Below are 57,671 nucleotides of genomic sequence, written 5' to 3' on the forward strand. Positions count from 1 at the left end.
AGTATCAAAGATCATGATAAGAGAGCCAGTTTCGACTTTGTCGCCCACGGCAATTTTGATCTCTTTAACAATACCCGCTTGTGGTGATGGCACTTCCATAGACGCTTTATCGCCTTCTACGGTGATCAAGGATTGTTCTTCCTCAATACGATCACCGACTTTCACCATCACTTCGGTGACTTCAACTTCATCTGCACCGATATCAGGGACTTTAATTTCAATAGACATTCACTTTACCTCTTACGCCAGACGTGGGTTTACTTTTTCAGGGTTGATGTTGTATTTTTTGATTGCTTCTTCAACAACCTTCACATCAATCTCACCACGTTTAGCTAATTCGCCTAATGCAGCAACAATCACATAAGAAGTATCAACTTCAAAGTGGTGACGCAGATTTTCACGGCTATCTGAACGACCGAAACCATCTGTACCTAAGACACGATAGTCGTCAGCTGGCACATAAGTGCGAACTTGTTCTGCAAACAGTTTCATATAGTCTGTTGAAGCAACAGCGGGTGCATCATTCATGATTTGAGCAATGTATGGTACACGAGGCTCTTCTGATGGATGTAGCATGTTCCAACGTTCACAATCTTGACCATCACGAGCCAATTCAGTGAATGATGTTACACTGTACACATCGGAACCAATACCATATTCAGTTGACAGAATTTGTGCCGCTTCACGTACGTGACGTAAAATAGAGCCAGAACCCAGTAACTGAACTTTACCTTTCGCGCCTTCCAGAGATTCCAGTTTATAGATACCTTTACGGATACCCTCTTCTGCTCCAGCTGGCATTGCTGGCATATGATAGTTTTCGTTTAACGTTGTGATGTAGTAATAAACGTTTTCTTGTTTATCACCATACATACGCTCTAAACCATCTTGCATAATGACAGCAACTTCATACGCGAAGGCCGGATCGTAAGAGATACAGTTAGGAATAGTCAGTGATTGAATATGGCTATGACCATCTTCGTGTTGTAAACCTTCACCGTTTAGCGTTGTACGACCTGAAGTACCACCAATTAAGAAACCGCGTGCTTGTTGGTCACCCGCAGCCCAACATAGGTCACCAATACGTTGGAAACCAAACATTGAGTAGTAGATATAGAATGGGATCATTGGCAAGTTGTTAGTGCTGTAAGATGTTGCAGCCGCTAACCAAGATGCACCCGCACCCAGTTCGTTAATACCTTCTTGCAGGATCTGACCTTTAACGTCTTCTTTATAGTAAGCAACTTGCTCACGATCTTGAGGCGTATATTGCTGGCCATTCGGGCTGTAGATACCGATTTGACGGAACAGACCTTCCATACCGAAAGTACGTGCTTCATCAGCAATAATAGGGACTAAACGATCTTTAATAGATTTGTTTTTCAACATTACGTTCAACGCACGAACGAATGCGATAGTAGTAGAAATCTCTTTAGATTGTTCTTCTAATAACTGGCTGAAATCTTCCAGTGTAGGAATTTCTAATTTTTCATCAAAACGAGTACGACGAGCAGGTAAGTAACCTTCTAGTTCCTGACGGCGAGCATGCAGATATTTGTACTCTTCTGAATCTTTATCAAAAGTGATATAAGGCAGTTCTGCTACTTTCTCATCGCTAACAGGGATATTGAAACGATCACGGAAATGTTTCACACCGTCCATGTTCATTTTTTTCACTTGGTGAGCGATGTTTTTACCTTCTGCCGTTTCACCCATACCATAACCTTTGATGGTCTGAGCTAAAATAACGGTTGGTTTATCTTTGGTTTCTTTGGCTTTTTGGAATGCCGCAAAAACTTTCTTCGGATCGTGACCACCACGGTTTAACGCCCAAATTTCGTCATCAGTCATATCTTTAACTAATGCGGCAGTTTCTGGGTAACGATTGAAGAAATGCTCACGAACATAAGCACCGTCGCGAGATTTGAAAGTCTGGTAGTCACCATCCAGTGTTTCATTCATTAACTGGATCAGTTTACCGGAAGTGTCTTTACGTAGTAGTGCATCCCAACGGTCGCCCCACATCACTTTGATCACGTTCCAGCCAGCACCTGCGAAGATACCTTCTAATTCGTTAACAATTTTGCCGTTACCTGTAACTGGGCCATCAAGACGCTGTAAGTTACAGTTAACCACGAAGCACAGGTTATCTAATTTTTCGCGTACAGCGATAGTGATAGCACCTTTAGATTCTGGCTCGTCCATTTCACCATCACCTAAGAACGCATAAACACGTTGCTTAGTGGTATCTTTTAAGCCACGGTGATCTAAATATTTCAAGAATTTTGCTTGATAAATCGCAGATAGTGGCCCCAAGCCCATTGAAACGGTTGGGAACTGCCAGAATTCAGGCATTAATTTAGGGTGTGGATAAGAGGATAAACCTTTACCACCAATTTCTTGACGGAAGTTATTTAATTGCTCTTCAGTCAGACGCCCTTCTAAGAATGCACGTGCGTAGATCCCCGGAGAGATATGACCTTGGAAGTAAACTAAGTCACCGCCATCATTGTCATTATGAGCACGGAAGAAGTGGTTAAAGCAAACTTCATATAAAGTTGCAGAAGACTGGTATGACGCCATGTGCCCGCCGAGTTCCAAATCTTTTTTGGACGCGCGCAGAACCATCATTACTGCGTTCCAGCGAATAGCAGAACGGATACGACGTTCCAATTCCAGATTGCCAGGGTAAGCGGGTTCATCTTCAACAGGAATAGTATTGATATAATCACTGTGTACAGAGCCACCTAAAGCAATATCAAGACCGCCATTACGGGCTTGTTTTAATACCTGATCAATCAGGAACTGTGCACGCTCAACACCTTCTTCACGGATGACCGAGTCGATCGCTTGTAACCAATCGCGAGTTTCGATCGGATCCACGTCATTTTTCAGCATATCTGACATGGTGTATTCCTTATCTGTTATCTGTTTCTAATGGTTATAGGAGCCTATCTTCCCGTGATACCACGGGGATATGACGGGAAGATAGGCCCTGCTGTTATTACCGCTACCCCTGAATATTGCAGGGAGATAGGTAGTACAGACTCAGCGGTCAGGATCTGTGCTACTAAAATAAATCAGGATGTTGTTGGAGCCGGCGTAAAGAACGCTCACGACGAGTATGTTCACGACTCATATCCAACAAAACATCTTCAATAAAGGCCAGATGGCGGTGTGAAGCTTCACGGGCGGCTTCTGGCTCTCTATTAATAATCGCCTGATAAATCTGTGTGCGATGCTCACTTACAGCAGTTAACATCTCTTTACGTGTATAAAGAAACTCAAAATTTTGTCGGATATTCTGCTCAAGCATTGGCACCATACACCTTAATAAGTGTAGCAAAACGACATTATGAGCAGCTTCCGTAACGATTAATTGGTATTGCAATACCGCATCCGACTCCGCTGCGATATCCCCTTTATCATGAGCATCAATAATGCGAGCATGACTGGCTTTAATACGCTCAAGATCATCATCAGTACCGCGTAATGCAGCATAATAAGCCGCAATACCTTCAAGGGCATGGCGTGTTTCTAACAGATCAAATTGAGATTCTGGATGCCCACTGAGGAGTTGAGCGAGAGGATCGCTAAAGCTTTGCCAAAGGTTATCTTGCACAAAGGTTCCACCACCTTGGCGGCGTAATAAAAAACCTTTTGCTTCCAATTTTTGGATTGCTTCACGCAATGAAGGACGCGATACATCAAATTGCTTTGCCAGCTCACGTTCAGGCAGGAGTTTTTCCCCCGGACGTAGGGTGCCTTCTAAAATAAGATGCTCAAGTTGTTGTTCTATCACATCAGAAAGCTTTGGTTGGCGGATCTTTGTGTAAGCCATATTGCTAGAAGCCATTATTGGATAACTATTACCTTGGTTATTGAAATGTCAATTGGTAATACCAATTTAATGTAATGGATAATAAAGTAACAAAGTATTTACTAACTGTCCATACAGTTGTTGAGCGAAATCATAAAAACCTGCAAATTTTAACAAATTATTTGATAAATTCATCAAATTTGATAACTAGATCGCATTATTAGAAAAGATTAAAAACACTATTTTTTAACATTGATTAAACACATAAACAGTCATACTGAAGCGTGACAGCATTCATATATTGATTATCAATGCAAAAATATCAATTATTAATGCATTTTGTTGTGTTATTTTGCTAATAGTGCTCGGTAATATGACCAATTAAAATGAGGTCCTGGATCTGTTTTCCGACCAGGTGCGACATCACTATGTCCGGTAATATTTTCTTTAATGCCCGGATAGTGTTCAATAAGTTGCTGAGTGAGTGTCGATAATTGCTGATATTGCAGCGGCGTAAAGTCACACTCATCGGTTCCTTCTAGCTCAATACCAATCGAGAAATCATTGCATTTCTCTCGCCCTTTATAGAAGGAAACCCCGGCATGCCACGCTCGTGCCGTAAAAGGCACATATTGCACAATTTCACCATCACGGCGAATTAAACAGTGCGCAGAAACACGCAGGTGCGCAATCTCATTAAAAAAAGGATGATCATCAACAGCAAGCGTATTGGTAAACAGTTGATCAATATAAGGTCCACCGAATTGCCCAGGAGGAAGACTGATATTGTGGATAATCAACAATGAAGGGATTTCACCTTCAGGTCTATTGTCATAATTTGGCGATGGAACGAGCTTTACTCCCGTTAGCCAGCCTTGCTTAATCTCCACAACACCCCTCTTTTTTCTACATTTAAAATCATATTAGCTATTTTTATTAATAATATCCGCCAATTAATGCGAACTTGCTCTCAATAATAGTGGTTAATTTTGTATCACGCCTTTTTCTTTTCGATATTTTACTCAATTCTTAGCTTCTCTATTCGCCAATAAAACGCTTTTTTCTCATACTTCAACAGGTTATTTATCAAGGAGAGAAAAATGAATACATTAAATTATCACTCAACAGAGAATGGATTCACGCTAATGGAATTGATGATTGTGATTGCCATTATCTCAATTTTAAGCTCAGTGGCGATCCCTGCTTATCATGGTTATATCCAAAAGGCCGCCTTAACTGATGTATTACAAACCCTGTCGCCTTATCGTTCTGCAGTGGAACTTTGTCACTATGAACATCAATATAACCAATGCCATGCTGATGCCAGTTTTATGCCTCAACAATTTCGTAGTCGATACCTTACTGATATTCATGTTGCCAATGGCGTTATTAGTGCAAAAGGTAAGGCTCAACTAGAAGGGCTAACCATCGTAATGACTCCTGCAACAAACAGTAAAGAGACACTTCCCCATTGGCAAATTAACTGCACATCAACTAACACCGCGTTACAAACGCTATGCCATAAGGTTTTTAAATCTCATTAAACCAATCTAACGACAACCTCAACCAAGGTGGAAAAGCCAATAGGCTCTGTTTCTAGCCCTTACCATCCATAAATCATTTATCGTAAAAAAAGAGCTTTCATGAATAATACTATCCATACAGCAACAGAGTTTATTGAGCAATTGTTACGTCACAGCCTTGCTCAACGTGTTTCTGATCTTCATTTAGAGCCACAACAAAATAGCCTGAGAATTCGCGCGAGAATTGATAATCATCTAGTGTTGTTTTCTCCCCCTGACAATCAATTAGCTAACGAGATCCTGACACGTTTAAAAATCCTCGCGAATATTAATATTGCCGAAAAACGCCTACCACAAGATGGTCAATTTAATTGGTCTTACCAGAAAAACAATTATTCAATACGTGTTGCGACACTTCCTACTTTATATGGAGAAAAAATAGTTTTACGGCTCATGAATAATCTGCAACAGCCACAATTAGCACAGTTAGGTTTTCAAACAATTCACCTAACACTATTAAAAAAATATCTTACTCAACCTCAGGGAATGATTTTAGTCACCGGCCCCACAGGGAGTGGTAAAACTTTAACACTCTATAGTTGTTTACAATATTTAAATAAAGATAATCGTAATATTAATAGTATTGAAGATCCTATTGAGTTACCTCTCCATGGCATTAATCAAACACAAATAACAGAAAAAGCTGGTATTACTTTTGCAACAATATTACGGGCACTATTACGCCAAGATCCCGATGTTATTATGATAGGTGAAATACGTGATCAACAAACAGCAGAAATAGCAATAAAAGCGGCACAAACAGGCCACCTAGTTTTATCAACACTGCATACTAACTCTACCCAAGCAACACTCGCCCGTTTGGCTAATTTAGGCATCGCAAAAGATTTAATCGACTCTTGTGTAAAATTAATTATTTCTCAACGTTTAGTTCGTTGCTTATGTAGCAACTGTAAATACCCATCACCTGAACAGAAAAATTTCATTATTAATAATCAACAAATTATATTACCCAATTGGCAAGCAACAGGTTGTCAATTTTGTTATTCCGGCTACAAAGGCAGAACAGCTATTTATGATTGTTTTGAACTTGCCAAGCAATCACTTCCCTCACCTTACGCACTATTTAACTCAGGTATTGAACTGATAAAGAAGGGGATCACGTCTTTAGATGAAGTTTATCAAGTAGTCGGAGATATTGAATGAAATTACATTTTATCTATCGCTATAATGCATTAACTTATCAAGGAAAATGGCTAAGTGGCAACGTTGTCGCTCAATCTAAACATGAAGTTATTGATCAACTTATTCAACAACAAAAATTACCAGTAAAAATTCGCCTATATAGGGTAATAATCTTTCAAAATAGTGATAAACAATACCGCATTCAACTTCTTGAACAGTTAGCGTTATTACTTCATTCAGGCTTAGCACTTTTGCCCGCATTAACACTGCTTAAAGAAGAATGTCGTTATTTACATTGGCAATGTGTTTTAAATGATATTATTTTTCACCTAAATCAAGGAGGCGCGCTGTCTAAACAGTTAAGTCGTTATCCACTCTATTTTCCTGCTAATTTAACCCATTTTATTTATATTGGTGAAGAGAGTGGTAAGCTTGATGAAGTTCTCTTATTACAAACAACACAATTAAAAAACCAGCGGGATTTAATAAAAAAAATAATAAAAGCTTTTCAGTATCCTCTATTCTTATTATTAACATTAATCGTTATTACAATATCTATGTTGATCTATGTTTTACCTGAATATCAATCTTTATACAGTGCATTTAATACTGAGCTACCGACACTAACATTAACCTTAATTAGATGTTCTCAATGGTTTTCTCAATATAGTTTAATTATCCTGCTGTTTATATTAATAATTTCTTATAGCTATTACACTATTAAACACCATAGTGCTAAATTTCGCGACATTGAACAACGATGTTGGCTTAATCTTCCTTACTTGGGGGTCTTATTAAGATATCACCAGCTACATATTATTTTTCAGATAATGACGATTACACAACAAGCTGGATTACCACTATTACAGGGGTTAAAAATTATTACAGAGCAATTAACGCATTCACTGTATCAACGAGCACTCACTGATATGATAGCGCATATTACTCAAGGCAAATCACTTAGCTCATTTATGCGACATAATCCTCTATTCCCGCCAATCTGTTATCAATTTATCTCTTCAGCAGAAAATTCTGGACAACTACAGTTTTTTTGCCAGCAACTTACCCACTGGTTTTATCATCAATTAGAAGAACGCCTTGATAGTGTAAAAACATGGCTTGAGCCTATTTTAATGACACTGATCGCATTGATTACTGGCACGCTTATTATTGCGATGTATCTTCCGGTGTTACAACTAGGTGATACCATACATTGATGCTAGCAATATCCTAAAGTCATTAACAATGCGTCTAATAATCAAAACATCAGTGATACAATGCATCATCATTACATTTTGATATATTAATAGCCGATTAAGCGAAGATTTAGCCACTTACTGTAAGCTAGGCTGTCAGGGTAGCAGAAAATCGCTTATCATAATAACTGAATAAAACCCAAATATTGCGGTTATTATCTTGTGATAAAAATCAGTTTAAGCTTTAGAATATCGCAATCAACAGTAAATTTTGATTAATTAAAAATAGACGAACGCAATGACTTATACAGTTGCTCTTACAGGTGGTATTGGTAGTGGTAAAACAACCATCGCTAATGGTTTTGCCTCACTCGGCGTCCCTCTTGTGGATGCGGATGTCATTGCCCGATTAGTGGTAGAGCCAGATTCGCCGGGATTAAAAGCCTTACAGCAACACTTCGGTGACACAATTTTATTGCCTGATGGCAAGTTAAATAGAGCACAATTACGTCATATTATTTTTCAAAATCAACAAGAAAAAGCGTGGGTAAACCAGTTACTCCATCCACTTATACAACAAGAGACGCAAAAACAAATTCAACAAATTCGCGCCCCTTATTTTATTTGGGTTGTTCCTTTATTAGTTGAAAATAAACTAACACATTTAGCCGATCGTATTCTTGTGGTTGATGTGACTGAAGAAGAACAAATTACCAGAACTATGCAACGTGATGGTGTAAGCCGAGATCATGTACTCAAAATTTTACAAGCCCAAGCTAAAAGAGAACAACGATTAGCCGTTGCTGATGATATTATTGAAAATCACGATAATAGCTTAAATCAAGATGAACAAATAAAACAACTTCATCAGCATTACTTAGAATTAGCTCAAAAAAGCAATACAGGACAATAGCCATGAGTGAAGAAACCTCAACAATTATTTTTGAACACCCGCTTAATGAGAAAATGCGTTCATGGCTTAGAATTGAAAACTCATTAATTCAATTAAATAGTTTTCAATCTATTAATTCATTATCTTCTGCATTATCTTTTTTTCGTGCCGTTTCAGAATTTATTGAAGTTTTAGATCGCGGGGAGATCCGCGCAGAGCTACTTAAAGAGTTAGAAAAAAGACAAAAAAAACTGCAACAGTGGTTATCCTTTCCTAATGTCGATAAAGAGATTGTCAGTCATATTATTAATGAGTTATCAGAAAGTGCTTGCGCATTAAGTAAAGCACCACGTATTGGACAACATTTAAAACAAGATAAAATCATCAGCTTAGTAAAACAACGCCTCAGCATTCCGGGAGGATGTTGTAGCTTTGACGTCCCTACTTTGCATTTGTGGTTAAATCTTCCTCAAACGGTGCGTACTGAAAAGTTAACTTGTTGGCAGGAAGGGTTATATCCTCTACAAAATGCATTAAATGCCTTATTAACACTTATTCGTCAATCAGATACATTTAAGCCGGTATTAAGCCATAGTGGTTTTTATCAAGACAGTACGGAAGAAGGTGAATTATTGCGGATCAAGCTACTTGCCAGCCAGCAAATTTACCCTCAAGTCTCAGGACACAAAAACCGTTATGCTATTCGCTTTTTGCCTCTTGATAGTGAGCATGGCACAATCCCTTCTGAACTACCTTTTGAGATTTCATGTTGTTAATATAGCTTAATATCAACAACAGAAATCATCTCAATTAAATTCAGGAGAGATAATGAGCGAAAAATTAATAGTGAAATGCCCAACATGCCGAACCGAGGTAATATGGGATGAAAGTAGCCCTTATCGTCCTTTTTGTTGTAAGCGTTGCCAGTTAATCGATTTAGGCGAATGGGCGGCTGAAGAGAAGCGAATTCCAAGTCAAAGCGAAAGCAATGACAGCGATGAATGGAGTGAAATGCCAGAGCAAGATCCTAAGCCGTTTAATTAAACGCCCACAGCATACTCATACAGCCACAACAATCATGAAGTGGCTGTATTGATTATTTTTGCAATAAGGCAACAATAGAGCGATTAGCTGGTGGAAAATCTTCAGCATTTAAGGACATAATAGGTATCCAGCGGGAAAGTTGCCCCTCTTTACCGTAAGGTTTATTTTCCCACTCTGTGACTAAAAAGAATGATAATGTAATATGCCTATCAATAAAATCATGCTCTACCGTTTCAAGCAACTGACATTGCGTCACATTAATACCTATTTCTTCTTGCAACTCACGGTATAATGCCTGCTCTGGCGTCTCTTTATCTTCTAGTTTTCCACCAGGAAACTCCCAATATCCTCCCATATGAGATGTCAAAGGGCGTTGGGTAATAAATACATTATTTTGCTTATCACAAATCACACCTGCAGCAATATGTAGTTTTTTTTTATCTATCATAAACAGCCTTATTAGATCATACGTTTCACTGACAAACTTCACCATTATACCGTAGATCCAATAGTATGAGGTTGATTTTCTTTCTTCACTATTCGGCATCTGCTCCCCCCTGATGAACGACCCGCAAAAGTTGGACTCTTTTCGTTTAAACTCAATCATCACTATTTATTAAGATAAATAAATAGTAAAAGTATAAATGCTTTTATATTTTATTTATTAAAATGAAATAATTATTCACAGAATGAATATTTTATATAATGAAATAAATAAATCACTGCCAACAAATGAAAAGTCACTTTTAACTTAATTAAATTTTTTCAAAACCGCTCTCAGTATTCTTCTTTTTTCTCTAAAAAACCTATTTTTTGGTTAATTGATTTTTTCTAACTGGTAATTTACATAGCAAAAATCACAACAAATACAATAACAATAAAAATTAAACAAATGATTTTATTTGTAGATAACGCTTATTCTCTCTAACAAAATCATACTGATTATTTTACGTTTATTGATAGTTAATACTAAAAAAAGGGAAAGTTTTACTTAAATCCATCAATTTTAAAAATATATTCAATTAAAGAGTAACTGGTATTTATTATTTTTAATTTCAATATAATAATAAAACATTATTTATTATCTATATATATTAAAGCCCTATTATTATATTTGAATTAATACCTTTATCTCGAGGTAAAATGAAAAAAAAAGTTGTTTTATTAACACTATTAAGCTGTTTTTCTACCAGTGGATTAAGCGCAAATGAAACAGGAAATTTAGGCTCAATCAGTGAATCAAGGCGTGCATTGCAAGATAGCCAACGTGAAATTAATCAATTAATAGAACAAAATCGCTATCAGCAACTGCAAGAAAAAGCGGTAAATATTTCACCTACCCCAACTTTAATTACTGAGTCAGAACACTGTTTGCCTATAAAAGGCGTTTATATTCAAGGTATTACTTTACTTACTGAGAAGGATCTCAATTCATTATCTCCATTACCAGATCAATGTATTAAGAGTGCTGATATTAATCGCCTCGTGAAAGAACTCACTCAGCGTTATCTTCAACATGGTTATATTACCGCACGTATCCAATTCTTACGTCCTAACCAACATGGCGAATTAGGTCTGTATGCTATTGAAGGGTTTGTTGAACGTATTGAAGGGGGTGATCGAGGTGTTAACACCACACTACTATTTCCTCGAATCAAAGGGCAACCATTAAAACTCGCTACACTCGATCAAGGCTTAGATCAAGCTAACCGTTTGCAATCAAATAAAGTCACAGTGGATATTCTTCCCGGTACCGAATTGGGGGGCTCTGTCATTAAGTTGTCTAATCAACGAAAATCACCTTGGCATCTCAATATCGCTAGTGACAATTATGGACAGAAAAATTCAGGCCGCTGGTTAATACGAACGAATGCTAGTTTAGATAGCCCATTAGGTTTATCTGATTTTGTAAGCTTAAATGCCAATATAACCACAGATAACCCGAATACCCGTTTTAATCGTGCTTATACTTTGCTCTATTCAATTCCTTATGGTGGTTTTACTTTTAGCTCTTTTGGTAGTTATTCGGAGTACCAATTTCACCAAAAATTACAAACACGTACTGTCAGCTTATATGGCGATACCACTCAAGTAGGTATTAGAGGCGATTATGCTTTTAGTCGTAGCCAAAAACAAATTGATACCTTAAATATTCAAGTCACTCATAAACGTATACGCAACTACTTTAGCCAAATTCGTTTAGATCTCAGTAGCCCTAAATTAACCACGATTGAATTAGGGATTAATCATTTGCAGATTATTCCAAATGGCGTATTGAGCACTAATTTAAGTGTTGAAAAAGCGGTCGGCTGGTTTGGCGCAGAGGAAACACCCTATATCGCTAACGGTAATGGTAACGACTATCGCTTTACAAAAGTTAAGCTATTTGCCAATTGGTATCAACGCTTTTCTCTATGGCATTCTACATTTTTATTCAATAGTACTTTTTTAGGCCAATACAGCCACGACACACTCCCCGGAGTTGAATGGCTAAGTTTAACAGACAAAAACGCTATTCGTGGTTTTGATCAAAGCACACTTTCTGGTGATAACGGTGGCTATTTACGCAATACCCTCTCCTATCCCTATCGACTTAACCACTTCTCTATCACACCTCGTATAGGGGTAGATATCGGTCAAGTAAAACAACATGGCAACTACAAAGGATGGCAAGGTGGTTACGGCCTAAGCTCCGGCTTAAATATTCAATATCAACAAGCACAACTCGACCTTGAAGTTGCAAAAGGCGAGTTACTGTATCACCAAACAAATTCCAATAAAACCAAAGATCCTACTCAACTACTGGTTAAATTTTCATACTTATTTTGATCTACATTCATAGCAACAAATGGAGATAACTCTATGAAATCAAAAAACTTTAAACTTTCACCCTCCGGGCGACTTGCTGCGTCTTTAGCAATAATTTTTGTCTCTCTTAATGCTTATGGCAATGGCATCGTGCCCGATGCAGGCCATCAAGGGCCGGATGTCTCTGCTGTTAATGGTGGTACGCAAGTGATTAATATAGTCACGCCAAATAACGAAGGGATTTCTCATAACCAATACCAAGACTTCAATGTTGGCAAGCCTGGGGCTGTATTTAATAACGCATTAGAAGGGGGACAATCTCAACTTGCGGGTCATTTAAACGCTAACAGCAATTTAAATGGTCAAGCTGCCTCTTTAATTTTGAATGAAGTTGTTAGCCGCAACCCATCATTCTTATTAGGTCAGCAAGAGGTCTTTGGTATCGCTGCTGAATATGTGCTTTCTAACCCAAATGGTATCACATGTGATGGTTGTGGTTTTATAAATACCAGCCGCTCTTCATTAGTTGTTGGTAATCCGCTCTTTGAAAATGGTCAGCTAAAAGGCTATAGCACCCTCAACAACACCAATTTACTATCGCTTGGTAAAAATGGCTTAAATACAACAGGGTTGTTAGACTTAATTGCTCCTCGTATTGATAGTAGAGGGAAAATCACTGCCGCTGAAATTTCAGCCTTTACTGGACAAAACACCTTCTCACAACATTTTGATATTCTCTCTTCACAAAAACCCGTTTCAGCATTAGATAGCTATTTCTTTGGTAGTATGCAATCGGGTCGTATCCGCATTATTAATACGGCTGAAGGTAGTGGAGTTAAATTAGCAGGTAAATTTACCGCAGATAACGACCTAAGTGTTAAAGCAGATAATATTCAAACAGATAGTCAAGTCCGTTATGACAGTTACGATAAAGATGGCAGTGAAAATTACCAAAACTATCGTGGCGGGATCACGGTTAATAATAGTGGCTCTAGTCAAACACTCACTAAAACCGAATTAAAAGGTAAAAACATCACATTAGTGGCGAGTAACCATAATCAAATCAAAGCCTCTGATTTAATGGGGGATGATATCACTTTACAAGGTGCTGATTTAACTATCGATGGTAAACAGCTACAGCAAAAAGAGACCGATATTGATAATCGCTGGTTCTACTCGTGGAAATACGATGTGACTAAAGAGAAAGAACAAATACAGCAAATTGGTAGCCAAATTGATGCTAAAAATAATGCAACATTAACCGCAACTAAAGGAGATGTTACCTTAGACGCGGCTAAAATTAATGCGGGGAATAACCTTGCAATTAATGCCAATAAAGATATCCATATCAATGGATTAGTTGAGAAAGAAAGTCGTAGTGAAAATGGCAATAAACGTAATCATACTTCTCGCTTAGAAAGTGGTAGTTGGAGTAATAGCCACCAAACTGAGACGTTAAAAGCCAGTGAATTAACGGCAGGTAAAGATCTTGGTTTAGATGCTCAAGGCTCAATAACGGCGCAAGGTGCTAAACTGCATGCGAATGAAAATGTGCTGGTCAATGCCAAAGATAATATTAATTTAAACGTCCAAAAAACCAATAATGATAAAACAGTCACCGATAATCATGTTATGTGGGGAGGTATTGGCGGTGGTCAGAATAAAAATAATAATAATCAACAACAAGTTAGTCATGCAACACAATTAACCGCTGATGGTCAATTGCTCCTTGCTGCAGATAACAATGTCAACATTACCGGTAGCCAAGTAAAAGGCAACCAAGGTGCTTTTGTTAAAACCACACAAGGTGATGTCGTCATTGATAATGCGATGAGTGAAACCATCAGTAAAATCGATGAACGCACAGGAACCGCGTTTAATATCACTAAAAGTTCACATAAAAATGAAACTAATAAACAAACATCTACAGGTAGTGAACTCATTTCCGATGCACAATTGACCGTTGTCAGTGGCAATGATGTTAATGTCATTGGTAGTTTGATCAAAAGCGCTGATAAATTAGGTATTCATTCTTTAGGTGATATCAACGTTAAATCAGCACAACAAGTCACTAAGATTGATGATGAAAAAACATCATTAGCCATTACTGGGCACGCCAAAGAAGTTGAAGACAAGCAATATAGTGCGGGCTTTCATATCACTCATACCACCAATAAAAATACTAGCACTGAAACAGAACAAGCTAACTCAACCATTAGTGGCGCCAATGTTGATCTGCAAGCGAATAAAGATGTGACTTTTGCGGGATCTGATCTAAAGACTACCGCAGGGAATGCCTCTATTACGGGTGATAATGTTGCCTTTGTTAGTACGGAAAATAAAAAACAAGCGGACAACACAGATACCACTATTTCAGGGGGTTTTAGCTACACAGGAGGTGTAGATAAAGTCGGTTCTAAAGCCGATTTTCAATATGACAAACAACATACACAAACAGAGGTAACAAAAAATAGAGGCAGCCAAACAGAGGTTGCAGGTGATTTGACTATTACCGCGAACAAAGATTTGCTTCACGAAGGGGCTTCTCACCATGTTGAGGGGCGTTATCAAGAGTCTGGTGAAAATATTCAGCACCTTGCCGTCAATGATAGTGAAACATCTAAAACTGACAGCTTAAATGTTGGTATCGATGTTGGCGTTAATCTTGATTATAGCGGTGTAACGAAGCCAGTTAAGAAGGCAATCGAAGATGGTGTTAACACAACCAAACCGGGTAACAATACCGATTTAACTAAAAAAGTTACAGCAAGAGATGCAATTGCTAATTTAGCTAACCTTAGCAATTTAGAGACCCCCAATGTCGGTGTTGAAGTTGGTATTAAAGGTGGTGGTAGTCAGAAATCACAAACCGATAGCCAACCCGTTTCAACCTCTATCAATGCAGGAAAAATCAACATTGATAGTAATAATAAGTTACATGATCAAGGTACTCACTATCAATCAACCCAAGAAGGTATTTCTCTCACAGCAAACACCCACACAAGCGAGGTCGCGCAAGATAAACATCAAACGACATTCCATGAAACAAAAGGCGGTGGACAAGTTGGTGTCAGTACCAAAACGGGCAGTGATATTACCGTTGCTATTAAAGGTGAAGGCCAAACAACTGATAACGCCTTAATGGAAACAAAGGCTAAAGGTAGCCAATTTACCTCAAATGGCGATATTTCGATTAATGTAGGTGAAGATGCCCATTATGAAGGTGCTCAATTTGATGCACAAAAGGGCAAAACAGTTATCAATGCGGGGGGTGATCTCACTCTTGCACAGGCGACTGATACTCATAGCGAAAGTCAATCTAATGTTAATGGTAGTGCAAATCTGAAAGTGGGCACCACGCCAGAGAGTAAAGACTATGGTGGAGGTTTCAATGCAGGGACTACTCATCACAGCAAAGAGCAGACTACCGCAAAAGTGGGTGCTATCACTGGCTCTCAAGGTATTGAATTAAACGCTGGGCATAACCTGACTTTACAAGGTACTCATTTAAGTAGCGAACAAGATATTGCATTAAATGCAACTAATAAAGTCGACCTACAATCAGCGAGCTCTGAGCGTACTGAAAAAGGCAATAATTTATCTGGAGGAGTACAAGCAGGTTTTGGTAAAAAAATGACCGATGATGCTTCATCTGTGAATGGTTTAGGTAGTGCCCAATTTGCTATTGGTAAACAAGATGAGAAAAGCGTATCTCGAGAAGGAGGAACGATTAATAACTCAGGAAACTTAACGATTAATGGCAATAGCGTCCATCTTCAAGGAGCACAAGTTAATAGTAAAGATACTCAGTTAACATCACAATCCGGTGATATCGAGATCACATCTGCGCAGTCTACTGATTATAAAAACAATTGGGGAACAGATATTGGCTTTAATGGCAAAAAAACCAATACCACCCCAAAAGAAGTTACAGAGGAGAAACCTGCTACCTCTATTCATAACATAGGGGGTAAATTACTGGTTAACGTGGAAGATCAACAAAAAACTAGCCACCAAAATGCAACCTTAGAAACAGGTACATTAACGATTAATAGTAATAAAGATCTGACACTATCTGGTGCTAATGTGACTGCTGATAGCGTTACGGGTAATGTCGGTGGTTCACTCAATATTGCTAGCCAAAAAGAGAGTGATCGCCATGTCACTGTTGGCGTCAATGTTGGCTATAACCACACCAACGATCCTAAATCAAGCCAAGTGAATAAAACGGCTAAAGCCGGAGGGTCATTATTAGAGAAAACCATCAAAGATACGATTGATTCAGGAATTAAATCATCAACCGATGCTATCTCTGATAAATATAACTCCCTCTCTTCAACTATTGCAGATAAAACAGGTATCAGTGATGAAACTAAAGCCAAAATTGATCAAGGTTTTGGTAAAGTTGGTAATGGTATTAAGAATATCGTAACAGGTGCTGAGGGTCATACTGCTAATGCAGATATCAAAGTCACTCATGTAGATAATGATGCTGTCACTAAAACCACCTCCTTAACTAGCAACAACGACCTATCATTAAATGTGAATGGCTCGACAAAACTCACCGGAGCAGAAATTGCGAGTCAACAAGGCCAAGTTGATTTAGGGGGAAGTAGCGTTAAATTAGAAAATATTGAAGGACATCATTATGAAGCCGGCGCTGATCTTGATCTGAAATCCTCTGTGGTGGATTTAGCAAAACAACTGGTAGGTGGAGATATTTCTTTTAAATCCCCCGTTAAAACGAATGAAACCGTCAATACAAAAGCATCTATTTCTGAAAAATAGTCGATACTTCATAAAAGAGTAACTGCCTATTTTTTGTAAGCTAAGCCCACTTGATTGTCATTATTACAAGTGGGCTTTTTATTATCGTACTTATGACATCTGCTCCCGATAAACTTACAATTCTTTAATATTTAAAATAAACCAAGAAAATATAACCCATTGAATATAAACAAAATAAAAGAAAACAAAATAATTATATAATCCTTGACCTTCCCCTAATGGTAAAGCTTAAGCTTTGTCCCATACCATATTTAAGAGGGAAAGTTTGATGAATACACCTACAACATTATCCTCAGCAAATAGGCTGAGCTTACCTGTAGAAGGTATGACATGTGCTTCATGTGTCGGACGTGTTGAACGAGCATTAAAGGCAGTACCTGAAATAAAAGATGCTGTCGTGAATCTTGCAACAGAACGTGCTGATATTACATTTAGCAGTACCCCCAATCCTGCACTTGCTGTAAGCGCGATTGAAAGCTCTGGCTATAAAGTTCCTGAAGAGATCACTGAATTGGCTATTGAAGAAATGACCTGCGCTTCCTGTGTCGGGCGTGTTGAGAAAGCATTAGCTCAAATTCCTGGTGTATTAGAAGCCACCGTGAATCTTGCCACTGAGCGTGCTCGTGTGCGTCATTTATCCGGCGTAGTATCTATTACTGATTTAGAAGTGGCGGTTGTCCATGCCGGTTATAAACCACGGCGGCTATCAGATAATCCAGCCAATACTCGTGATTTAAGTGAAGAGCGTCGTGAAAAAGAAGCCCGCTCGTTACGCCGAGCATTACTTATTGCCACTATCTTCACATTACCAGTGTTCGTTATTGAGATGGGCTCACATTTTATCCCCGGAGTCCATCATTGGGTAACGCAAACATTAGGGCAACAGCTCAACTGGTATATTCAATTTGTTCTTGCCACCATAGTGATGTTTGGCCCTGGCTTACGCTTTTTCAAAAAAGGAATACCCGCATTATTACGCGGTGCTCCTGATATGAACTCATTAGTATCAGTCGGTACAGTAGCCGCTTATGGGTATTCTGTCGTTTCAACCTTTATACCCCAAGTCTTACCTGCAGGTACGGCAAATATCTATTTTGAGGCTGCTGTCGTGATTGTTACCTTGATCTTATTAGGGCGAAATCTTGAGGCAAAAGCCAAAGGAAATACCTCACAAGCGATTAAGCGTTTAGTGGGTCTTCAAGCCAAAACAGCACGTGTTTCACGTCATGGTGAAATACTAGAAATTCCATTAGATCAAGTTATGATGGGCGATATCGTTGTTGTTCGTCCTGGTGAAAAAATCCCTGTTGATGGTGAGGTTGTAGAAGGCCATTCTTATGTTGATGAGAGCATGATAACCGGTGAACCCGTTCCTGTAGCAAAAGAGATAGGGGCTGAGGTTGTCGGTGGCACCATCAATAAAACAGGCGCTTTTAGTTTTAAAGTGACCAAAGTGGGTGCCAATACGATACTCGCACAAATTATTCGCTTAGTTGAGGAAGCTCAAGGTTCAAAATTACCAATCCAAGCGCTTGTTGATAAAGTTACCATGTGGTTTGTGCCCGCAGTAATGATAGGTGCAACGATCACATTCTTTATTTGGCTCGCATTTGGTCCTGAGCCTGCACTAACCTTTGCGCTCATCAATGCTGTTGCGGTACTCATTATTGCTTGTCCGTGTGCAATGGGATTAGCAACACCAACATCAATTATGGTTGGCACAGGACGAGCTGCTGAATTAGGAATACTTTTCCGTAAAGGTGAAGCTTTGCAAGCCTTACGTGATGTTAGTGTGGTCGCACTCGACAAAACTGGTACATTGACAAAAGGCCGCCCTGAGCTAACTGATCTGATCCCAGCAGAAAAGTTTGAATATAACGAGATATTAAGTCTTGTCGCTTCAATTGAAACTTATTCAGAACACCCTATTGCACAAGCAATTGTTAATGCAGCAAACGAGGCAAAATTAACGCTTGCTAGCGTCGATAATTTTGAAGCTATTCCTGGTTTTGGTGTTAGTGCAACAGTTGATGGAAGGTCTGTCTCTGTGGGTGCCGACCGCTTTATGAAACAGCTTGGGTTAGATGTCAGTCAGTTCGCTTCATCCGCTCAAAAATTAGGTGAGCAAGGTAAAACACCACTGTATACCGCCATTGATGGCCGTCTTGCTGCGATTATTGCCGTTGCAGATCCAATAAAAGAAACAACACCTGAAGCTATTAAAGCATTACATGCATTAGGTTTGAAAGTAGCAATGATCACAGGTGATAACAAAGCAACAGCAAAAGCAATAGCAAAACAACTTGGTATTGATGAAATAGTTGCAGAAGTCCTTCCTGATGGAAAAGTTGCAGCATTAAAACAACTTAGTCAGAAAGGAGATAAAGTTGCATTTGTCGGAGATGGTATCAATGATGCCCCAGCGCTTGCACAAGCTGATGTAGGATTGGCAATTGGTACAGGAACTGACGTTGCCATTGAAGCTGCTGACGTAGTACTAATGTCAGGTGATTTACGCGGTGTTGTTGATGCGATTGCACTTAGCCAAGCAACCATTCGTAATATCAAACAAAACTTATTCTGGGCATTTGCTTATAACGCATTATTAATCCCTGTCGCTGCGGGTATGCTTTATCCTATCAATGGCATGTTACTTTCGCCTATATTCGCTGCCGCAGCAATGGCGCTTTCTAGTGTATTTGTTTTAGGAAATGCACTACGACTAAAACGTTTTCAAGCGCCCATGAAAACACATTAAACATAAATTATCTTTATTGCCAGATCCGAAAAAGATCTGGCTCATGCTGATAAAGCAATTATCTCTACTTAGAAGAAAAGCGCTTTATTATCAGATAAGGAGAATAAGATGAATATTGGTCAAGCTGCAAAAAAATCCGGTATTTCAAGTAAAATGATCCGATATTATGAGCAAATTGGTTTAATACCTAAGGCAATTCGTACTGACGGAGGTTATCGCGATTACAATGATAGCGATGTAGATTGTTTTCGCTTTATCCGCCATTCACGTGCTCTTGGTTTTTCAACAGAGCAAATATCAACATTATTAGTTTTATGGAATAACAGAGAACGGACAAGTGCTGATGTAAAAGCTATTGCCCTTTCTCATATCGATGAATTAAACCGTAAAATAGCGCAATTGCAACGAATGACGCAAACATTATCGCATTTAGCACAAGAGTGCCAAGGTGATAATAATCCTGATTGCCCAATTATTGCTAAGCTAGTCGAACCCCAAACAGGGACAGAACATTAAACAACAAAAAAACAACCTTTATTACCTCCACTCTCCTATTTTATGGTTTTTTATCATGGATAAAAAAAGCCCACCTTTATTCGAAGGTGGGCTTTCTATTTTTAAAATGGTGTTACATTCTTACCCATATAATAAGCAATAAGTAATTAACCTAATTTACCGTGACAATGCTTATATTTTTTACCTGAACCACAAGGGCAAGGTTCGTTACGACCCACTTTTTTGCCTGATGCCACTTGGCCATCAACGGCTGACATTTGTGATTCTTTTGTCACTTCATGGCTAAGTTGTTGCTGTTTAGCTAAACGCTCCGCCTCTTCACGACGACGACGCTCTAACTCTTCAACTTCTTCAGGTAAACGAACTTGTACTTTACTTAATGTGCTGATCACTTCATATTTCAGTGATTCCAACATATTAGCGAACATAGCAAAAGATTCACGTTTGTACTCTTGTTTTGGATCTTTTTGTGCATAACCACGTAAATGGATACCTTGACGCAGATAATCCATCGCCGCTAAGTGCTCTTTCCACAGTGAATCCAGTGTTTGTAACATGACACCTTTTTCAAAGTTACGCATCATTTCAGCACTGACAATCTCTTCTTTTGCTTTATAGACTTCGATTGATTTTTCTAAAATGCGTTCGCGCAGTGTTTCTTCGTGTAGTTCAGGCTCTTTATCTAACCACTCTTTGATAGGTAAATTTAAATCAAAGTCATTTTGCAGACAGGCCGTTAAACCTTCAATATCCCACATCTCTTCTAGTGATTGAGGTGGAATATAGTTATCAATCATCGAAGTAAACACATCTTGGCGAATACTGTCGATAGTTTCACTGACATCAGCAACATCTAACAACTCATTACGTTGAGTATAAATAGCTCGACGCTGATCATTGGCTACATCATCATACTCAAGTAATTGTTTACGAATATCGAAGTTACGGTTTTCTACTTTACGTTGTGCATTAGCAATCGCTTTAGTTACCCATGGATGCTCAATAGCTTCTGTTTCGTTCATTCCCAGTTTACGCATCATGCCTGATACTTTATCAGAGGCAAAAATACGCATTAAGGAGTCTTCCATTGACAGATAGAAACGAGAAGACCCCTCATCCCCTTGACGCCCCGCACGACCACGTAACTGGTTATCGATACGACGTGATTCATGGCGTTCAGTACCAATAATATGTAAACCACCAGAAGCTAATACCGCATCATGGCGTTTTTGCCATTGTGCTTTGATCTCTTCAATTTGCTCTTCTGTTGGATTTTCCAGCTTCGCAACTTCAGTTTGCCAACTTCCCCCTAATACGATATCGGTACCACGACCAGCCATATTAGTTGCGATAGTCACCGCTGATGGTAACCCCGCATTAGCAATGATATCTGCTTCCATAGCATGGAATTTGGCATTCAGGACATTATGATGAATATTCGCTTTTGTAAGTGCTTGGGAGATCTCTTCAGATTTTTCAATCGAGATGGTCCCCACCAGTACCGGCTGTCCATTTTTAGTACGTTCACGAATATCTTCAATAATCGCGGCAAATTTACCTTTTTCATTCATATAAACTAAATCAGGTAAATCTTTACGGACCATTGGGCGGTTAGTTGGAATAACGATAGTTTCTAAACGGTAGATAGAGTTAAATTCAAAAGCTTCGGTATCTGCAGTACCGGTCATCCCCGCTAATTTCTCATATAAACGGAAATAGTTCTGGAATGTAATGGACGCTAATGTTTGGTTCTCATTTTGGATCTTCACGCCTTCTTTTGCTTCTACCGCTTGGTGTAGACCATCCGACCAACGACGACCTTGCATGGTACGACCGGTATGTTCGTCAACAATGATAACTTCGCCATCTTTAACAATGTAATCAACATCTTTTGTAAATAATGCATGGGCACGTAAGGCTGCCGTTACATGGTGCATAAGCATGATGTTAGCAGGTGAGTAAAGTGACTCGCCCTCTTTCATCATACCTGCTTCGGCTAATAACCCTTCAATTTTAACTAAGCCACGCTCAGTAATATTCACTTGACGCGTTTTTTCGTCGACAGAGTAATCCCCTTCTCCTTGGAAGGTATCTGAATCTTCTTTTTCTTGAGGCACTAAATGAGGAATAACTTTATTCATTTTAATATAAAGTTCAGAGCTATCCTCAGCAGGCCCTGAAATAATCAGTGGAGTACGAGCTTCATCAATTAAAATGGAGTCAACCTCATCCACTAATGCATAGTGTAATTTACGTTGGACACGCTCTTCAGGGCTAAACGCCATATTGTCACGCAAATAGTCGAAACCAAATTCGTTATTTGTACCGTAAGTGATATCTGCGTTATAAGCTTCACGTTTTGCTGGTGGTGCCATATTAGGGAGGTTGATACCAACACTTAACCCTAAGAATTCAAATAGTGGGCGGTTATTTTCCGCATCCCGTTGCGCCAAATAGTCATTGACGGTAACAACGTGCACCCCTTTACCTGATAGCGCATTTAAATAAGCAGGCAGTGTTGCAGTTAAGGTTTTACCTTCCCCTGTACGCATCTCTGCGATACAGCGATCATTTAATACCATACCGCCAATAAGCTGTACGTCAAAGTGACGCATACCAAAAACACGTTTACTCGCTTCACGTACAGTGGCAAAAGCTTCAGGTAAAATATCCTCTTCTTTTTCACCTTTTTTTAAACGCTCACGAAATTCATCTGTTTTGGCTTTCAATTCATCGTCGGTTAATTTTTCAAATTCTGGCTCTAGTTGATTGATTTGAGCAACCACTTTACGCATACGACGAATAGCGCGTTCATTACGACTACCAAAAATTTTGGTTACAATTTTACCTAACATAACTCTTTATTCTCATTTATGGCGTAAATACGCCGAATACAGCCTCTATGTTTATCGACGATAAATCATAGAGATAAGCATAATCTAACAAAGATTAACAAACTCAATTAAGCTGTTAGGTAAGGTCCAGCACGGATACCACGGATCTGAGCAAGCCATAATCCGGTATGATAGGAAATACGATTTTCCGTTAACACGCCACGGGAAATCGGTAAATTAACCAGGGTAGAAGATGGCGCTTGAGTCAGTAACGCATAAAGCGTATCAAGCATGACCTCAGCAACATTCGCAACAGGTGATGGCTCATCTTTTGCTTTTACCATCAATTCAGGTGAATGAATGGTAAAAGCAAAAGAGAGCTGCTTAATCACATTTTTAACGGCATGCTGTTGCCAGTAATTAAAGGTGAAGGATGAAGCAGGATTCTGTACACTCTGGCGTAAGAATAAATTATCAAAAGCGATTAATGCTTGGCTTTGACGATTTTGTGAGGAAGGTGTATCCGTTTGTGATGGATTTTCAGCATGGGCAGACACCAGCGAAGGCATACCAATACCTGCTGCTACCATCCCTAATAGCAGATGCGACCAAAAATATCGTCTGCCAAATTGTCGCCAAAAATTTATAATGCTCATTAACCTTCGTTATTTAATTTTATAATTTGTGGAGTCAAAATCTATGCGGGATAGCTACCCACAATCATTGGAAAACATCCTAAAAGAGCTTGAAGGTTCCAATAAAAGCACATTACAGCTTATACAACAGCGTGCAACAATTTTACTCAAATTAAATCGTACCGTCATGGCACTTTTACCAGCACCGTTACAAGGTAAATGCCGTGTCGCCAATTATCGCAATGCTATTTTAATTATTGAAGTCACAAACGCAAGTTGGATGACCCGATTACGTTATGAAATTCCATCATTACTTTCTGCATTAAGAAAGGAAATTTTACCATCGTTATCCTCAATAGACATCAAAATAAATCCTTCTTTAAGCATAAAAGCGGGAAAAAAGAGTGTCACTTCATCATTAAAAGATCCAACACCCGTAAAAAAACGCCACTTAAGTGTAGAGAGTGCACAATCATTGAAATATTTGGCAGAGAAAAGCCCGAAGAAATTAAGAGAAAGATTAGAACGGTTGGCTGCACTTGCCGGAGAGAGTACAAGTACAGCCAAAGATGACGCTAATTAGAGATAATTAACGTGCTTTACAATTGAGCGATTAAGCAAAAACTGTCGATGGTGCTTTAAATGCCACTGGCATTTTCGCTTCGTCTTCAAAGGTGACGAATTCCCAAGCAGACTCTTTTGCTAAAACAGCTTGGAGCAATTTATTATTTAGTGCATGACCTGATTTAAACGCGGTAAATTCACCGATAATGTTATAGCCACACATAAATAAATCACCGATTGCATCTAACATTTTATGACGAACAAATTCGTCTTCAAAACGTAAACCATCATCGTTGAGGACACGATAGTCATCAACCACGATAGCGCAATCAAAGCTACCGCCTAAACACAATCCTTTCGATTGTAAATATTCAATATCACGCATAAATCCAAATGTACGAGCACGACTTATTTGACTCATAAAGGATTCAGCAGAGAAATCTAATTTATAACGCTGAGTACTTGCATCGATAGCAGGATGGTTAAAATCGATAGTAAAATCTAATTTAAAACCATTATAAGGACGCATTTCCGCCCATTTATCGCCATCTTCAACACGTACTGTTTCCTTGATACGGATGAATTTTTTCGCAGTGCGAAGCTCTTCAATACCTGCATCAAGCAATAAGAAAACAAAAGGTGCTGCACTGCCATCCATAATAGGAATTTCAGGTGCATCCACTTCAATTACGATATTATCAATGCCTAAACCAGCCAGTGCTGCATTTAAATGCTCAACGGTTGATATACGCACATCATCTTCATTCACTAAGCAAGTACATAACATAGTGTCACGAACTGATTTTGCGTCTGCTGGAAAATCCACCGGTGGATTTAAGTCAGTACGACGGTAGATGACCCCAGTATTAGCTGGCGCCGGACGCATTGTAAGCGTAACTTTTTTACCCGTGTGGAGCCCCACACCAGTTGCTTGTACAATTCGTTTTAATGTCCGTTGTTTGATCATCATTTTATCTCGCAATATTATCCGTCCTACCAATTATTATACTTATAATTGGCAGGACAGTTTAGCACAAAAAGCGGAGATGCCAATCTTTTTGACGATTAATCAGCCTGTTTTCTTAAGAAAGCAGGGATATCTAAATAATCTGGCTCTTTGTTAGCTTGAGTAGATTGTTCATTAACCGCTTTAGCTGCAGGCTTGCTCTCTTCTACTGTAGAGAAAGAGGACATGCTATTTTGCATTTGCTGATAACGATTTTCCATAGCGTTTTGTTGATTTTGCTTATTAGTTACCAGCGTAATTTCTGGACGTTTATCCATGCCGATACCTGTAGCAACCACAGTAACACGCAGTTCATCGTTCATTTCAGGGTCAAGAGAAGTACCAATCACCACTGTGGCGTTATCTGATGCAAATGCACGAATGGTGTTACCGACGGTTTCAAACTCATCAAGACGTAAATCAAAGCCTGCTGTAATATTAACTAACACACCACGTGCGCCAGACAGGTCGATATCTTCCAGTAATGGACTTGAAATCGCCATTTCAGCGGCTTCTTCAGCACGATCTTCGCCTTTAGCTGCACCAGATCCCATCATGGCATAACCCATCTCTGACATCACCGTTCTCACGTCAGCAAAGTCGACGTTCATCAAACCTGGGCGAGTGATCAGTTCTGCGATACCTTGAACAGCACCTTTTAATACATCATTTGCCGCACCAAATGCGTCAAGTAACGAAATACCACGGCCGAGTACTTTTAGCAGCTTGTCATTTGGAATAGTGATTAATGAGTCAACATGCTTAGATAACTCAGTAATTCCCTGCTCAGCAAATGCCATACGCTTTTTGCCTTCAAAATTAAAAGGCTTAGTCACAACAGCAACCGTTAAAATACCTAACTCTTTCGCAACTTCAGCAACGACTGGCGCAGCACCTGTACCTGTACCACCGCCCATACCCGCAGCGATAAATACCATATCCGCACCTTCTAGTGCAGCGCGTAACGCTTCACGATCTTCTTCGGCAGCATTACGGCCTACCTCAGGGTTTGCACCTGCACCTAAGCCTTTCGTAATGGCATTACCGATTTGGATAGTTTGTCCAACTGCTGTTTTACGTAATGCTTGAGCATCAGTATTGACCGCGAAGAAATCAACGCCTTCAATACGTTCACGAACCATGTGCTCAACCGCATTACCGCCGCCGCCACCAACGCCGATGACTTTGATCACCGCATCGTTGGTTAATTCCATAGGTTCAAACATAATTTCTCTCCGTTTTGTGCCTTTTAGGGTCGCTTGCTCAAACGACCTCTTTTTAAATTTGTCTGATGATTAAAACTCTCTTTTTAACCAGCCAGTGAGTTTTTTTAGCCAACCACTAACTGCAGAGCGTTTTTCGGTTTCAGTTTCCTCACCAAAGTGAGATTCTTTACCGTAATGCAAAAGCCCGACTGCCGTAGAATAGAAGGGATCCTGCGCATAATCTGTTAGCCCGGTAATATTTAACGGTTTACCGATCCGTACTTGCGTGTGGAAAACACGTTGAGCACATTCAACAAGTCCATCTATCTGTGCAGCACCACCTGTTAAAACAATACCTGCCGCTAAATGGTGCTTTATTCCTTGCTGACGTAATTGTTCCTGAACACTCAAAATCTCTTCATTAACAAGATTTAGAAGCTCGGTATAACGCGGTTCAATCACCTCAGCAAGTGTTTGCCGTTGTAGACTTCTTGGTGGTCTACCTCCGACACTTGGAACTTCGACATTTTCATCTTTGCCAACTAAAGAGCCTAATGCACAGCCATGACGCACTTTTATTGCTTCGGCATCATTTGGTGGTGTACCAAAAGCGTAAGCAATATCGCTAGTCACAACGTTGCCTGCATAAGGAATGACACGAGTATGTCTTAATGCACCACCGGTATATATGGCGATATCCATGGTTCCGCCACCCATATCAACGACACAAACACCTAATTCGCGCTCATCTTCTGTTAGCACAGCAAAACTTGAAGCCAGTCCTGCAAAAATCAGTTGATCCACTTTTAAACCACAGCGCTCAACTGCTTTTACTATATTCTTCGCCATATCGTTATGGCAGGTAATCAGATGCACTTTAGCCTGCATACGTACACCGGATAACCCTACAGGGTTTTTGATCCCTTCTTGGTAATCAATGGCGTACTCTTGCGGTATTACGTGTAAAACACGGTGTTCATCTTTTACTTTGACGGATTTCGCAGTATGCACCACGCTATCAACATCATCTTGTGTTACTTCTTCTTCTGAAATTGGCACCATACCAATTTCATTTTGGCAGCTAATATGTTTGCCTGATAACGCCAAATATACTGACGATATTTGGCAATCTGCCATCAATTCAGCCTGATCTACAGCCCGTTGTACACATTTTACGACGGATTCGAGATCGTTCACGCCACCTTTGTCCATACCCCGAGATGGGCAACTTCCCACCCCGATAATATTCACTACGCCATCAGGCAGGATCTCACCGACAAGGGTGGCTACTTTGGCCGTACCAATCTCAAGACCAACTACTAATTTTCTGTCCGTCGCTTTGATCATTATTGTTCTGCCTTCGCCTTCATCGTGTCATCTGCCACGTCTTGTTTATTCATTCACATCAAGTAATAAAGGAGCCCATCCAACTGCACCACCACTGTCATAACGTAAATCGACATAATCAACCCGTTTGTCAGTCTGTTGTTGCAAGATAGGATACAGCTCAATAAAGCGAGCAATCCGTTTTTCGGTATCCTTACGCCCTAACTCCAATCGGACATCATTGTCTAAGACTAATTGCCATCCTTGACGAGCTGACATTGATGCTGCTTTTAATTTCAGATTACTGGCAAGAAGCTGATCTCTCATTGCTAAATAACCTGCTAATACCATTTTCTCACTTCCTTGCGGCCCATATAATAGTGGGTAATTTCCTTGTGTTTCCAATCGCGTTGGCAGACTGAAAATTCGGCCTTCTCTATCAAGAAAATGTGTGTCATTCCAACGGGTAAATGGCACATACTCCACCAGATGGATTTTTAATTCGTCTGGCCATTGTTTACGTACGGTCACTTGCCTGATCCATGGCATACGTTCAATTTGTTGCTGAATGATATTGACATCCTGTGTCATAAAAGTGCCTGGTTGGCCTAAAGATAAAATGGCCTGACGCACATCATCATTCGTTGTGTAATGCCGCTCACCAGTAAGTACAAGCTTTGATATCGGCAGACGATTAGCATCTTTCATCCAATTCACAACTTGTATTCCGCCCCAAATAATGGTGGCAATCACACATAAGAAGAAGATTAATCCTGATAAATAGCTACCATTACTCGGTCTATCAGAATGACGTTTCTCTTTTATCTCTTTATTATTTAGCGCTGCTTGTGACATAGTAAATTCATTCACCCCTGCGCAACATTCAAATAAGAGAATCGGCTATTCTTTTGTACGATATTCCTACGATTAATACTTCCACTAGATATATATACTCTATAAATACCTTTAGCTTTGATAATTAAATCACTAAATTGTTCAATCTGTTGAGAATTATTTACCTTAAAAGTCAAAATAGCGAGTTTTTCTTTAAATTTCGCTACTTTTAACTGATAATTTTTTCCCACATCTCTTTGAGCAAGCGAATTACCGATCGTATTTTTCGCAAATAAGATCTCTTTTTGACTAAAATCTCCCACCATTACAGTCATTTTCTTAACTATTTCACCATAAATGATGTTCACTTGCTCAAACATCCGTCTTAATCCTCGCTTAAAGATGGTTGTAATTTTGTTTCTGCTAAGCGACGCGCTATTTTACCAATATTTCCAGCACCTTGAACTAAAACAAGATCATTATCTGTTAATACACCCGCTAATATTGAGGAGATGTTCTCAACATCAGAAACCCAAATCGGATCTAGTTTGCCACGTTGACGAATAGTACGACACAGTGAACGACTATCTGCACCGGGAATAGGCGCCTCTCCTGCTGCATAAACATCGGTTAATAATAAAATATCAACTTGATTAAGCACCGTTGCAAAATCTTCATATAAATCACGAGTACGTGTATAACGATGTGGTTGAAATAACATCACTAAACGTTTATCAGGCCAACCTGCTCGTGCCGCTTTTATCGTTGCATCAACTTCTGTTGGGTGATGTCCATAGTCATCCACCAGCATGACTTCCCCTTCTTGGCCATTCACATGCTCAAGACTGAAATTTCCCAAGAAATCGAAACGACGCCCAGTGCCTTGGAAATTAAGTAGTGCGGCTAAAATATGCTCATCCGCAATCCCTTCTTCTGTAGCAACAGCCACAGCTGCGGTTGCATTTAAGGCGTTATGACGTCCCGGCGCATTTAATACCACATCTAAATCAGGCATATCTTCACGAGAAATAGTGAAAAATCCTTGCGCACCTTTTTGTTCGTAATGAGTAATGCGTACATCAGCATCTTCACTAAAACCATAGGTAGTAATATAACGCCCTACTTTAGGAATAATTGACCGAATAACATCGTCATCAATACACATCACTGCGCGACCATAAAACGGTAAGTTGTGTAAAAAAGTAATAAAAGTCTCTTTTAAATTATCAAAATTACCGTGATAAGTGTCCATATGGTCAGCTTCAATATTCGTTACCACTGCAACCATAGGTTGAAGATGTAAGAAAGAAGCATCACTCTCATCCGCTTCTGCAATTAAATAGCGGCTACAACCTAAACGAGCATGGGTACCTGCTGATTTCACTAAACCGCCATTAACAAAGGTTGGATCTAATCCTGCTTGTGCATAAATATTAGAAATCATCGCCGTTGTTGTTGTTTTACCGTGGGTTCCTGCAATCGCAACCCCGTGACGATAACGCATTAACTCCGCTAACATTTCTGCACGACGTATCACAGGAATACGCGCTTCTCTTGCTGCAATAATTTCCGGATTATCTGCACTAATTGCGGTAGAAACCACCACAACACTAGCATCACGAATATTTTCAGGGCGATGATTAAAATAGATTGTCGCCCCTAATGCAACGAGTTGTTGTGTGACTACATTAGGCGCTAAATCAGAACCACTGATTGCATAACCTTCATTAGCCAACACTTCGGCGATCCCGCCCATGCCGGCACCACCAATGCCAACAAAGTGGATATGCCTAACTTTTCTCATCTCAGGCACAAAAGATCTTAATTTCGCCAGCTGTTGTGTATTCACTATTTACTTCTTCACTCTAAGTTAATGGTTACAAGTTACGTTTATTTTTTAGCCACTTCGATAATTACATTAGCGACTCGCTCAGTAGCATCCGTAATCGCAACACTTTGTGCTTTTTCTGCCATTAGCATTAGCTGATGTCTATCCCAATTTTCTAGGGTGTCAGCTATCGCTTCTGGCGTTAAATCATTCTGTTCAATAATACGCGCCGCACCGGCATTTTCTAATGGCAATGCATTCCAATATTGCTGTCTATCTTTATGTTGAAAAGGAACAAAAATAGCGGGTAACCCCGCAGCGGCAATCTCGCTAACTGTTAATGCACCTGAACGACATACAACAACATCAGCCCATTGATAAGCTTGCGCTATATCATCAATAAATTCAGTAACTTTATACTCAGATTTAACTGAATTTTTAGAAAGTTCATTTTGATAGCGTAATTTGGTATCACTTTCGCTCCCTTTGCCGGCCTGATGCCAAATTGTAACTCGCTCTCCTAATAATCCAGCCACCACTGGCATTGTATGATTTAAGATACGCGCACCTTGGCTACCACCAATAACCAGCACTCGGACAGCACCTTCTCTGCCTTTTAATCTCTCTGCTGGGGCTTCAAGTGCTAAGACATCGTCACGAACCGGATTACCAACAACAGGCGCATTAGCAAACGCACCGGGGAATGCTTGTAACACACGTTTGGCTATTTTTGACAACCAACGGTTAGTTAAGCCTGCAATACCATTTTGTTCATGTAAAACAACGGGAATACCACAGCTCCATGCTGCAACACCGCCTGGTCCAGAAACATAGCCTCCCATGCCTAATACGGCATCAGGCTGATAGCGCTTCATAATCCGACGGGCTTGAAAAATCGCTTTTATAATACGAATAGGTGCCGCAATTAACGCTTTTACCCCTTTACCTCGCAGACCCGAAATACGGATATACTCGATTTCAATGCCATGCTTAGGCACTAATTGTGCTTCCATTCTATCCGCGGTTCCTAACCAACGAATATCCCAGCCTTGGGATTGCAGATAATGAGCAACTGCTAATCCAGGAAAGACATGCCCCCCTGTTCCGCCGGCCATCACCATTAATCGGCGTTTACGTTCGCTCATTTAGGACTCCTTACAAACGCCTGAGCCTGTGCTAGGCGTGATTCATAATCAATTCGTAACAACATCACGATAGCCGTTGACATAATAATCAAACTCGAACCACCGTAACTAATAAGAGGTAACGTTAACCCTTTCGTTGGCAACATACCCGCTGCCGCACCGACGTTGACCAAAGTCTGGAAGGTAAACCAGATCCCAATCGAACAGGCTAAAAAACCTGAAAAACGTTGATCGAGCAGCAAAGCACGGCGTCCAATTTGCATCGCACGAAAAGCGATGAAGAATACCATTAAAAGCACTAAAACCACACCGATATAACCAAGTTCTTCTGCTAAAATGGAGAAAATAAAGTCAGTATGAGCTTCAGGTAGATACTCTAACTTTTGTACTGAATTTCCTAACCCTTGCCCCAGTAGATCACCGCGTCCAAAAGCCATCAAGGATTGTGTTAACTGATAACCACTACCAAAAGGATCTTCCCAAGGTTCTAAGAACGAAGTGATACGTCGTACACGGTAAGGCTCAACAATAATTAACATCACAACAGCGGCAATACCTGTACCAATAATGGCGAGGAATTGCCAAATTTTTGCACCGGCTAAAAAAAGCAACGCTAATGTGGTCACAAACAGCACGACCACCGTACCTAAGTCGGGTTGTAATAGCAGTAATACGGCTAATATTAACATCACCCCCATAGGTTTACAGAATCCCCAAAAATTGTTTCTCACTTCTTCTACTTTTCTCACCAAATAACTGGAGAGATAACAAAACAGTGCCAATTTAGAAAGTTCTGCCGGCTGAATACGTAAAGGCCCAAATGCAATCCAACGTGATGCGCCATTTACTGAGCTACCCACTGCCAATACCACGAGTAATAGCAAGATAGAACCAAACAGCATTAAGCTACTGTAGCGTTGCCATACCGCCATTGGCACTCGCATTGTCACTAATGCAAGGCAAAGGGCAACAATCATATAAATGCCGTCACGTTTAGCAAATAGAAAAGGATCTTCTGCTAAACGTTGTCCAACAGGCATTGACGCCGAGGTTACCATCACAAACCCGACAACCGCTAATCCGAATGTAAACCAGAGCAAAGTGCGATCATAAGGCACGAACGCGCTGTTATCTGTTTGATAACTTCCCACCAGCCACTGTTTTAATCTTCGCATTGCGTATACACTCATCAGCCAAGCTCCTGCGCTAAACGGGCAAACTCATCACCACGTTGTTCGAAACTTTTAAACTGATCTAGACTTGCACAAGCGGGTGAAAGTAGCACCATATCGCCAGTTTGCACTGTTGGTGCAAGTAATCGCATCGCCTCTTCCATAGTCGCGGTTAATTGTGAGACTTGTGGTCGTAAATTTGCCAATGCTTGACCATCTTGTCCGAAGCAATATAAGCGAATATTATCGCCACTGAGATAAGGTAATAGCGCGCTAAAATCAGCAGACTTACCGTCCCCACCTAACAACAGGTGCAAAGTCCCTTCTACTTCAAGCCCTCTTAAAGCCGCTTCTGTGCTACCTACATTAGTCGCTTTAGAATCATTGATCCAACGTACCCCATTATGGGAGTAAACTAATTGGAAACGATGAGCAAGGCCATGATAGGTGTTTAAAACAGCCAGTGATGCTTTACGAGAAATTCCCACCGCATCAGCTAACGCTAATGCGGCTAATGCATTGGTGTAATTGTGTTGACCAGAAAGGAACATCTGTGAAGTGGCAAGAATATTTTCACCATTTACGTTCAAGTAACGATTGGTATTATCAAGTTGATAATCCCCTTGTCCGATACCAAAACTCACACAACGTGCATCTTTGCCAGCTAAAGGCAATGTCAGAACATCATCTGCGTTATAGACACAGGTTTTAGCATTATCATAAATACGTAATTTAGCTTCACGGTATTGTTCTAATCCTAACGGATAGCGATTCATATGATCTTCGCTAATATTTAATACCGTGGCAGCCGCCGCTGTTAAGCTATAGGTTGTCTCTAATTGAAAGCTCGATAGCTCTAAGACATATAAGTCATAAGGCTGTGTTAATAACGTTAAAGCAGGTACACCAATATTGCCACCGACACCGACAGCGATCCCGTCAGCTTTAGCCATTTCCCCCACCAACGTCGTTACGGTACTTTTGCCATTAGAGCCTGTTATCGCAACAATAGGTGCTTTTGCCTCACGGCAAAATAGCTCAATATCACCGACAATTTCCACTCCATGATCTCGCGCTTCAACTAACTCAGGCGTTGATAACGCAATACCCGGACTTGAGACAATTAAATCAGCATCATTAAGCCATACTTGATGAAAACTCCCCGTATGATACTCAACATCAGCAGGTAGCTTATCTAAACCCGCGGGATGCTGGCGAGTATCTATCACTTTAGGTGTTACACCTTGGCGGATAAAAAAGTCAACGCAGGATAGACCGGTAATGCCTAGTCCCACGATAACAACTTTTTTCCCCTGATAATTTGCCATGTTAACGTACCTTTAATGTCGCTAAACCAATAAGGACTAACATAAGAGAGATGATCCAAAAGCGGACAATCACACGAGGCTCTGGCCAACCTTTTAATTCATAGTGATGATGGATTGGCGCCATACGGAAAATACGTTGGCCGCGCAGTTTAAATGAACCTACTTGTAAAATAACCGAGAGCGTTTCAACAACGAACACGCCCCCCATAATCACTAATAAAAATTCTTGGCGTAATAACACGGCGATAGTACCTAATGCACCACCTAATGCTAAAGAGCCAACATCACCCATAAAGACTTGGGCAGGATAAGTATTAAACCAAAGGAAGCCTAATCCCGCACCGACAATGGCGGTACAAACAATCACCAATTCGCCTGCATGCATTAAATAAGGAATTTTTAGGTAGCTGGCAAAATTGACATTACCTGTAGCCCATGCAACTAATGCAAATCCAGCCGCTACAAACACCGTAGGCATAATGGCTAAGCCATCTAAACCATCGGTTAAATTTACCGCGTTACTGGTGCCAACAATGACAAAATAAGCCAGTAAGATATACAACATGCCAAGTTGTGGCATGACATCTTTAAAGAAAGGCACAACAAGTTGCGTTGCTGGGGTATCTTTACCAATCGCGTACATACTAAATGCAACCGCTAAAGCTAATACCGATTGCCAGAAATATTTCCAACGCGCTATTAAGCCTCGAGTATCTTTACGCACTACTTTGCGATAATCATCGATAAAACCGATGATGCCATAACCAATCAGCACCAAGAGTACACACCATACATAAGGATTATCTAATCGCGCCCACAATAAGGTTGATACAGCGATAGAAAATAGGATCATGATCCCACCCATGGTCGGCGTACCACGTTTGCTAAAGTGTGACTCAGGACCTTCGTTACGCACCACTTGCCCGATTTGCATTTTTTGTAACCATGCAATTAAATGGGGTCCCATCCATAACGCAATAATTAATGCCGTCAATAAACCAACAATCGCTCTGAATGTCAGATAAGAAAACACATTAAAAAATGTATGATATTTAACCAAATATTCGGCTAGCCAAACTAACATTCAAAGCACTCCTTTAATGCGTTCACGATATCCTCCATTGCTGAGCTTCGTGAACCTTTTACTAAAACTGAAACAACATCATGCTGCTGTAATAATGGAATTAATTGGGTAAGCAAATCAGCTTTAAATGAAAAATGCTCACCGCCTTCATTTTCTTGACTAATAAACTGGCTGTAATGACCCACGGTTAATACCCGATCGATACCGACTTGATGGGCAAAACGTCCCACATCACGGTGACATTTTTCTGAATCTTCACCTAATTCAGCCATATCTCCAGCGACAAAGATTTTATATCCTGGTAATTGAGATAAAACTTGCAGCCCTGCTATCATCGACCCATCATTAGCATTATAGGTATCATCTAACACTATTTTTCCTGTTGTTAATTCAACAGGATAGAGTCTGCCAGGTACGGCTTTCAGTACCGCTAAACCTTGCTGAATATCCGTTAATGTCGCCCCTACCGACAAGGCTAACGCACTTGCGGCTAACGCATTGGCAATATTATGGCGACCAGGTAAAGGTAGGGTGATTGCTACACACCCTTCTGGCGTATGCAATGTAAAATCGGTGGTGAGTTGATTAACAACGATATCCGTTGGGTAGAAATCGGCTTGAGAGTCTGCAGATAAAGAGAAAGACCACTGAGTTTGACGTGAGTTAAAATGCTGTTGCCATAACGCAACATCATTACTTTGCTGATTAATAATGGCTGTGCCTTGCTCTTTTAAGCCAGTGAATATTTCACCTTTAGCTTGAGCAATCCCTTGTAAGGAACCAAAACCTTCAATATGTGCAGAAAAGAGATTATTGACCAATGCACTATCTGGTTTAACCATATCCACTGTATAGGCTATTTCACCAATATGGTTAGCACCAAGTTCAATCACGGCAAAACGATGTTCAGGGGTTAGACGAAAGAGTGTCAGGGGAACACCAATATCATTATTTAAATTGCCATGTGTATATAAGGTTTCACCACAGTGACGCAGTATCGAAGCCGTCATCTCTTTAACGGACGTTTTACCCGAAGAGCCCGTTAACGCCACAATTTTAGCATTGCTAAGCGAACGGATATAAGCGGCAATATGCCCCATTGCTAAACGGGTATCTTTTACGATGATTTGTGGACATTCAACATCGATTTTCCGATTAACTAAAACCGCAACGGCACCCTTTTGTTTGACATCAGCAATAAAGTCATGAGCATCAAAACGATCACCTGCTAAAGCAATAAACAGACAAGCATCATCAATTTTACGGCTATCGGTAGAAATTGATTTGATCATTAATTGATTGGCTTGGCTTTGAGTAATAGTACTCAACACGCCTTGAGTGACTTGTGCAATGGTTTCGAGAGAAAGCGCTATCATGCGATCACCCCCAATAACCGTGCAACAGTTAATCGGTCAGAATAATCAAGACGGCGAGTACCAACGATTTGATAATCTTCGTGCCCTTTTCCTGCCACTAAGATCATATCAGCGGGAGAGGCTTGCATTACTACATTCGTCACTGCTTCTGCTCGTCCTTCAATCGCTAATGCACGACCAGGATCCATTAACCCAGAAAGGATATCTTGAATAATGGCTTGTGGCTCTTCACTACGTGGATTGTCATCGGTGATAACCACTTTATCGGCAAACTGCTCTGCTACAGCGCCCATTAGTGGGCGCTTACCTTTATCTCTATCACCACCACAACCAAAGATACACCACAGTTTGCCAGTACAGTGTAAGCGTGCCGCTTGTAACGCTTTTTCTAAGGCATCTGGCGTGTGGGCATAATCAACGATCACCGTAGGACGATTATCCGCACTAAATACTTCCATACGACCACAAACGGGCGTTAATGCACTGGAAGCTTTAATCACTGCATCAAGAGGGTATTCAAGTGCCAAAAGTGTAGCTAAAGCACAGAGTAAGTTACTGACATTAAAAGCCCCCATTAATGGGCTTTCAATTTCACCTTCTCCCCAACTTGAATTAAAATGGATAGTGGCACCCGCATCATGGTAATTGATTTGTGTCGCTTGCACATAGCGTCCTTGCCAATTTGCCGGCAATTTATCCGCCATAGTCACCGCCACTGCATCGGGTAGATGCGTCAACCATTTATGCCCTACCGCATCATCAGCATTAATGATTTTTTCGCCACTATGGTGGGTCGAAAATAACAACCATTTAGCCTGTTCGTAATTGGCCATATCACCATGATAATCAAGGTGATCGCGACTTAAGTTGGTAAATACGCTGGCGACAAAAGGTAGCGCACTAACGCGCCCTTGAACTAAACCGTGTGACGAAACCTCCATTGCGGTAAAGGTAGCGCCTTGATTAACTAATTGCTGTAATTCTAATTGGATATCAACCGCTGAACCGGTTGTATTCATTGCCGGAACAATATGATCTAATAACCCATTGCCTACCGTTCCCATAACGGCACTGACTTCACCTAAACCTTGCGCCCACTGTGCTAACAATTGTGTTGTTGTCGTTTTTCCGTTAGTACCAGTGACACCAATCAGCTTTAATTTATCCGCTGGCTGATGATAAAAAATTCCTGCAAGTTTTGATAATTGACAATTTAGGTTTTCAATATAAATAACGGGTATACCATGACTTTCACGAATTTCGCCATGAGTAGCAATACCTTCAGCTTCCGCTAAAACAGCGCAAACACCTTGTGCAATTGCCTGAGGAATATAGCGTCTACCATCCGTTTCATGGCCTTTAATTGCCACAAACAGATCACCACTCGCGGCTTTTCGGCTGTCGAGTGTCATGTCTTTAAGCGTTAAAGACGGTGCTTGTATCCCGAGTGCCCCTAATAGGTCACTTAAATTAGGATCTGCCACTTGTATCCTCTTTTTTATTAATCACTATTTCACTTTTATCGTCTGGCGTTAATGCATCAGGCTCTACATTCATCGTACGTAGAACCGCGCCCATAATTGTGCCAAACACTGGTGCAGAAACTGCACCCCCATAATATTTGCCCGCTTTTGGCTCGTTAATGATCACTACTAAGGCAAAGCGTGGACGGCTTGCCGGTGCAACACCGGCTGCATAAGAAATGTAGGCATTAATATACTTTCCATCTGGGCCGACTTTTTTCGCGGTCCCGGTCTTAATCGCAACACGATACCCTTTGATCGCAGCACGAACGCCACCACCGCCCGGTAAGGCGACACTTTCCATCATATGAACCACTGTTCTCATGACTTTTTCAGGAAAAACGCGAGTACCCGGTACAGGAGGGTCGACTTTAGTAATAGAAAGCGGTCGATAAATACCAAAACTACCGATAGTTGCATAGACACGCGCTAACTGTAATGGCGTTACCATTAGCCCATATCCGAATGAGAAGGTGGCCCTTTCAAGATCGGACCACCGTTGTTTTTTTATTGGAAATATGCCACTACTTTCACCAACTAGCCCCAAGTTAGTTGGTTTTCCGAGGCCAAAACGGGAATAAACATCTACCAGTTCAGACGCCGGCATCGCTAACGCAAGGCGAGATACCCCTACGTTACTCGATTTCTGTAAAATTCCAGTTATCGAAAGCTCACGATAAAGCGCAACATCTTTTATCTGATGACCACTAATTCGATAAGGAACAGTATTAATAACGGTATTTTCTTTAATAATATTATTGTTTAGCGCACTCATAACCACCATCGGCTTTACCGTAGAGCCTGGCTCAAAAATATCGGTGATAGCTCGATTACGCATCGCATCTTTCGGCGTTCCCGCTAAATTATTCGGGTTATAGGATGGGCTATTTGCCATCGCTAACACTTCGCCTGTATTGACATCAACCAAAACCGCCGTACCTGATTCGGCTTTATTTTCAATGACTGCATTGGTTAACTCTCTATACACAACAGATTGTAAACGCTCATCAATGCTTAACATTAAGTTGTGAGCAGCTTGGCTATCTGTTTGAGCGATATTTTCAATCACACGGTTAAAGCCATCTTTGCGTACAACTCGCTCTCCGGGGGCACCGGTAAGCCATTGGTTAAAGCTTTTTTCAACCCCTTCAATACCATCACCATCAATGTTTGTAACACCAATGATGTGAGCGGTCACTTCTCCTGAAGGATAATAGCGTTTGGACTCTTGGCGCATGTTTATCCCTTTGATTTTCAGCTTACTTATGTAATCACTAATTTCAGGATTAACTTGGCGCGCAAGATAGATAAAACGAGCGGAAGGTGTTGCAGAAATTTTTTGAGAAATTTGATTAACGGGAAGTTTTAATGCATCAGCAAGTGCTAACCAACGTGAATCGGTCATATCAGGGTTAGCTTCTAACACAACTTTAGGATCAGCCCAAATAGCATATACAGGGACACTCACCGCCAATGGTCTTCCCATACGATCGCTTATCATGCCACGAGCAGTGGGGACTTTTTGCACACGTAAAGAGCGCAGATCCCCTTCGCGGATCAGGGGATCTGGGTTAATAATCTGTAAATAGGCAACTCGTATTAATAACGCCGCTAAAGCAATACCAATACCACCGCAAAGCAACGCAAAACGCCAACTCACAAATCCTGTTTTTTCTTCAGGTTTACGGAGTTTGGCATTTGACTTTGTCTTTGTCTTCGCTTTTGCCGAACGTGAAAATTTCATACTTGCCTTAATTATTTAGTAACCACAATATTCTCTTTAGTTGGATCAACATGAACCATGCCTAACTGTTCACTTGCAAAACGTTCAACTCGGCTATGATCCGCCAATGCATTTTCCTCAAGGATCAAGTTGCGCCATTCAATATCCAATACATTTTTTTCTAACACTAAGCGCTCTTTTTCTGCTGTCAGTAAGCGTGTTTTATGTGCTGTCGTTACCACATAGATCGCTGAGATAATAACGGCGAAAAAAAGAATAAGTGGCAATTTGCCGTGACGCAGTAAATCTTGTCCTATCACTCCCGGTAATGAATGGCGTTCAGTAGACATTTATTCCTCAATACGCTGTGCGACACGTAAAACAGAACTTCGCGCTCGTGGATTCTCCTCAACTTCAACACCGGTAGGTTTCATTTTATGAATGCTACTCAGGCGAGCACTTCCTAGTGCTTTAATTTGTTCTTCTGTTAATGGGATCCCCGCTGGAACAACAGGCCCTTTACTTTCATCTCTTATAAAGCGTTTAACTAATCGGTCTTCTAAAGAGTGGAAACTAATCACCGATAAACGTCCTGCTGGCGCTAAAATAGACACGGCGCCTTTTAATGCTTTTTCAATCTCATCTAACTCACTATTGATATAGATACGGATCGCTTGAAAGCTACGTGTTGCAGGGTGCTTATGTCGCTCTTTTACTGGACTTGCTTCACTAATCAAATCCGCTAACTGTTTAGTACGTGTTAATGGCTCTTCAGTTTTATTACGCGCCACAATGGCACGGGCAATGCGTTTCGCGAAACGCTCTTCACCGAAGGTTTTTAGCACCCAAGTAATATCATCTTCTTCGGCATTCATTAACCACTGTGCAGCTGATTGTCCTGTGGTTGGGTCCATACGCATATCGAGTGGCCCATCACGCATAAAAGAGAATCCTCGTTCAGGATCATCTAATTGCGGTGAAGAAACGCCTAAATCTAATAATACGCCATCAACTTTGCCACTTAAACCTAACTCATTGATATAGTGTTCAATATTTGAAAAAGGCCCATGAATAATAGAGAATCGTGGATCATCAATTTCATTTGCCACTGCGATAGCTTGTGGATCTCTATCAATCGCAATGAGACGGCCTTGTTCACCTAATTGCGATAAAATCAGACGAGAGTGCCCGCCACGGCCAAAAGTACCGTCAATATAAATACCTGAAGGTTTAATATTCAGGCCGTTTACTGCTTCATCCAGTAATACACTGGTATGGCTAAAATTATTCGTTGTCATTATTTAAAGTGATAAATCCAATAGTCGTGTCGATAACGGTTCCTGTGAGGTTTGCTCTGCCAAAATGTCTTCTTTGATCTGTTGATACCAGACCTGTTCATCCCACAATTCAAATTTATTGAATTGACCGACTAACATGACCTCTTTGGTTAGCCCCGCGTGCTGTCTTAGCGTGCTAGCTAACAAAAGACGTCCTGCGCTATCCATCTGGCATTCACTGGCATGCCCAAGTAATAAACGCTGCACTCTTCGTTCGGCGGGATTCATGGAAGAAAGCGCTGCCAGTTTTAACTCAATTTTTTCCCATTCAGGAAGGGTATACAGCAATAAACATGGCTGATTGAGATCAATGGTACAGACCATTTGACCTTCAGAAGCCTCGTTCAGCGTTGTTCGATAACGGGAAGGAACTGTTATTCGCCCTTTGCTGTCGAGATTAACGAGTGTTGCACCACGAAACATCCTCATTTCCCTCAGCGTTATAATTTACACCACATTATCCCACAAATCCCCACAAATAGAGTTTACGGATCGTATGAAAACGTTGTCAAGCCAGTTGTAGGACGCTTTATTGATATTTACAGTAATTTTATAATCTCATCGAAATGAACAAATTATCAGCAGGCTAAAAAAGCAGAATATTAACACTATGATTCCTATCGGTTATTTTTTATTTTTCTTATTTGTTCTCAAATAGTGATTATTTATAGAGATGAAAAAGGGAAAAATAAGATAAAGAAGTCATAAAAAGAAAATGACCTATTTAATGAGATAATGCCTATTTATTGTCGTTCATTTACCTTTAACCAACATAACAATACAAAGCCCTCTTTAAATTAAAAAACCGGCTTAATCTACTGAAAAAATAATGTGATATCATGTAGATAATTTTTTACTGTCGAGTTTTCTTTCTGCAAAGTTAATAAATAAATTATTTTATTTAAGTAATATCACTTATAGAAATATCAAAATTTCACCCGCGAATTAAACAAAACAGGATAAATTGTAAAAAAACGTTTAAGATTAATCTCAAATTTTATTTTATTTAAGTCACCCGACATTATTTAACCAAATAAACTATCCCTGCTTTAATTTAATAAAGCAGGGATAGTCATTATAAAAAATGCTGAGTCAGAAAGTGAACGCTAATTAACGAGTACGTCCTAAACTACCTCGGCGACATAAATCACGTCGAATACGTGTAATACCCGCTTGTGGTTTTTGCTCTTCTTCAAGACTTGCTAAAACCAGCTCTAATACACGTTGTGCAATATCACGATGTCGCTGAGCCACCGATAATACTGGACATTCGAGGAAATCTAATAATTCATGATCACCAAATGTAGCAATCACTAACTGCGTAGGTAAGCGTCCACTTCTTTGCAACGTTACATCCATCACACCTTGTAATAGCGCAAAGGAGGTCGTAAAGAGTGCATCAGGCATCGGGTTATTATTTAACCATTCCGAAAATACCTCTGCCGCCGCTTCTCGTTCATAACTATTCGCATAAAGATAAGTCACTTGTCGTGGATCATCTTGCCACACACTACGAAAGCCCTGTTCACGTAAAAAACTGACTGATAGTTCGGGCAATGCGCCTAGATAGAGAACCGATTGAGAAGGAAAAGCTTTAAGCTCACTCGCTAACATTTTTGCGTCTTCTAAATCATCACCGACGACGCTAATAAAATGTTCACTCTCTAACGCCCTATCTAAGGCAATGATAGGCAACGAACGATTAGCCCAACGCTGATAAAATGGGTGCTCTGGGGGTAATGCCGTTGATACAATAATGGCATCAACTTGGCGTTGTAGTAGATGTTCTACACAACGAATTTCGTTGTCAGGTTGATCTTCTGAGCAGGCAATCAGCAATTGATAACCACGTTGACGCGCTTGTCGTTCAAGATAATTGGCAATTCTGGTATAACTGGTATTTTCCAAATCAGGAATAACCAAACCTATAGAACGCGTACGACCAGCACGTAATCCCGCGGCAACAGCGTTCGGGTGGTAATTGTGCTCTCTGACCACCGCCATCACTTTTTCAACAGTCTTGTCACTTACACGGTACTGTTTAGCTTTACCATTAATGACATAACTCGCTGTTGTTCGTGAAACACCAGCCAAGCGGGCGATTTCATCCAGTTTCACTTTAGCCTCTTCTAATTATTAATAGGGTATTTATTACATTATTGCTATGGTTTTCAGTCATCATGCTGATCTGAATCTGCATTTTAACACAATTTACTGATAAAACCGTATGCGTCAACGTTTCCGTTTATACCTTTTACCAATTACTTGCATTGTTACTGCCTATGACTTACCTAAAGTGCAATAAAAAAGCACCTTTACGGTGCTTTTTTGTCTGGTGATCACGACTCTTGATACATCTGCTCAATTTCATTTCGATAGCGTTCAGAAATTATTTTACGTCTTAATTTTAAGGTAGGTGTCAATTCTCCAGACTCCATCGTAAACCCTTCCGCTAATAGGGTAAATCGTTTAACTTGATGGAAACTAGCAAAATTACGTTGCATTTCACGCAAGCGTTCATCAAATAATTCTTTGATCTTAGTATGGCGTAATAACTCTATCCGATCGTGATATTTTAAATTTAATGCTCGAGCATGTTCTTCTAATGCATCAAAGCAAGGTACGATCAGTGCAGAAACAAATTTACGGGTATCTGCAATCACAGCGATATGCTCAATAAAGCGATCTTGCCCTAATGTACCTTCAATCATTTGCGGTGCAATATATTTTCCATTTGAGGTTTTCATAAGATCTTTCAAACGTTCGGTAATATATAACATCCCTTCTTCATCTAATGCACCCGCATCACCGGTACGTAACCAACCATCTTCAGTAAACGCAGCAACTGTCTCTTCAGGCTTATTAAAATAACCTTTCATCACGATACTACCGCGCACTTGGATCTCATTTTCTTCGCCTATACGTACCTCAACCCCCGGTAACGGAGTACCAATAGAGCCTAGTTTATAATGGTTCTCTTCCCAACAAGATACCGTGGCACAAGTCTCTGTCATGCCATAACCATATTTAATATTAATACCAGCAGCTAAGAAAAAGCCGATCACCGCATCATCTAAACGAGCGCCTGCGGCAGGTAAAAAACGAACTCGCCCACCTAAAATTTGACGTAGTGGTTGAAGAACTTTTTTATCCGCAAAGCGATAACACCATTGAGATAGCACGCCTAATGAACGTCCAGCTAAGTGTGCCTGACGTTGTTTTTCACCCTGTTTAAGAGCCCATTTAAACATCCATTGGCGTAGTCGAGGTGCTTGAGAAACTTTCTCTTGAATGGCGCTATATACTTTTTCGTAAAAGCGTGGCACTGCACACATAACCGTTGGTTTTACTGCAGCCATTGCTTCCCTTACGGCATGGGTATCTGTGAGATAAACATTAATAGCCCCAGTATGCATAACATAGAAGCTCCATGCCCGTTCAAATACATGTGATAACGGTAAAAAGCATAATGAAACATCTTTATCCGATAATGAAAGGCGCTGATCATGCAGATAAAGTTGAGAAGCCAGATTGGTGTAATCCAGCATAACACCTTTAGGCTCACCTGTTGTACCCGAGGTATAAATCAGCGTAAACAAATCATCTAAACAACATTCATCAATACGTTGTTGTAGCAGAGAGTCATATTGAGATTGACAGTCACTGATTAAGTTTGTCAGATGATAAGAAGGTATTGTTGGATTTAAAACGACCTGAGAATTAAACACAATAATATGTTTAAGTTGCGGGCATAATAGCGCTAACTCAGAAACAACGTCATATTCCTTTTGGTCACCAACAAAAAGAATACGAATATCCGCATCATTGATGATATAAGCGGCTTGTTCCACACTACTTGTTGCATAAAGAGGAACTGTGACAGCACGCAACTGCAAAGTAGCAATATCGGCAATAGACCAATCAATGCTGTTTTGGGAAAAAATCCCCACATTTTCTTGAACAGCCACGCCCATATCGAGTAATGCATTTGAGAGTGCACGTGTTTTCTTTGCTACTGACGCCCATGACATGGCGATTTCAGACTTAGCATCCCACTGACGATAAGCCGTTTTTTCCCCAGAAGATGAAAATTGCATCTGCAATCTTCTAATTATATGATAATCATATAGATTATTATTATTTATCATGATTTTCCTGTTATTTATGGAAAAGCGTAGGAATAATTAAGTTGAAATAAAGAATAATGTCATCTTCTAATTTCAGCTTACACCTGTTCGCTGACTTATCTGAAAGTCTAAGTGATCCGCAAAAATAAAGGAATCTAATTTTACATAAATTAGTAAAATTGTGAGTCATGAAAAGTTTTGTCAATTTCATCATACTAATGAAAATGTAAAAATGAGCCTGAACACTTTGTGAACAAACAAAATATTAACAAGAAAAATATAATAAAATCAAAAGCTAATTATAAAAATTTATTCATTTACAAGATTAATAACAGAGAAAATAAAGAAAAAAATCGATTAGATGACAATAGTTGCAACTGATAGGGATAGGATAACAATTAGGGCAAAAATAGTGACAGCTACCCAAGAGACTTATCTTTACTATTTACTATTAAAGAATATCTTTTATTGGTTATTAGCAGTAAGCTAACGTTATCTGCCACTATTTCTGCATAATTAGCATAGAGTGCTAATTATGAGTGAATCACTCTTAGTTTTGACAAACCTCACTAAGTAAATTTTTCATCCATAAATGGCCTTTATCTCGTGCCGTTGACTCATGCCAAATTAAATAGCATGGACGTTCTACCTTCTCCCAAGGTAATGATATCGCCTTAATGTTCAATTGTTCTGAATAGCTTTCAACTAACCATCTAGGCGCAATAGCGACCGAATAAGTTTTTGAGACTAGATTTAATACACTATTTAAATCAGTACCTTCATAAGTAATTAAATCTTCTAACTCTGTATTCTTATAATAAGCCGCACTAAAAGACCCCACATCTTCTAAAGAAACAATAGAATGATGCTCATTTAATAACATCTCTTCAGTAACGCTCTCTTTAATTCGTGGGTGTTGGTTAGAGACAGCCAAAACCACTTCATCATTGAATAAAGGGTGTGAATGAAACTCTGGTTTATCAAATTGTTTATAATTAATAAAGAACTCAACTTCCTGATATTTTAATTGGTGTTCAATATTACTATTCAAATAAGACTTAATATTTACATTAATATTAGGGGTTTTATTTTTTATTCTCTCTACAATTTTTGGCGCTAACTTGATATCTAATGGACTGCAAATAGATAAGCTAAACACACGATCACTGTGTTCCGGTTCAAATCCCGCCCCTGGCAATTCATTATGGACTAATTGTAATGCTTGTCGAACAGGGCCAAATAATTGTTTGGCTCTTAATGTTGGTTGAATACCTCGGCCATACCGAACAAATAACTCGTCATTAAACATGATCTTAAGACGAGAAACTGCATTACTGACTGCCGGTTGAGACATACCTAACACCTGTGCTGCTCGTGTGACATTTTGCATTTGCATAACAGCATCAAACACCGTTAATAAATTAAGATCAACATTACGTAAATGCATATCTGCTGACTCTTTATTGGTCGTTGTTGCTGATGTGTAATCCGTCATTTTTTACTCCACTATGTTATTATAATTGGCGAATTAAAACTTATTAATAATATAAAAGCATATTAATAAATTATATATCTAACCATGACTGTAACTTTTATAAAAATATTACTACTTATTATTCATCATCCATGTACATCACAAAATGTATAACACAAACACCAAAAAATAATTCATCTTTATATTAAAGAGAATAAATTGACATTTAAATTACATATTAATGAAATGATTATACCGATATATATTACAACCTGTTTTACCTTATGCCTTGCAAATAATAAAACAAAATATGATAAAAATCATAATAAAATAATAAAATCTATCACCTTACAGGACACTTTCAGAACTATTACAGTCACCACGGTAATAATTTTTATTCTTATATTCAAAATGTTGCTCAAATTTATTGATATTGTTGTTAACTACAACCGCTCATCCCCCTGATAGTTAGTTGTTCAAAAAAAAAGCAAACAATTGTTTAATTTTTTATTTCACTCCCCGAGAGCGATTATGTGAAACATTAACCTAATCAATGATTGTTTGATAGATATAATCATTACTAAAAATTTAGATATTAGTCAGAATTACTAAGAATAAAATATAATTCACACATCAAAACAAATTAAAAAATTCCAATGCTTGACATGATGATTGGTATCCGGTATCAATAAATAAACATTATTAAGAACAAATGTAAGGATGTTTCATGTTAAACGCAATTTTACTATCAAGCCTACTACTATTCGCAACATTGATGCGCGGTCGGCTGATGGGTAAAAAATGAAACATACCTACCCTTAGAGAAAAACCCGCGCTAATCGCGGGTTTTTTTATACCTGGGAGAGCGCAAAAAACGAAATAAAAAAGTATAAGGAACAGATTATGAGCAACAATGTGATTATTTTTGACACCACATTAAGAGATGGCGAACAAGCATTGCAAGCTAGCTTAAGCGTAAAAGAGAAGTTACAAATTGCTTATGCCTTAGAACGTTTAGGTGTAGATATCATTGAAGCGGGTTTTCCTGTCTCTTCCCCTGGGGATTTTGAATCTGTACAAACCATCGCTCGAGAAATTAAAAATAGTCGCATTTGTGCGTTAGCTCGCTGTGTTGATAATGATATTGACGTTGCCGCAGAGTCATTAAACATTGCCGAGGCATTTCGTATTCATGTTTTTTTAGCCACCTCCGCTTTGCATGCTGAACATAAGTTAAAAAAATCCTTTGATGACATTATTGAAATGGGAACACGCTCAATTAAACGCGCCCGACGCTATACTGATGATGTTGAGTTTTCTTGCGAAGATGCGGGGCGTACCCATATTGATAATTTATGTCGCATTGTGGAAAGTGCCATCAACGCGGGCGCAACAACCATTAATATTCCAGACACCGTAGGTTATACCACGCCTTATCAATTCGGTGGCATTATCACTAATTTATTTGAACGTGTACCTAATATTGATAAAGCGGTGATCTCCGTTCATTGCCATGATGATTTAGGTATGGCTGTTGCAAACTCTATTACCGCAGTACAAGCAGGTGCAAGACAAGTTGAAGGGACTATCAACGGCTTAGGTGAACGAGCCGGTAACTGCGCTTTAGAAGAAGTGATTATGGCGATAAAAGTACGTGAACAAATGATGAATGTACAAACGCGTATTAATCACAAAGAGATCTACCGTACCAGCCAGTTAGTCAGTCAATTATGTAATACCCCTATTCATGCCAATAAATCCATCGTTGGATCGAATGCCTTTGCCCACTCCTCTGGTATTCACCAAGATGGCGTACTGAAAAATCGTGAAACTTACGAAATTATGACACCTGAATCAATTGGTTTAAAAGAGGTGCAATTGAACTTAACGTCTCGCTCTGGTCGAGCTGCGGTAAAACACCGTATGGAAGAGATGGGCTATCGCGAAACAGATTATAACTTAGATTCTTTATATGCCGCTTTCTTACGTTTAGCTGATAAAAAAGGCCAAGTTTTTGACTATGACTTAGAAGCATTGGCTTTTATGGGGCAACAGCAACAAGAGCCTGATGAGTTTGTAATGAACTATTTTAATACTCAATCCGGCTCCTCAACAGTTGCCACGGCCAGTGTCAGCATTAGTCGTAAAAATGAAGAAATCACTGAAGCAGCAACAGGAAATGGTCCCGTTGATGCTGTCTATCAAGCTATTTCTCGTGCTACAGGTTATCCCTTAAAACTGGTGACTTATCAATTAACAGCCAAAGGTGAAGGACGAGATGCATTAGGACAAGTTGATATCGTGGTTGAATACCAAGGACGTAAATTTCATGGCATGGGATTAGAAACTGATATCGTCGGTTCATCCGCCAACGCCATGATGCATGTTATCAACAGTATTTGGCGTTCAGAGCAAGTCGAAATAGAAAAACGCAAACACCATACAACACAAGAAGCGGTTTAATCATTATGTCTAAACATTATCATATTGCAGTATTGCCCGGAGATGGCATTGGCCCTGAAGTTATGGCGCAAGCACAAAAAGTGATCGATGCGGTAAATAAACGATTTTCACTGAATATCACGACCAAAGAGTACGATATTGGTGGTATTGCTATCGATAATCATGGCACACCATTACCGGCAACCACCTTAGCTGGATGTGAGCAAGCTGATGCGATTTTATTCGGCTCTGTGGGGGGGCCTAAATGGGAGCATTTACCGGCAGATCAACAACCGGAACGTGGCGCATTATTACCTTTACGTAAACACTTTAAATTATTCTGCAATCTGCGCCCAGCTCGTTTATATAAAGGTTTAGAAGCTTATTGTCCATTGCGTGCTGATATTGCACAACGCGGTTTTGATATTTTATGTGTTCGTGAATTAACTGGGGGGATCTATTTCGGTCAACCTAAAGGCCGTGATGGTGAAGGTCGCGAAGAGCGTGCTTTTGATACCGAGGTTTACCATCGCTATGAAATCGAACGTATTGCTCATTTTGCTTTCAAATCAGCGCAAAAACGTCGTTATAAAGTCACGTCGATTGATAAAGCCAACGTTTTACAAAGCTCTATTTTATGGCGTGAAGTCGTCACTGAGGTCGCTAAGCAATACCCTGATGTGACCTTGCAACATATGTATATCGATAATGCGACAATGCAATTAATTAAAGATCCAGCGCAATTTGATGTATTGCTGTGCTCCAATATCTTTGGCGATATTTTATCAGACGAATGCGCCATGATCACCGGTTCAATGGGCATGTTGCCCTCTGCAAGCGTAAATGAAGCACATTTTGGTTTATATGAACCCGCAGGTGGCTCCGCACCAGATATTGCCGGTAAAAATATCGCCAATCCAATAGCACAAATTTTATCAACCGCCCTATTACTGCGTTATAGCTTTAATGAAGATAAAGCAGCCCAAGCCATTGAAGAAGCAATTACAAGAGTACTAGCAACAGGCTATCGCACCGCAGATTTAGCGGGAGAAGGAAACGCAATAACAACCGCAGAAATGGGTGATCATATCGCTCAGTTTATTCAAGAAGGGGCATAACATGGGTAAAACATTATATCAAAAAATTTACGATGCACATGTTGTCAGAGAAGTAGCGAATGAAACACCTATTATATATATCGATAGACATTTAGTGCATGAAGTGACTTCACCTCAAGCTTTTGATAGTTTAAGAACCAAAGGTCGTGCTGTTCGTCAACCCAACAAAACCTTTGCCACAATGGATCACAACGTTTCAACTCAAACCAAAGATATCAACGCCTGTGGTGATATGGCGCGTATTCAAATGCAAGAGTTAATGAAAAACTGTCAAGAATTTGGTGTGACCTTGTATGACTTAAATCACCCATATCAAGGAATTGTTCATGTTATGGGGCCTGAACAAGGCTTAACTTTACCAGGCATGACAATTGTTTGTGGCGACTCACATACAGCAACACATGGTGCCTTTGGCGCATTAGCTTTCGGTATTGGCACTTCTGAGGTTGAGCACGTATTAGCAACACAAACCTTAAAACAATCACGTGCTAAAACCTTAAAAATCGAAGTACAAGGCAAAACAGCCAATGGCATCACGGCAAAAGATATCGTATTGGCGATTATCGGAAAATTGGGTAGTGCGGGAGGTACGGGGTATATTATTGAATTTACGGGAGAAGCTATTGAAGCTTTGAGTATGGAAGGGCGAATGACGTTATGCAATATGGCGATAGAGATGGGGGCAAAAGCAGGCTTAGTTGCTCCTGATGAGACTACATTTGCTTACTTAAAAGGACGTCAATTTGCCCCTCAAGCCCCATTGTGGGATGAAGCTGTCGCCTATTGGAAAACGTTAAAGTCGGACGAAGATGCTATTTTTGATGCTACTGTGACGATTAATGCCGCAGAGATTGCACCACAAGTGACTTGGGGGACGAATCCGGGACAAGTGATTGCTATTGACCAAATTGTTCCGCGATTGAACAGTTTTAACGATCCTGTTGAACGAGCTAGCGCCGAAAAAGCCTTAGCTTATATGGGATTAACTGAAGGTGTTAACTTAACTGATATTACAATAGATAAAGTTTTTATAGGCTCTTGCACTAACTCTCGTATTGAAGATTTACGCGCAGCCGCAAAGATAGCTAAAGGGCATAAAGTCGCCTCCCATGTACAGGCAATTGTTGTTCCCGGCTCAGGCCCTGTTAAAGCCCAAGCAGAAGCAGAAGGTTTAGATAAAATTTTTATTGAAGCAGGTTTTGAATGGCGTTTACCCGGCTGCTCAATGTGCTTGGCAATGAACAATGACCGATTAAATCCCGGAGAGCGTTGCGCATCGACCAGCAATCGTAATTTTGAAGGTCGCCAAGGTCGTGGTGGCAGAACTCATTTAGTCAGTCCGGCAATGGCCGCTGCCGCCGCCATTCATGGGCATTTCGCTGATATTCGCACTTTTGCAACAGTATCATAAAGGAGAACCTAATGAATAAATTCACACAACACACTGGAATTCCAGTACCTTTAGATGCTGCCAACGTGGATACTGATGCGATTATTCCCAAACAATTTTTACAAAAAGTCACTCGCACAGGATTTGGTAAACACTTATTTCATGATTGGCGATTTTTAGATGATGAAGGCACCCAGCCTAACCCATCATTTATTTTAAATCAGCCCATCTATCAAGATGCTTCTATTTTATTGGCGCGCGAGAATTTTGGTTGTGGATCTTCTCGCGAACATGCGCCTTGGGCGCTCACAGATTATGGCTTTCATGCGGTGATCGCGCCGAGTTTTGCTGATATTTTTTACGGCAATTCCTTTAATAACCAGTTATTGCCAATCAAATTAAGTGATGAGCAAGTTACCCAGTTATTTGATTGGGTAACAGAGCATGCTGGTACGCCTATTACCGTTGATTTAGTTGCCCAACAAGTGATCGCCGGTGAATTATGCTTCTCATTTGAAATCGATGCATTTCGCCGTCATTGCATGATTGAAGGATTAGACAGTATCGGATTAACGTTACAACACCAAGCAGAGATAAGTGCTTATGAAGCTAAACAACCTGCTTTTATGCGTTAATCACTGACTCAATTACCTTATTTCACTGTTTGTTATCTGTAAAAATTTAAACTTTGTCATTCTCGCCGCTATTTACCTCGCGGCATTTTTTTTCAGTAAAACGAACAAAAAAGCCAGTGACCTATTATCACTGGCCGGTAATCACCGCATGCTCAAAGGGGGAGTCTGTTAGTATTCATAATTTGTGATAACTAACATAAGAGCTAACTTTAAACACAAACATTATCGGTCTAATATAAGGAAATTAAAATTGATCACTTTAATAAGGGATTTCCTCTTTTATGACATCACCCCGCTTAGAGTTGCAATTTATTCGCTTATGGCAAGCTTTTGAGGGAAAAGAGACTGAAACCACATTACAAGAGCTTGCTGAAACATTACATTGCACTCGTCGCCATGTGCGTTCGTTACTAAACAAAATGCATCAAACTGGTTGGATAGATTGGCAAGCAGAAGTAGGAAGAGGAAAAAAATCCACCCTGACTTTTCACTCTAACGCCTTTGACATCCAACAAAGCCGAGCAGAGCGATTACTGAAAGAAAATGATATAGAAAAGCTCGTTGCACTGATGGGCGATAAAGACTCGTTACGGCAAATGGTGCTTTCACAGATTGAAAAAAGCTTTCACCCTAGCCAACAACGTCTACGAATAATTTACTATCGCCCTTTTCGTAATTTATTACCCGGTACGCCGCTTCGGCGCTCTGAATTACATTTAATGAGCCAAATATTTAATTCATTACTTCACTTAAAAGAGGAAAATGGGGAAGTCGAAGCGGAATTAGCCCATCACTGGCAGATGCTCAGCGAGCAACATTGGCGCTTTTATTTACGCCCCGCTATCTATTTTCACCATGGACGAGAATTAACCATAGAGGATATCAGCACCTCTTTAATGAGAATGAAAGTCTGCAATCCACTTTATGCACATATTGAGAAAATAACCTCACCGCAACCTTATGTTATTGATATTTATTTAACCGTACCGGATAAACAATTTGCCACCCTATTAGGTAGCCCACAAGCAGCGATCTTGCCCCAAGAATGGCGAACTCTCGCTAATTTTTCTCAGCACCCCATTGGCACAGGGGCATACCAAGTGATGACCAATGATCAACATAAACTGCAAATCAAAGCGTTTGATCGCTATTTTGGTTTACGCGCACTATTAGATAACATCGATATTTGGGTGGTTCCTGAATTAAAAGACAAAATGGTTTGCTCTACCCTTCATTTAACCGATGATGATACTCATAACAACTCACTGGAAAGCCGCAAAGAGGAAGGCTGTTATTTTTTACTTTACGATAGCCGCTCAACACAATGCCAACAACCTGAGATCCGCGAATGGCTTAGTAGTGTATTAACACCGGTGAATATGTTGGCCCATTGTGCGCCCTCTTATCAACGCCATTGGTCACCTGCTTATGGTTTATTGTTACACTGGCACCATAGCAAACTGATCCCACCGCATGCTAAACCCGCTTCACTCACAAAACTGACCATTACACTGTATAAAGAGCACCACGAATACAGCACTATTGCTGAACTGATCAAAAAAATCTTATCTGACTATGATATCGAATTATCTATTCAAGTGCTTGATTATGAACAGTGGTATTATGGTGATGCAAAGAGTGATATCTGGTTAGCTACCGTCAATTTCTATAAACCGCTCGAGTTTTCTATTTTTGCAGCACTTTATGAACTGCCTCTATTTCACCAGTGCATGGGTAAACGTTATGAAGATGCCCTAGCCTTATGGCGTCAAAAAGTATTACCGCTTGAAGAGTGGTGTCGCCAATTAACACAAAATAATTGGCTTTTCCCGTTATTTCACCATTTACTTGAATTACAAGGGCAACGTACGATACGCGGTGTAAAAATGAATACCTTTGGTTGGTTTGATTTTAAATCGGCATGGTTTATACCTGATTTAGAAACGCCCCCATTAAAATAGCGTTTTCACTTATAATTATGTTAATTCACAGAAACCCGCAAAGTTATAAACACCAACAGTAAGGCCTAGGGGATTTATTCACTTTTTCTGTGGATATCTATGTGAAAAAGAGTGAGATAATCAGGGTATAGTTTTTATATTAGCCTACAGGCTGTTGAAACATTTTTTAAAATATCACTTATAATTCAAATTAGTAGATAAGTTTTTATCCCTATTTCAACGATTGGATAAACCAATGAATAAAGTCCAATGGTTAAATTGTACGAAAAACAACCATAGTCGGTTTTATCCACAGGTTGTGCCGATTAGTTAATCGAAATAGGCAGATTTTGGGGAATATCGGCAAAAGTCAAGGCTGTAAATCAGAACAGTGATCTCACTTTTGCGGAGTTATCCCACAAAGCTGTGGATAACCTAGTGCAAAAGCCTGTTTATGATCTAAGGATAACCCTGAACAACTTATATCATTTATTATTAAAACCTCGATTCACATAAAAAAATGATGATATATCATGCTATTATGTTTTAACTTAAATCAGTGAAAAAACATTTTCCATCATCCTTTTTTTCTGTTTATTTATTGTACAGGAAGACAGTTATTTATGTTTACGCCACCAGCAGCACCTGAAAATGAATCCGTTTTACTCGCACGAGCACAAGCGCTGGCTGGTTATACCTTCGGTGAACTCGCCGCTTTTGCACAGCTTCCTATTCCTGAAAATTTAAAGCGTGATAAAGGTTGGGTCGGTATGCTATTGGAATACTATTTAGGTGCCAGTGCCGGCAGTAAACCTGAACAAGATTTTTCTCATATCGGTGTTGAGCTAAAAACCATCCCTATCGACCGTTTTGGTATGCCATTAGAAACGACCTTTGTTTGTGTAGCCGCACTTACAGGAAACAGTGGGATCACATGGGAGAATAGCCATGTAAAACGTAAGCTGTCGAAAGTATTATGGGTACCTGTAGAGGGAGAACGGGAGATCCCATTAGCACAGCGTAGAGTCGCTTCCCCGCTACTTTGGAGCCCCAATCATCTTGAAGAAGAGCTACTGCGTCACGATTGGGAAGAGTTAATGGATATGATTGTCTTAGGAAAAGTAGAAAGCATTACTGCGCGTCACGGACAAGTATTACAAATTCGCCCTAAGGCTGCTAACAGTAAGGCATTAACCGAAGCCATTGGTGAAAATGGACAACGCATCATGACACTTCCCCGTGGTTTTTATTTAAAAAAGAACTTTACTGCGCCACTGATTGCTCGTTATTTCCAACTTTAATGCGTTACAGTAAACAAAATGCCCCGAGTTATCTTAGTGAATAACTCGGGGCACATCGTATTTTTTGCTGGTAAATTATTAAACACAGTGAGTTGATGCTAATCGAACGCCTACTGCTCTGGTGATTTCTGTCAATGTTGTCAGTGTTGGATTACCATTTTCAGATAATGCTCGATAAATATGTTGTCGAGATAATCCTGATTTTTTCGCAATCACGCCCACTCCACCATGAGCCTCAATAATTTGCCGTAATGCAATTAAAAATGCACCTATTCCCCCAGGCTCATAAATACCTTCTAACGCCGTTTGCAAATACACCTCAGCATAATCAGGATCTTCTCGTAGTTCATTTATCATCTCTAAATCATGGTCAAGATATGCAGGAACAGTTTTTCTTTTTACTACATCTATTTTATTGGTCATTTTTCATCCTTACATGATAATCTTCAAGATAGTTCACTGCTTTATCAATATCTGCTTGTTGAGTACTTTTATTCCCTCCAACAAGTAAAAGAATAATAAATTCATTTTCTATTGAATAATAAACCCGATATCCCTGCCCGAAGTTTATTCGTAAAGCCCAGACTCCATCACGAACAAATTTATGATCGGCGAAGTTACCATAACATGCTCGAGTTACTTGTACTTCAATTTTAGCAGCCGCTTGAGGATCTCGTTTCCTAAGCTTTTGTATCCACTCTCGATAGGGTACTTTTTGGTTTCTGTCCTGATAACGCACTATTTTATATGGCATTTGCTTTCCTTATTGCCAAAGTCCTAATTGTTGCTTATAAATCACACTAAAAATGTAACTTATAACAGACAAAAATCAAAGAGGAAATATTTTTCGTACACATATCATAAAAAAATGCCCCGAGTTATCTTAGTGAATAACTCGGGGCACAAATAACAATTATGATTAAGTAATCAATAATTAACGATAGACAATACCGCCATCGGTTAAGATAGCTTGGCCCGTAATATAGTCGGAATCATCACTTGCCAAGAAGGAAACTAACGCAGCTACGTCATCAGGAGTTTGAGCACGTCCTAGAGCAATACCGTCCACATATTTTTTATAGGTCTCACCTTTTGGTGCTCCAGTAATTTCAGCGAAACGCTCGTCAATCTCAACCCACATATCGGTGCCGACAATGCCCGGGCAATAAGCATTAACAGTGATGCCTGCGCTCGCATACTCTTTAGCTGCCGCTTGTGTTAATGCACGTACTGCAAATTTAGTGGCAGAATAAACCCCTAACATGGCAAAACCATCGTGCCCAGCAATAGAAGATGCATTAATAATCTTCCCTTTATGGCCTAATGCTTTAAATTTCTCAGAAGCGGCCTGAATACCCCACATCACACCATTAACGTTAATTTTGAAGATCCGATCCATATCTTCCGGAGTCACATCTGCAAGAGGTTTCACCTGTGCAATACCTGCGTTATTGATCATAACATCAAAACCGCCTAAGGTTTTTTCAGCATGTTCAACAGCCGCAAAGACTTCATCACGGTTGCTAATATCTGCAGCAAAGGTCGTCACTTTACGCCCTAACGCTTCTATTTCTTTTGCTACATCGGATAATTTATCTGCTTTTAAGTCAACCAGAGCAATATCGGCACCCTCTTTAGCAAGACGTAATGCGATACCACGACCAATTCCCTGAGCAGCACCTGTAACTAAAATTACTTTACCATTCAAAGCCATTGTCTTTCTCCTGAATATTTACAGATGAAAAAGCTCTTCCAAAAAAGAACTTTATTAATAAT

46 protein-coding genes (1 of these 46 cut by a window edge) are annotated in these 57,671 nt (G+C 39.9%); 17 read left to right on the forward strand and 29 right to left on the reverse strand.

What is annotated here, in order from left to right; all coding sequences use genetic code 11:
• From aceF to ampD, 4 genes are all read right to left on the reverse strand, one after another.
• On the reverse strand, positions 1–228 hold the 5' portion of the coding sequence (gene aceF, locus AACQ49_RS10490) for a pyruvate dehydrogenase complex dihydrolipoyllysine-residue acetyltransferase (protein WP_017827184.1). The gene continues 1,644 nt to the left of window position 1, outside the view; only the first 228 of its 1,872 coding nucleotides appear in the window; the start codon lies at positions 226–228; its stop codon lies beyond the left edge, outside the window.
• A gap of 12 nt (positions 229–240) precedes the next feature.
• Complete coding sequence (gene aceE / locus AACQ49_RS10495) at positions 241–2,907, reverse strand: pyruvate dehydrogenase (acetyl-transferring), homodimeric type (protein ID WP_004244080.1); 2,667 nt, start codon at positions 2,905–2,907, stop codon at positions 241–243.
• A gap of 163 nt (positions 2,908–3,070) precedes the next feature.
• The gene (gene pdhR, locus AACQ49_RS10500) at positions 3,071–3,841 is read right to left on the reverse strand and encodes a pyruvate dehydrogenase complex transcriptional repressor PdhR (protein WP_012368227.1); all 771 of its coding nucleotides are present in this window, start codon (positions 3,839–3,841) and stop codon (positions 3,071–3,073) included.
• A 326-nt stretch (positions 3,842–4,167) separates the two neighbouring features.
• Positions 4,168–4,710 (reverse strand): 1,6-anhydro-N-acetylmuramyl-L-alanine amidase AmpD, encoded by a 543-nt coding sequence (ampD, locus tag AACQ49_RS10505; RefSeq protein ID WP_004244082.1) that lies wholly within the window; start codon positions 4,708–4,710, stop codon positions 4,168–4,170.
• 210 nt (positions 4,711–4,920) lie between these two features.
• Between ampD and ppdD the strand changes: the two genes are divergently transcribed.
• The 6 genes from ppdD to yacG all read left to right on the forward strand — a co-directional run bounded on the left by ppdD (position 4,921) and on the right by yacG (position 9,678).
• Positions 4,921–5,364, forward strand: coding sequence for a prepilin peptidase-dependent pilin (gene ppdD / locus AACQ49_RS10510; protein ID WP_004244084.1), 444 nt, complete (start codon positions 4,921–4,923; stop codon positions 5,362–5,364).
• A 99-nt stretch (positions 5,365–5,463) separates the two neighbouring features.
• A complete protein-coding gene (locus AACQ49_RS10515) occupies positions 5,464–6,567 on the forward strand; it encodes an ATPase, T2SS/T4P/T4SS family (protein WP_004250359.1) in 1,104 nt (367 codons plus the stop codon).
• Positions 6,564–7,763 (forward strand): type II secretion system F family protein, encoded by a 1,200-nt coding sequence (locus AACQ49_RS10520; protein WP_004250357.1) that lies wholly within the window; start codon positions 6,564–6,566, stop codon positions 7,761–7,763. The genes AACQ49_RS10515 and AACQ49_RS10520 overlap by 4 nt, the downstream gene beginning before the upstream one ends.
• Positions 7,764–8,040: 277 nt before the next feature.
• Positions 8,041–8,655 carry a dephospho-CoA kinase gene (coaE, locus tag AACQ49_RS10525; RefSeq protein WP_004244087.1) on the forward strand — a complete coding sequence of 205 codons (615 nt, stop codon included), beginning with the start codon at positions 8,041–8,043 and terminating at the stop codon, positions 8,653–8,655.
• Positions 8,656–8,657: 2 nt separating this feature from the next.
• Positions 8,658–9,410: a cell division protein ZapD gene (gene zapD / locus AACQ49_RS10530; RefSeq protein ID WP_004250354.1), complete on the forward strand. Its 753-nt coding sequence runs from the start codon at positions 8,658–8,660 to the stop codon at positions 9,408–9,410.
• 52 nt (positions 9,411–9,462) lie between these two features.
• Positions 9,463–9,678 (forward strand): DNA gyrase inhibitor YacG, encoded by a 216-nt coding sequence (yacG, locus tag AACQ49_RS10535; protein ID WP_004244091.1) that lies wholly within the window; start codon positions 9,463–9,465, stop codon positions 9,676–9,678.
• 52 nt (positions 9,679–9,730) lie between these two features.
• Here yacG and mutT read toward each other — a convergent pair whose 3' ends face one another.
• Complete coding sequence (mutT, locus tag AACQ49_RS10540) at positions 9,731–10,126, reverse strand: 8-oxo-dGTP diphosphatase MutT (protein WP_012368230.1); 396 nt, start codon at positions 10,124–10,126, stop codon at positions 9,731–9,733.
• Positions 10,127–10,821: 695 nt separating this feature from the next.
• On the opposite strand from mutT, the gene hpmB reads away from it, so the two are divergent.
• The 4 genes from hpmB to cueR all read left to right on the forward strand — a co-directional run bounded on the left by hpmB (position 10,822) and on the right by cueR (position 20,548).
• Positions 10,822–12,507, forward strand: a complete 1,686-nt coding sequence (gene hpmB, locus AACQ49_RS10545) for a hemolysin secretion/activation protein HpmB (protein ID WP_017827186.1) — start codon at positions 10,822–10,824, stop codon at positions 12,505–12,507.
• A gap of 33 nt (positions 12,508–12,540) precedes the next feature.
• Positions 12,541–17,274 (forward strand): calcium-independent hemolysin HpmA, encoded by a 4,734-nt coding sequence (gene hpmA / locus AACQ49_RS10550; RefSeq protein WP_161779038.1) that lies wholly within the window; start codon positions 12,541–12,543, stop codon positions 17,272–17,274.
• A gap of 268 nt (positions 17,275–17,542) precedes the next feature.
• Positions 17,543–20,032 (forward strand): heavy metal translocating P-type ATPase, encoded by a 2,490-nt coding sequence (locus AACQ49_RS10555; RefSeq protein WP_049199982.1) that lies wholly within the window; start codon positions 17,543–17,545, stop codon positions 20,030–20,032.
• 108 nt (positions 20,033–20,140) lie between these two features.
• Entirely contained in the window at positions 20,141–20,548 is a 408-nt protein-coding gene (cueR, locus tag AACQ49_RS10560) for a Cu(I)-responsive transcriptional regulator (RefSeq protein ID WP_004250349.1), read from the forward strand.
• A 146-nt stretch (positions 20,549–20,694) separates the two neighbouring features.
• Here the strand turns inward: cueR and secA are convergent, their stop codons facing one another.
• Together secA and secM are read right to left on the reverse strand one after the other, a co-directional pair.
• A complete protein-coding gene (secA, locus tag AACQ49_RS10565; protein ID WP_004244101.1) occupies positions 20,695–23,403 on the reverse strand; it encodes a preprotein translocase subunit SecA in 2,709 nt (902 codons plus the stop codon).
• 107 nt (positions 23,404–23,510) lie between these two features.
• Positions 23,511–24,038, reverse strand: a complete 528-nt coding sequence (gene secM / locus AACQ49_RS10570) for a secA translation cis-regulator SecM (protein WP_004244104.1) — start codon at positions 24,036–24,038, stop codon at positions 23,511–23,513.
• 43 nt (positions 24,039–24,081) lie between these two features.
• Between secM and AACQ49_RS10575 the strand changes: the two genes are divergently transcribed.
• On the forward strand, positions 24,082–24,600 hold the full coding sequence (locus tag AACQ49_RS10575; protein WP_004244106.1) for a DUF721 domain-containing protein: 519 nt from the start codon (positions 24,082–24,084) through the stop codon (positions 24,598–24,600).
• Positions 24,601–24,630: 30 nt separating this feature from the next.
• Here the strand turns inward: AACQ49_RS10575 and lpxC are convergent, their stop codons facing one another.
• The 19 genes from lpxC to leuO form a co-directional block, all read right to left on the reverse strand.
• Complete coding sequence (gene lpxC / locus AACQ49_RS10580) at positions 24,631–25,548, reverse strand: UDP-3-O-acyl-N-acetylglucosamine deacetylase (RefSeq protein ID WP_012368233.1); 918 nt, start codon at positions 25,546–25,548, stop codon at positions 24,631–24,633.
• A gap of 98 nt (positions 25,549–25,646) precedes the next feature.
• The gene (gene ftsZ, locus AACQ49_RS10585) at positions 25,647–26,813 is read right to left on the reverse strand and encodes a cell division protein FtsZ (RefSeq protein ID WP_004244108.1); all 1,167 of its coding nucleotides are present in this window, start codon (positions 26,811–26,813) and stop codon (positions 25,647–25,649) included.
• 69 nt (positions 26,814–26,882) lie between these two features.
• A complete protein-coding gene (gene ftsA / locus AACQ49_RS10590; RefSeq protein WP_004244110.1) occupies positions 26,883–28,139 on the reverse strand; it encodes a cell division protein FtsA in 1,257 nt (418 codons plus the stop codon).
• A 45-nt stretch (positions 28,140–28,184) separates the two neighbouring features.
• Positions 28,185–28,973, reverse strand: a complete 789-nt coding sequence (gene ftsQ / locus AACQ49_RS10595) for a cell division protein FtsQ (RefSeq protein WP_012368234.1) — start codon at positions 28,971–28,973, stop codon at positions 28,185–28,187.
• Between the two features lie 11 nt (positions 28,974–28,984).
• The gene (locus AACQ49_RS10600; RefSeq protein WP_020946021.1) at positions 28,985–29,332 is read right to left on the reverse strand and encodes a hypothetical protein; all 348 of its coding nucleotides are present in this window, start codon (positions 29,330–29,332) and stop codon (positions 28,985–28,987) included.
• 5 nt (positions 29,333–29,337) lie between these two features.
• Positions 29,338–30,801, reverse strand: coding sequence for a UDP-N-acetylmuramate--L-alanine ligase (gene murC, locus AACQ49_RS10605; RefSeq protein ID WP_004244115.1), 1,464 nt, complete (start codon positions 30,799–30,801; stop codon positions 29,338–29,340).
• 41 nt (positions 30,802–30,842) lie between these two features.
• Complete coding sequence (murG, locus tag AACQ49_RS10610) at positions 30,843–31,925, reverse strand: undecaprenyldiphospho-muramoylpentapeptide beta-N-acetylglucosaminyltransferase (RefSeq protein WP_004244116.1); 1,083 nt, start codon at positions 31,923–31,925, stop codon at positions 30,843–30,845.
• Entirely contained in the window at positions 31,922–33,115 is a 1,194-nt protein-coding gene (gene ftsW / locus AACQ49_RS10615; protein WP_004244117.1) for a cell division protein FtsW, read from the reverse strand. The genes murG and ftsW overlap by 4 nt, the downstream gene beginning before the upstream one ends.
• Positions 33,115–34,425: a UDP-N-acetylmuramoyl-L-alanine--D-glutamate ligase gene (murD, locus tag AACQ49_RS10620; protein WP_049201793.1), complete on the reverse strand. Its 1,311-nt coding sequence runs from the start codon at positions 34,423–34,425 to the stop codon at positions 33,115–33,117. The genes ftsW and murD overlap by 1 nt, the downstream gene beginning before the upstream one ends.
• A gap of 1 nt (position 34,426) precedes the next feature.
• Positions 34,427–35,509 (reverse strand): phospho-N-acetylmuramoyl-pentapeptide-transferase, encoded by a 1,083-nt coding sequence (gene mraY / locus AACQ49_RS10625; RefSeq protein WP_004248563.1) that lies wholly within the window; start codon positions 35,507–35,509, stop codon positions 34,427–34,429.
• Complete coding sequence (murF, locus tag AACQ49_RS10630; RefSeq protein ID WP_161779039.1) at positions 35,503–36,885, reverse strand: UDP-N-acetylmuramoyl-tripeptide--D-alanyl-D-alanine ligase; 1,383 nt, start codon at positions 36,883–36,885, stop codon at positions 35,503–35,505. Before murF ends, mraY begins: the two co-directional genes overlap by 7 nt.
• Positions 36,882–38,369, reverse strand: a complete 1,488-nt coding sequence (gene murE / locus AACQ49_RS10635) for a UDP-N-acetylmuramoyl-L-alanyl-D-glutamate--2,6-diaminopimelate ligase (RefSeq protein ID WP_017827190.1) — start codon at positions 38,367–38,369, stop codon at positions 36,882–36,884. The genes murF and murE overlap by 4 nt, the downstream gene beginning before the upstream one ends.
• Positions 38,356–40,152, reverse strand: a complete 1,797-nt coding sequence (gene ftsI / locus AACQ49_RS10640; protein ID WP_004248565.1) for a peptidoglycan glycosyltransferase FtsI — start codon at positions 40,150–40,152, stop codon at positions 38,356–38,358. Before ftsI ends, murE begins: the two co-directional genes overlap by 14 nt.
• An 11-nt stretch (positions 40,153–40,163) precedes the next feature.
• Positions 40,164–40,481, reverse strand: a complete 318-nt coding sequence (gene ftsL, locus AACQ49_RS10645) for a cell division protein FtsL (protein WP_004244124.1) — start codon at positions 40,479–40,481, stop codon at positions 40,164–40,166.
• A complete protein-coding gene (gene rsmH, locus AACQ49_RS10650) occupies positions 40,482–41,429 on the reverse strand; it encodes a 16S rRNA (cytosine(1402)-N(4))-methyltransferase RsmH (protein WP_004244125.1) in 948 nt (315 codons plus the stop codon). It abuts the gene before it with no gap.
• A 3-nt stretch (positions 41,430–41,432) separates the two neighbouring features.
• Positions 41,433–41,891 carry a division/cell wall cluster transcriptional repressor MraZ gene (gene mraZ / locus AACQ49_RS10655; RefSeq protein ID WP_004248567.1) on the reverse strand — a complete coding sequence of 153 codons (459 nt, stop codon included), beginning with the start codon at positions 41,889–41,891 and terminating at the stop codon, positions 41,433–41,435.
• A 687-nt stretch (positions 41,892–42,578) separates the two neighbouring features.
• On the reverse strand, positions 42,579–43,586 hold the full coding sequence (cra, locus tag AACQ49_RS10660) for a catabolite repressor/activator (RefSeq protein ID WP_004244128.1): 1,008 nt from the start codon (positions 43,584–43,586) through the stop codon (positions 42,579–42,581).
• Positions 43,587–43,807: 221 nt separating this feature from the next.
• Positions 43,808–45,616, reverse strand: coding sequence for an AMP-dependent synthetase/ligase (locus AACQ49_RS10665; RefSeq protein WP_104731750.1), 1,809 nt, complete (start codon positions 45,614–45,616; stop codon positions 43,808–43,810).
• A 529-nt stretch (positions 45,617–46,145) separates the two neighbouring features.
• Entirely contained in the window at positions 46,146–47,090 is a 945-nt protein-coding gene (gene leuO, locus AACQ49_RS10670) for a transcriptional regulator LeuO (RefSeq protein ID WP_036918822.1), read from the reverse strand.
• 882 nt (positions 47,091–47,972) lie between these two features.
• Here leuO and leuA point away from each other — a divergent pair.
• From leuA to mutH, 6 genes are all read left to right on the forward strand, one after another.
• Entirely contained in the window at positions 47,973–49,532 is a 1,560-nt protein-coding gene (gene leuA, locus AACQ49_RS10675; protein WP_004244137.1) for a 2-isopropylmalate synthase, read from the forward strand.
• A 5-nt stretch (positions 49,533–49,537) separates the two neighbouring features.
• Entirely contained in the window at positions 49,538–50,629 is a 1,092-nt protein-coding gene (gene leuB, locus AACQ49_RS10680) for a 3-isopropylmalate dehydrogenase (RefSeq protein ID WP_004244138.1), read from the forward strand.
• 1 nt (position 50,630) lies between these two features.
• Complete coding sequence (gene leuC, locus AACQ49_RS10685) at positions 50,631–52,040, forward strand: 3-isopropylmalate dehydratase large subunit (RefSeq protein WP_049219231.1); 1,410 nt, start codon at positions 50,631–50,633, stop codon at positions 52,038–52,040.
• Positions 52,041–52,051: 11 nt separating this feature from the next.
• Positions 52,052–52,654, forward strand: coding sequence for a 3-isopropylmalate dehydratase small subunit (leuD, locus tag AACQ49_RS10690; RefSeq protein WP_017827192.1), 603 nt, complete (start codon positions 52,052–52,054; stop codon positions 52,652–52,654).
• Between the two features lie 281 nt (positions 52,655–52,935).
• A complete protein-coding gene (gene sgrR / locus AACQ49_RS10695) occupies positions 52,936–54,615 on the forward strand; it encodes an HTH-type transcriptional regulator SgrR (RefSeq protein WP_161779040.1) in 1,680 nt (559 codons plus the stop codon).
• 602 nt (positions 54,616–55,217) lie between these two features.
• A complete protein-coding gene (mutH, locus tag AACQ49_RS10700) occupies positions 55,218–55,895 on the forward strand; it encodes a DNA mismatch repair endonuclease MutH (RefSeq protein WP_004248572.1) in 678 nt (225 codons plus the stop codon).
• 78 nt (positions 55,896–55,973) lie between these two features.
• Here mutH and AACQ49_RS10705 read toward each other — a convergent pair whose 3' ends face one another.
• The 3 genes from AACQ49_RS10705 to AACQ49_RS10715 form a co-directional block, all read right to left on the reverse strand.
• The gene (locus tag AACQ49_RS10705) at positions 55,974–56,318 is read right to left on the reverse strand and encodes a helix-turn-helix domain-containing transcriptional regulator (protein ID WP_004244143.1); all 345 of its coding nucleotides are present in this window, start codon (positions 56,316–56,318) and stop codon (positions 55,974–55,976) included.
• The gene (locus tag AACQ49_RS10710) at positions 56,308–56,649 is read right to left on the reverse strand and encodes a type II toxin-antitoxin system RelE/ParE family toxin (protein ID WP_004244144.1); all 342 of its coding nucleotides are present in this window, start codon (positions 56,647–56,649) and stop codon (positions 56,308–56,310) included. Before AACQ49_RS10710 ends, AACQ49_RS10705 begins: the two co-directional genes overlap by 11 nt.
• A gap of 180 nt (positions 56,650–56,829) precedes the next feature.
• Entirely contained in the window at positions 56,830–57,609 is a 780-nt protein-coding gene (locus AACQ49_RS10715) for an acetoin reductase (RefSeq protein WP_004244145.1), read from the reverse strand.
• Positions 57,610–57,671: the final 62 nt, after the last annotated feature.

The sequence above is a fragment of the Proteus sp. G2675 genome, from assembly GCF_963886535.1.
Classification (GTDB): domain Bacteria; phylum Pseudomonadota; class Gammaproteobacteria; order Enterobacterales; family Enterobacteriaceae; genus Proteus; species Proteus mirabilis.

Coding starts and splice junctions, on each gene's coding strand:
- AACQ49_RS10665 (WP_104731750.1), bottom strand. CDS start 45,616: ATGATAAATAATAATAATCTATATGATTATCATATAATTAGAAGATTG.
- AACQ49_RS10705 (WP_004244143.1), bottom strand. CDS start 56,318: ATGACCAATAAAATAGATGTAGTAAAAAGAAAAACTGTTCCTGCATAT.
- mraZ (WP_004248567.1), bottom strand. CDS start 41,891: ATGTTTCGTGGTGCAACACTCGTTAATCTCGACAGCAAAGGGCGAATA.
- AACQ49_RS10555 (WP_049199982.1), top strand. CDS start 17,543: ATGAATACACCTACAACATTATCCTCAGCAAATAGGCTGAGCTTACCT.
- AACQ49_RS10715 (WP_004244145.1), bottom strand. CDS start 57,609: ATGGCTTTGAATGGTAAAGTAATTTTAGTTACAGGTGCTGCTCAGGGA.
- secA (WP_004244101.1), bottom strand. CDS start 23,403: ATGTTAGGTAAAATTGTAACCAAAATTTTTGGTAGTCGTAATGAACGC.
- AACQ49_RS10600 (WP_020946021.1), bottom strand. CDS start 29,332: ATGTTTGAGCAAGTGAACATCATTTATGGTGAAATAGTTAAGAAAATG.
- mutT (WP_012368230.1), bottom strand. CDS start 10,126: ATGATAGATAAAAAAAAACTACATATTGCTGCAGGTGTGATTTGTGAT.
- leuO (WP_036918822.1), bottom strand. CDS start 47,090: ATGACGGATTACACATCAGCAACAACGACCAATAAAGAGTCAGCAGAT.
- lpxC (WP_012368233.1), bottom strand. CDS start 25,548: ATGATCAAACAACGGACATTAAAACGAATTGTACAAGCAACTGGTGTG.
- coaE (WP_004244087.1), top strand. CDS start 8,041: ATGACTTATACAGTTGCTCTTACAGGTGGTATTGGTAGTGGTAAAACA.
- hpmB (WP_017827186.1), top strand. CDS start 10,822: ATGAAAAAAAAAGTTGTTTTATTAACACTATTAAGCTGTTTTTCTACC.
- leuA (WP_004244137.1), top strand. CDS start 47,973: ATGAGCAACAATGTGATTATTTTTGACACCACATTAAGAGATGGCGAA.
- secM (WP_004244104.1), bottom strand. CDS start 24,038: ATGAGCATTATAAATTTTTGGCGACAATTTGGCAGACGATATTTTTGG.
- zapD (WP_004250354.1), top strand. CDS start 8,658: ATGAGTGAAGAAACCTCAACAATTATTTTTGAACACCCGCTTAATGAG.
- pdhR (WP_012368227.1), bottom strand. CDS start 3,841: ATGGCTTACACAAAGATCCGCCAACCAAAGCTTTCTGATGTGATAGAA.
- AACQ49_RS10520 (WP_004250357.1), top strand. CDS start 6,564: ATGAAATTACATTTTATCTATCGCTATAATGCATTAACTTATCAAGGA.
- ftsI (WP_004248565.1), bottom strand. CDS start 40,152: ATGAAATTTTCACGTTCGGCAAAAGCGAAGACAAAGACAAAGTCAAAT.
- mutH (WP_004248572.1), top strand. CDS start 55,218: ATGTTTACGCCACCAGCAGCACCTGAAAATGAATCCGTTTTACTCGCA.
- murF (WP_161779039.1), bottom strand. CDS start 36,885: ATGATAGCGCTTTCTCTCGAAACCATTGCACAAGTCACTCAAGGCGTG.
- leuC (WP_049219231.1), top strand. CDS start 50,631: ATGGGTAAAACATTATATCAAAAAATTTACGATGCACATGTTGTCAGA.
- yacG (WP_004244091.1), top strand. CDS start 9,463: ATGAGCGAAAAATTAATAGTGAAATGCCCAACATGCCGAACCGAGGTA.
- AACQ49_RS10575 (WP_004244106.1), top strand. CDS start 24,082: ATGCGGGATAGCTACCCACAATCATTGGAAAACATCCTAAAAGAGCTT.
- ppdD (WP_004244084.1), top strand. CDS start 4,921: ATGAATACATTAAATTATCACTCAACAGAGAATGGATTCACGCTAATG.
- sgrR (WP_161779040.1), top strand. CDS start 52,936: ATGACATCACCCCGCTTAGAGTTGCAATTTATTCGCTTATGGCAAGCT.
- hpmA (WP_161779038.1), top strand. CDS start 12,541: ATGAAATCAAAAAACTTTAAACTTTCACCCTCCGGGCGACTTGCTGCG.
- mraY (WP_004248563.1), bottom strand. CDS start 35,509: ATGTTAGTTTGGCTAGCCGAATATTTGGTTAAATATCATACATTTTTT.
- ftsQ (WP_012368234.1), bottom strand. CDS start 28,973: ATGTCACAAGCAGCGCTAAATAATAAAGAGATAAAAGAGAAACGTCAT.
- cueR (WP_004250349.1), top strand. CDS start 20,141: ATGAATATTGGTCAAGCTGCAAAAAAATCCGGTATTTCAAGTAAAATG.
- leuB (WP_004244138.1), top strand. CDS start 49,538: ATGTCTAAACATTATCATATTGCAGTATTGCCCGGAGATGGCATTGGC.
- AACQ49_RS10515 (WP_004250359.1), top strand. CDS start 5,464: ATGAATAATACTATCCATACAGCAACAGAGTTTATTGAGCAATTGTTA.
- ftsZ (WP_004244108.1), bottom strand. CDS start 26,813: ATGTTTGAACCTATGGAATTAACCAACGATGCGGTGATCAAAGTCATC.
- ftsA (WP_004244110.1), bottom strand. CDS start 28,139: ATGATCAAAGCGACGGACAGAAAATTAGTAGTTGGTCTTGAGATTGGT.
- ftsW (WP_004244117.1), bottom strand. CDS start 33,115: ATGAGTGTATACGCAATGCGAAGATTAAAACAGTGGCTGGTGGGAAGT.
- AACQ49_RS10710 (WP_004244144.1), bottom strand. CDS start 56,649: ATGCCATATAAAATAGTGCGTTATCAGGACAGAAACCAAAAAGTACCC.
- rsmH (WP_004244125.1), bottom strand. CDS start 41,429: ATGACAACGAATAATTTTAGCCATACCAGTGTATTACTGGATGAAGCA.
- ftsL (WP_004244124.1), bottom strand. CDS start 40,481: ATGTCTACTGAACGCCATTCATTACCGGGAGTGATAGGACAAGATTTA.
- aceE (WP_004244080.1), bottom strand. CDS start 2,907: ATGTCAGATATGCTGAAAAATGACGTGGATCCGATCGAAACTCGCGAT.
- murG (WP_004244116.1), bottom strand. CDS start 31,925: ATGAGCGAACGTAAACGCCGATTAATGGTGATGGCCGGCGGAACAGGG.
- murD (WP_049201793.1), bottom strand. CDS start 34,425: ATGGCAAATTATCAGGGGAAAAAAGTTGTTATCGTGGGACTAGGCATT.
- leuD (WP_017827192.1), top strand. CDS start 52,052: ATGAATAAATTCACACAACACACTGGAATTCCAGTACCTTTAGATGCT.